General features: G+C 75.8%; 47 protein-coding genes (1 of these 47 running past the window's edge). 23 read left to right on the top strand and 24 right to left on the bottom strand.

Annotated features, from left to right (window positions below):
- The 6 genes in view from F1544_RS00235 to F1544_RS00210 are tightly spaced (at most 10 nt apart) and all read right to left on the bottom strand, a layout consistent with a single transcriptional unit that may run on beyond the window.
- On the bottom strand, positions 1 to 370 hold the 5' end (the start) of the coding sequence (locus tag F1544_RS00235; RefSeq protein WP_208971028.1) for an ABC transporter permease. Its footprint begins 662 nt before the window's first position; the window shows 370 of its 1032 coding nt (coding positions 1-370); it begins with the start codon at positions 368 to 370; the stop codon falls past the left edge of the window.
- A gap of 10 nt (positions 371 to 380) precedes the next feature.
- Complete coding sequence (locus F1544_RS00230; RefSeq protein WP_208971027.1) at positions 381 to 1400, bottom strand: ABC transporter permease; 1020 nt, start codon at positions 1398 to 1400, stop codon at positions 381 to 383.
- Positions 1397 to 2902: a sugar ABC transporter ATP-binding protein gene (locus F1544_RS00225; RefSeq protein WP_167580804.1), complete on the bottom strand. Its 1506-nt coding sequence runs from the start codon at positions 2900 to 2902 to the stop codon at positions 1397 to 1399. The genes F1544_RS00230 and F1544_RS00225 overlap by 4 nt, the downstream gene beginning before the upstream one ends.
- Complete coding sequence (locus F1544_RS00220) at positions 2902 to 3945, bottom strand: autoinducer 2 ABC transporter substrate-binding protein (protein WP_167580803.1); 1044 nt, start codon at positions 3943 to 3945, stop codon at positions 2902 to 2904. The genes F1544_RS00225 and F1544_RS00220 overlap by 1 nt, the downstream gene beginning before the upstream one ends.
- Entirely contained in the window at positions 3942 to 5465 is a 1524-nt protein-coding gene (locus F1544_RS00215; RefSeq protein WP_167580802.1) for a rhamnulokinase, read from the bottom strand. Before F1544_RS00215 ends, F1544_RS00220 begins: the two co-directional genes overlap by 4 nt.
- Positions 5462 to 6247 (bottom strand): DeoR/GlpR family DNA-binding transcription regulator, encoded by a 786-nt coding sequence (locus tag F1544_RS00210; protein ID WP_167580801.1) that lies wholly within the window; start codon positions 6245 to 6247, stop codon positions 5462 to 5464. Before F1544_RS00210 ends, F1544_RS00215 begins: the two co-directional genes overlap by 4 nt.
- A gap of 159 nt (positions 6248 to 6406) precedes the next feature.
- Here F1544_RS00210 and F1544_RS00205 point away from each other — a divergent pair, with 159 nt between their 5' ends.
- From F1544_RS00205 to F1544_RS00185, 5 genes are read left to right on the top strand one after another with little or no spacing between them, the layout of a single operon-like run.
- The gene (locus tag F1544_RS00205; RefSeq protein WP_167580800.1) at positions 6407 to 7279 is read left to right on the top strand and encodes an alpha/beta hydrolase; all 873 of its coding nucleotides are present in this window, start codon (positions 6407 to 6409) and stop codon (positions 7277 to 7279) included.
- Positions 7280 to 7325: 46 nt separating this feature from the next.
- Entirely contained in the window at positions 7326 to 7943 is a 618-nt protein-coding gene (locus F1544_RS00200) for an RNA polymerase sigma factor (RefSeq protein ID WP_167580799.1), read from the top strand.
- Positions 7940 to 8536 (top strand): methylated-DNA--[protein]-cysteine S-methyltransferase, encoded by a 597-nt coding sequence (locus F1544_RS00195; RefSeq protein WP_167580798.1) that lies wholly within the window; start codon positions 7940 to 7942, stop codon positions 8534 to 8536. Before F1544_RS00200 ends, F1544_RS00195 begins: the two co-directional genes overlap by 4 nt.
- 26 nt (positions 8537 to 8562) lie before the next feature.
- Positions 8563 to 9096, top strand: coding sequence for a DUF1697 domain-containing protein (locus F1544_RS00190; protein ID WP_167580797.1), 534 nt, complete (start codon positions 8563 to 8565; stop codon positions 9094 to 9096).
- Complete coding sequence (locus F1544_RS00185) at positions 9093 to 9620, top strand: DUF6328 family protein (protein ID WP_167580796.1); 528 nt, start codon at positions 9093 to 9095, stop codon at positions 9618 to 9620. The genes F1544_RS00190 and F1544_RS00185 overlap by 4 nt, the downstream gene beginning before the upstream one ends.
- Positions 9621 to 9632: 12 nt before the next feature.
- Here the strand turns inward: F1544_RS00185 and F1544_RS00180 are convergent, their stop codons facing one another.
- From F1544_RS00180 to F1544_RS00155, 6 genes are all read right to left on the bottom strand, one after another.
- Positions 9633 to 11084 (bottom strand): DHA2 family efflux MFS transporter permease subunit, encoded by a 1452-nt coding sequence (locus F1544_RS00180; RefSeq protein WP_444546806.1) that lies wholly within the window; start codon positions 11082 to 11084, stop codon positions 9633 to 9635.
- Between the two features lie 212 nt (positions 11085 to 11296).
- A complete protein-coding gene (locus F1544_RS00175; RefSeq protein ID WP_167580794.1) occupies positions 11297 to 13117 on the bottom strand; it encodes a thiamine pyrophosphate-requiring protein in 1821 nt (606 codons plus the stop codon).
- Positions 13118 to 13200: 83 nt separating this feature from the next.
- Positions 13201 to 13554, bottom strand: a complete 354-nt coding sequence (locus tag F1544_RS00170; protein WP_167580793.1) for a YtxH domain-containing protein — start codon at positions 13552 to 13554, stop codon at positions 13201 to 13203.
- A 98-nt stretch (positions 13555 to 13652) separates the two neighbouring features.
- Positions 13653 to 14759: an aminotransferase class V-fold PLP-dependent enzyme gene (locus F1544_RS00165; RefSeq protein ID WP_308469788.1), complete on the bottom strand. Its 1107-nt coding sequence runs from the start codon at positions 14757 to 14759 to the stop codon at positions 13653 to 13655.
- A gap of 125 nt (positions 14760 to 14884) precedes the next feature.
- Complete coding sequence (locus tag F1544_RS00160; protein WP_167580792.1) at positions 14885 to 16303, bottom strand: APC family permease; 1419 nt, start codon at positions 16301 to 16303, stop codon at positions 14885 to 14887.
- The gene (locus tag F1544_RS00155; RefSeq protein WP_167581300.1) at positions 16303 to 17223 is read right to left on the bottom strand and encodes a proline iminopeptidase-family hydrolase; all 921 of its coding nucleotides are present in this window, start codon (positions 17221 to 17223) and stop codon (positions 16303 to 16305) included. Before F1544_RS00155 ends, F1544_RS00160 begins: the two co-directional genes overlap by 1 nt.
- Before the next feature lie 122 nt (positions 17224 to 17345).
- Between F1544_RS00155 and F1544_RS00150 the strand changes: the two genes are divergently transcribed.
- From F1544_RS00150 to F1544_RS00115, 8 genes are all read left to right on the top strand, one after another.
- Entirely contained in the window at positions 17346 to 18071 is a 726-nt protein-coding gene (locus F1544_RS00150; protein WP_167580791.1) for a FadR/GntR family transcriptional regulator, read from the top strand.
- A gap of 96 nt (positions 18072 to 18167) precedes the next feature.
- Complete coding sequence (locus F1544_RS00145) at positions 18168 to 18881, top strand: metal-dependent transcriptional regulator (RefSeq protein ID WP_167580790.1); 714 nt, start codon at positions 18168 to 18170, stop codon at positions 18879 to 18881.
- Positions 18882 to 18963: 82 nt separating this feature from the next.
- Complete coding sequence (locus tag F1544_RS00140; RefSeq protein WP_167580789.1) at positions 18964 to 19944, top strand: Gfo/Idh/MocA family protein; 981 nt, start codon at positions 18964 to 18966, stop codon at positions 19942 to 19944.
- A 68-nt stretch (positions 19945 to 20012) separates the two neighbouring features.
- Positions 20013 to 20450, top strand: a complete 438-nt coding sequence (locus F1544_RS00135) for a nitroreductase family deazaflavin-dependent oxidoreductase (protein WP_167580788.1) — start codon at positions 20013 to 20015, stop codon at positions 20448 to 20450.
- Between the two features lie 149 nt (positions 20451 to 20599).
- On the top strand, positions 20600 to 21007 hold the full coding sequence (locus F1544_RS00130; protein WP_167580787.1) for a hypothetical protein: 408 nt from the start codon (positions 20600 to 20602) through the stop codon (positions 21005 to 21007).
- Between the two features lie 49 nt (positions 21008 to 21056).
- Positions 21057 to 21746 carry a histidine phosphatase family protein gene (locus tag F1544_RS00125; RefSeq protein WP_167580786.1) on the top strand — a complete coding sequence of 230 codons (690 nt, stop codon included), beginning with the start codon at positions 21057 to 21059 and terminating at the stop codon, positions 21744 to 21746.
- Between the two features lie 32 nt (positions 21747 to 21778).
- Entirely contained in the window at positions 21779 to 22417 is a 639-nt protein-coding gene (locus F1544_RS00120) for a nucleoside/nucleotide kinase family protein (RefSeq protein ID WP_308469786.1), read from the top strand.
- Positions 22418 to 22548: 131 nt separating this feature from the next.
- Positions 22549 to 24453: a gamma-glutamyltransferase family protein gene (locus F1544_RS00115; protein WP_167580785.1), complete on the top strand. Its 1905-nt coding sequence runs from the start codon at positions 22549 to 22551 to the stop codon at positions 24451 to 24453.
- 47 nt (positions 24454 to 24500) lie between these two features.
- Here F1544_RS00115 and F1544_RS00110 read toward each other — a convergent pair whose 3' ends face one another.
- Positions 24501 to 24722 (bottom strand): hypothetical protein, encoded by a 222-nt coding sequence (locus F1544_RS00110; RefSeq protein WP_167580768.1) that lies wholly within the window; start codon positions 24720 to 24722, stop codon positions 24501 to 24503.
- A 143-nt stretch (positions 24723 to 24865) separates the two neighbouring features.
- Between F1544_RS00110 and F1544_RS00105 the strand changes: the two genes are divergently transcribed.
- Positions 24866 to 25342 (top strand): hypothetical protein, encoded by a 477-nt coding sequence (locus F1544_RS00105; RefSeq protein WP_167580784.1) that lies wholly within the window; start codon positions 24866 to 24868, stop codon positions 25340 to 25342.
- Between the two features lie 30 nt (positions 25343 to 25372).
- Here the strand turns inward: F1544_RS00105 and F1544_RS00100 are convergent, their stop codons facing one another.
- The gene (locus F1544_RS00100) at positions 25373 to 26659 is read right to left on the bottom strand and encodes an acetamidase/formamidase family protein (protein WP_308469785.1); all 1287 of its coding nucleotides are present in this window, start codon (positions 26657 to 26659) and stop codon (positions 25373 to 25375) included.
- A gap of 85 nt (positions 26660 to 26744) precedes the next feature.
- Here F1544_RS00100 and F1544_RS00095 point away from each other — a divergent pair, with 85 nt between their 5' ends.
- Complete coding sequence (locus F1544_RS00095) at positions 26745 to 28169, top strand: threonine/serine exporter family protein (protein ID WP_208971025.1); 1425 nt, start codon at positions 26745 to 26747, stop codon at positions 28167 to 28169.
- A gap of 241 nt (positions 28170 to 28410) precedes the next feature.
- Here the strand turns inward: F1544_RS00095 and F1544_RS00090 are convergent, their stop codons facing one another.
- A complete protein-coding gene (locus tag F1544_RS00090) occupies positions 28411 to 29418 on the bottom strand; it encodes an MsnO8 family LLM class oxidoreductase (RefSeq protein WP_167580782.1) in 1008 nt (335 codons plus the stop codon).
- A gap of 178 nt (positions 29419 to 29596) precedes the next feature.
- On the opposite strand from F1544_RS00090, the gene recC reads away from it, so the two are divergent.
- Genes recC through recD form a run of 3 tightly spaced genes read left to right on the top strand, consistent with a single transcriptional unit; the run spans position 29597 to position 38408 of the window.
- Positions 29597 to 33034 (top strand): exodeoxyribonuclease V subunit gamma, encoded by a 3438-nt coding sequence (recC, locus tag F1544_RS00085; RefSeq protein ID WP_167580781.1) that lies wholly within the window; start codon positions 29597 to 29599, stop codon positions 33032 to 33034.
- The gene (locus tag F1544_RS00080; RefSeq protein ID WP_167580780.1) at positions 33031 to 36456 is read left to right on the top strand and encodes a UvrD-helicase domain-containing protein; all 3426 of its coding nucleotides are present in this window, start codon (positions 33031 to 33033) and stop codon (positions 36454 to 36456) included. The genes recC and F1544_RS00080 overlap by 4 nt, the downstream gene beginning before the upstream one ends.
- Positions 36453 to 38408: an exodeoxyribonuclease V subunit alpha gene (gene recD / locus F1544_RS00075; protein ID WP_167580767.1), complete on the top strand. Its 1956-nt coding sequence runs from the start codon at positions 36453 to 36455 to the stop codon at positions 38406 to 38408. Before F1544_RS00080 ends, recD begins: the two co-directional genes overlap by 4 nt.
- Before the next feature lie 205 nt (positions 38409 to 38613).
- Here recD and F1544_RS00070 read toward each other — a convergent pair whose 3' ends face one another.
- From F1544_RS00070 to F1544_RS00060, 3 genes are all read right to left on the bottom strand, one after another.
- The gene (locus F1544_RS00070) at positions 38614 to 39981 is read right to left on the bottom strand and encodes an NAD(P)/FAD-dependent oxidoreductase (RefSeq protein WP_167580779.1); all 1368 of its coding nucleotides are present in this window, start codon (positions 39979 to 39981) and stop codon (positions 38614 to 38616) included.
- A gap of 168 nt (positions 39982 to 40149) precedes the next feature.
- A complete protein-coding gene (locus tag F1544_RS00065) occupies positions 40150 to 40545 on the bottom strand; it encodes a VOC family protein (protein ID WP_208971024.1) in 396 nt (131 codons plus the stop codon).
- Between the two features lie 99 nt (positions 40546 to 40644).
- Positions 40645 to 41220 carry a DNA-3-methyladenine glycosylase I gene (locus F1544_RS00060; protein ID WP_308469784.1) on the bottom strand — a complete coding sequence of 192 codons (576 nt, stop codon included), beginning with the start codon at positions 41218 to 41220 and terminating at the stop codon, positions 40645 to 40647.
- A gap of 138 nt (positions 41221 to 41358) precedes the next feature.
- On the opposite strand from F1544_RS00060, the gene aroQ reads away from it, so the two are divergent.
- Together aroQ and F1544_RS00050 are read left to right on the top strand one after the other, a co-directional pair.
- Positions 41359 to 41805, top strand: coding sequence for a type II 3-dehydroquinate dehydratase (gene aroQ / locus F1544_RS00055; protein WP_167580778.1), 447 nt, complete (start codon positions 41359 to 41361; stop codon positions 41803 to 41805).
- A 45-nt stretch (positions 41806 to 41850) separates the two neighbouring features.
- The gene (locus tag F1544_RS00050; RefSeq protein ID WP_167580777.1) at positions 41851 to 43515 is read left to right on the top strand and encodes an FAD-binding oxidoreductase; all 1665 of its coding nucleotides are present in this window, start codon (positions 41851 to 41853) and stop codon (positions 43513 to 43515) included.
- Positions 43516 to 43618: 103 nt separating this feature from the next.
- On the opposite strand, the gene F1544_RS00045 is transcribed toward F1544_RS00050, so the two are convergent.
- From F1544_RS00045 to F1544_RS00030, 4 genes are all read right to left on the bottom strand, one after another.
- On the bottom strand, positions 43619 to 45262 hold the full coding sequence (locus F1544_RS00045) for a SpoIIE family protein phosphatase (protein ID WP_167580776.1): 1644 nt from the start codon (positions 45260 to 45262) through the stop codon (positions 43619 to 43621).
- Between the two features lie 68 nt (positions 45263 to 45330).
- A complete protein-coding gene (locus tag F1544_RS00040; RefSeq protein ID WP_167580775.1) occupies positions 45331 to 46227 on the bottom strand; it encodes an SDR family NAD(P)-dependent oxidoreductase in 897 nt (298 codons plus the stop codon).
- Positions 46228 to 46250: 23 nt separating this feature from the next.
- Positions 46251 to 47489, bottom strand: a complete 1239-nt coding sequence (locus F1544_RS00035; protein ID WP_167580774.1) for an MFS transporter — start codon at positions 47487 to 47489, stop codon at positions 46251 to 46253.
- Positions 47490 to 47594: 105 nt separating this feature from the next.
- The gene (locus F1544_RS00030) at positions 47595 to 49346 is read right to left on the bottom strand and encodes an EAL domain-containing protein (RefSeq protein WP_167580773.1); all 1752 of its coding nucleotides are present in this window, start codon (positions 49344 to 49346) and stop codon (positions 47595 to 47597) included.
- Between the two features lie 167 nt (positions 49347 to 49513).
- Here F1544_RS00030 and F1544_RS00025 point away from each other — a divergent pair, with 167 nt between their 5' ends.
- From F1544_RS00025 to F1544_RS00015, 3 genes are all read left to right on the top strand, one after another.
- Positions 49514 to 50362 (top strand): MIP/aquaporin family protein, encoded by an 849-nt coding sequence (locus F1544_RS00025; protein ID WP_167580772.1) that lies wholly within the window; start codon positions 49514 to 49516, stop codon positions 50360 to 50362.
- A 35-nt stretch (positions 50363 to 50397) separates the two neighbouring features.
- On the top strand, positions 50398 to 51930 hold the full coding sequence (gene glpK, locus F1544_RS00020; protein ID WP_167580771.1) for a glycerol kinase GlpK: 1533 nt from the start codon (positions 50398 to 50400) through the stop codon (positions 51928 to 51930).
- Positions 51931 to 52173: 243 nt separating this feature from the next.
- A complete protein-coding gene (locus F1544_RS00015) occupies positions 52174 to 53829 on the top strand; it encodes a glycerol-3-phosphate dehydrogenase/oxidase (protein ID WP_167581292.1) in 1656 nt (551 codons plus the stop codon).
- Positions 53830 to 53862: 33 nt separating this feature from the next.
- Here F1544_RS00015 and F1544_RS25970 read toward each other — a convergent pair whose 3' ends face one another.
- Together F1544_RS25970 and F1544_RS00005 are read right to left on the bottom strand one after the other, a co-directional pair.
- Positions 53863 to 54711, bottom strand: a complete 849-nt coding sequence (locus F1544_RS25970; RefSeq protein WP_167580770.1) for an SWIM zinc finger family protein — start codon at positions 54709 to 54711, stop codon at positions 53863 to 53865.
- On the bottom strand, positions 54712 to 57671 hold a 2960-nt coding region (locus tag F1544_RS00005; protein WP_208971023.1), incomplete at its 5' end, for an SNF2-related protein.

Genomic DNA, 57671 nt, shown 5'->3' with positions numbered 1-57671 from the left:
GCGCGACGAGGAACCCGTTCAGGGCGCCGCACGCGGCCCCGAGGACGAGAGCCAGGAGGATCGCGGGGGCCAGCGGCCACCCCCACTGCCCGTAGGCGAAGCCGAACACCATGCCCGTGAGGGAGACGATCGCCCCCACCGACAGGTCGATGCCGCCGCGGCCCGAGGTGATGACCAGCAGCTCCGCCAGCGCCAGCATGGCCAGCGGCACGGCGTTGATGAGGGTCGAGGCCATGTACGACGCGCTGTACGGGGCGCTGAGGTAGTTGTTGCCCGACAGGGTCGTCATCGTCACCACGACGGCGACGAGCAGCACGACGAGCAGGGCGGTGCGCTGGGTCAGGACCAGGCGCAGGGCGCGGGCGGTCACGGCGTCCTCCTCATGTCGTCCTCTTCCCGGTGGGGCGGCGGCGCTGGCGCAGCAGGTCGGCGCCGACGGCCACGATGATGAACACGCCGACGAACAGGTCCGACAGCTGCGACGGCCAGCCGAGCTGCGTGACGCCCGTCCGCACGGTCTGCACGAGCAGCGCGCCGAGGAGGGTCCCGAGCACGGAACCCCGGCCCCCCGTGATGGACGTGCCGCCGATGACGACGGCTGCGATGACGGACAGCTCCAGCCCCGAGCCGACGGAGGCCGCGAGGCTCGAGGTGCCCTGGGCGATGACGAAGCAGGCGGCGACGCCGGCCAGCAGACCCGTCACGACGTAGCCGAGGACGATGCGCGCGCGCACCGAGATGCCCGCGAGCCGGGCCGCGTCCGCGTCGCCGCCGATGGCGAAGAAGTGCCGCCCGCCGGGGGTGTGGCGCAGGTAGTACCAGGCGATCGCCGCGACCACGAGGAGCACGACGAAGCTGTGCGGGACGCCGAGGGTGCGGCCCGCGTCGCCGCGGCCGAACGGGGCGAGCGTGCCGGGGATGCCCTCGACGGTCGCCGAGCCGAACACCTGCAGCCCCGCGAACCGGAACAGGTTCAGGGTGCCGAAGGTGATGATGATGGCCTGGACCCGCCCGTAGGCGATGAGCGCGCCGTTGACGAGGCCGAGCAGGGCGCCGACCGCCATGCCGAGCGCGACGGCGGCCGGCAGGGGGATCCCGCTGCCCACCATGGCCTTCGCGATGACGACCGCGCAGACCATGACGATGCTGCCGACCGAGACGTCGATGCCGCCCGTGACGATGACGACCGTCATCCCGATCCCGATGAGGGCGATCGGGGTCATCGCCACGAGCAGCGGGACGATCGAGCCCTCCGTCGCGAACGCGGGGGTCGTCACGGCCAGCGCCGCCCACAGCACGGCGATGACGACGAGGAGGACGACCTCCTGCCCCGTGACGGGGAACGGCAGGACGCGGCCGGGCTTCGCGGGCGCCGGGCGCGCCAGCGCGGGGGCGCTCACGTGGCGACCTCCACGGCACCGGCCGCGGCCGCGAGGACGTCCACCTGGCTGGCACCGGGGCCGAACTCCGCGGTCGTGGTGCCGTCGCGCACGACGTGCAGGCGGTCGGAGATGCGGATCGCCTCCGGCAGGTCGGAGGTGACGACGAGGACGGCCGTCCCCGCGTCGGCGAGCTCGGCGATGATGCGGTGGATCTCGTCCTTGGCGCCGACGTCGACGCCCTGGGTGGGTTCGGCGAGCACCAGGACGCCGGGGCGGTCGACGAGCTGGCGGGCCAGCACGACCTTCTGGGCGTTGCCGCCGGACATCGCGGACACGGGCTGCCTCTCGCTGGGGGTCTTCACCGACAGCCGCTCGATCATGCGGCGGGCCACCTCCCGCTCGCGGCGGCGGTCCACGAACACCCGCGCCTTGGACAGCAGGCGCAGGTTCCCCGCGGAGATGTTGAAGGAGATGGGCTGGAAGGAGAACATCCCCTGCTGCTTGCGGTCGCTCGGCAGCAGGCCGATGCCGAGCGCCTTCGCGTGGCGGGGGGAGCGCGGGCGCACCTCGGCGCCGTCGACGTGCAGCGTGCCCGACGTCGCGGGCGTGATGCCGTAGACGCTGGCCGCGATCTCCGCGACCCCGGAGCCGACGAGGCCGTACAGGCCGACGACCTCGCCGCCGCGCACGGCCACGTCCACGTCGTGGAACCGGCCTTCCAGGCCGAGTCCGCGCAGCTCCAGCCGCGCCGGCCCGTCGGGGACGCGGTGCTCGCGCGGCCCGTCGTCGAGCACCCCGCCGACCATGAGCTCGGCGATGCGGCGCACCGACAGCTCCGCGATCGGCCAGGTGCCGATGGTCTCCCCGTCGCGCATGACGGTGACCACGTCGGCGATGGTGAACAGCTCGTCGAGGCGGTGGGAGATGTAGACGATCGCCACGCCGGAGGCGGCGAGGCGGCGCACGACGCCGAACAGCACCTCGATCTCGGTGTCGGTGAGGATCGCCGAGGGCTCGTCGAGGATGAGCAGCCGGGCGTCGCCCGCGAGCGCCTTCGCGATCGAGACCTGCTGCTGCTCGGCGATCGACAGGGTCCCGACCGCCACGGTGGCGTAGCGCGCGGGCAGGCCGATGAGGTCGAGCAGCTCAGTGACCCGGGCGTTCTGCGCGGGCCAGTCGACCCGGCCCGCGCGGGTGATCTCCCGTCCCGTGAAGACGTTCTCCGCCACCGTGAGGTCGGCGAACAGCTGCGGCTCCTGGTAGACGGTCGCGACGCCGAGCGCCATCGCGGCCGTCGTGGAGCCGATGGTGACCTCCTGGCCGTCGAACGCCGTGGTGCCGGCGTCCGCGGTCTCGGCGCCGGAGAGGATCTTGATGAGCGTCGACTTGCCGGCACCGTTCTCGCCGACCAGGGCGTGGACGCTGCCGGCGTCCACGACGAGGTCGGCGTTGCGCAGCGCGCGCACGGCGCCGAACCGCTTGGCGATGCCGCTGACCGCCAGCCGCGGGGCACCCGCCATCAGTAGTCGAAGTCCGCGACGTTGTCCTTGGTGATGATCAGGGGCGGCCCGAGCAGCAGCATCTTGGCGCCCGAGTCGTAGGCGACGTCGGAGAGGTCGGCGGAGACCTCGTTCGTGGCGGCGAAGTCCTCGCCGCCGGCGAGCTTCGTCCCGGCCCACGCGGTCAGGTAGCCGAGGTTCGCGACGTTCCAGAGGATGCTCGCGCTGGAGGACCCGGCCGTCAGGTAGGGCGCCATCGACTTCGGCGTGCCGAGGCCCACGGTGAACACGGTGCCCGTCTTGCCGGCGTCCTGGACGGCCTGCGCCACCCCGGGGGCCGACGACGTGCACTCCCCGACGAGACCCGTCAGGGTCGGGTCGGCGTTCATGAGGTCGGTGGCCATCTGCGTGGCTCTGGCCTGGTCCTCACCGGCGTAGACGATGTCGGTGATCTGCACGTCGGGGTACTTCGAGGCCGTGTACTCCTTCTGCACCGCGATCCAGGAGTTCAGGTTCTCGGCCGTCTCCCCGCAGCTGACGATCGCGTACTTCCCCTTGCCGCCCATGGCCTCGACCATCGAGTCGGTGAGCTGCTGGCCGAGGCCCTGCGCCGTGGCCTGGTTCACGAACACCTCGCGCACCGAGCTGGGCGCGTCGGTGTCCGTGGTGCCCACCTCGATGCCCGCGTCCGCGGCCTCCTTCAGCAGCGGCGCCATCGAGTCCGGGTCGTTCGGCGCCACGAACAGCACGTCGACCTTCTGCTGGATGAACGAGCGGACGATGTCGGCCTGCGCGGCGGCGTCGGCCTCGACGGGGCCCTGGTACTTCCAGGTGCAGCCCAGCTCCTCGCACGCGGCCTTCCCGCCGCTGTTCATGGCCTCGAAGTAGGGCACGCCCTGCAGCTTGGGGACGAACGCGACGACGGGGGAGCTGCTGCCGCCCGAGGACTCGTCGCTCGTCGCGGAACCGCCGCTGCCCTGGCCGCACGAGGACAGCGCCAGGGTCAGGACGGCGGCCAGCGCCGCGGCGGTCGTGAGGGTGCGGGGAGTTCTCCTGCGGGTCATGTCGTCACTCCGTCGTGAGTAGGGGTCGTGCGCGGGCCGGAGGCGGAACGCCTCCGGGACAGCCGGTCCGCGGCGTCGTCCCACGCGGGGGACGGCCGGGGTTCGAGGGTGCGCACGGCGGCGGTCGCGGCCACCGCGCGCCGGACGTCGTCGGCGCCGGCGAGCTCGCCGAGGGCCACGAGCTGCGCGCCCGCGTTGCCGAGGGCCGTGGCCTCGACGGGCCCGCAGCGCACGGGCAGCCCCGTGGCGTCGGCCGTGGCCTGCGCGAGGACGGCGTGCTGCGCGCCCCCGCCCGTCACGGTGATCGAGGGCGCCGCCCGGCCCGTGACGGCGGCGAGGTCCTCGACCGTGCGGCGGTAGCCGAGCGCCAGGGAGTCCACGACGCAGCGGGCGAGGGCCCCGACGGTCTCCGGGACGGGTTCGCCGTGGCGGGCGCAGTGCTCGCGCAGGCGGCGCGGCATGTCCCCGGGGGCGCGGAACTCCTCCTCGCCCGTGTCGACGACGCTGCGCAGCGGAGGTTCGGCCGCCGCCAGCGCGGCGAGGTCGCCGTAGCCGAGGTCGAGGCCCTCGCGGGCCCACTGGCGCCGGCACTCCTGGAGGATCCACAGCCCGTCGCCCGTGCGCAGCAGCTGCGTCGTGGCGCCGAACCCCGTCTCGTTGGTGAGGCCCGCGGTGAACGCGGCGGGGGTGACGAGCGGCGCCGCGCGCTCCACGCCGAGCAGCGACCACGTCCCCGACGACAGGAACAACCCGTCGGGGTCGTCGAACGGCGTCGCGAGCACGGCGCTCGCGGTGTCGTGCCCCGCGGGGGCGACGACGCGCACGCCCGGCAGGACGGCCGCGACGTCGCCCGTCACGGGCCCGAGGTCCGTCCCGGCGTCGACGAGGTCGCCGAACAGCCCGCGGGGCAGGCCGAGGCGGGCGACGAGGGCGTCCGCCCACGCGCGCGTGCGGGTGTCGAACAGGCCTGTCGTCGAGGCGGCCGTGCGCTCGGTGGCGGCGACGCCGGAGAGCCGGTCGTGGAACAGGTCCGGCAGCATCAGCAGCCGGTGCCCGGCCGCGGGGCGCCCGGCGGCGCCGTCGGCCAGCAGGGCGAACACGGAGTTGATGGCCATGACCGACGTTCCCGTGGCCGCGAACAGGTCCGCCGCGTCGACGGTGCGCAGCAGCTCCTCCATCGCCGCGGCCTGGCGGGGGTCGCGGTAGCACGAGGGGTCGGCGGTGAGAGTCCCTGCGGCGTCGAGGATCCCGTGGTCCACGCCCCAGGTGTCCACGCCCACCGACCGCACGCCCGCGCGGCCCGCCGGCCCGGGGAGCTGCGCGAGTGCGCCGAGGCCCGCGACGACCTCGCGCCACAGGGCCTCCACGTCCCAGCGCAGGACGCCGCCGACGGCGCGCGAGGTGGTGGGGAAGCGGGCCGCGACCTCGGTGGAGAACCGCCGCCCGTCGAAGGAGACGGCGACGACCCGGCCGCTCTCGGCGCCCAGGTCGACGGCCGCGACGCTCGTGCGCGCGCTCACGCCGGCACCGGCCCGGTGGCCAGGGTGTGGACGGGGACCCCGGCGGCCTCGATCTCGGCGACGGCGTCGGCGTCGGCCGCGTCGTCGGTCCAGACCGCGGTCAGGTCGGCCAGCGGGACCGAGGCGTGCAGCGAGAACGCGCCGAACTTCGAGGAGTCCAGCAGGGCGTGCACCTGCCGGCACGGCCCGGCGAGGTAGCGCTTGGCCTCGGCCTCCTCCAGGGCGAGGTCCATGACGCCGTGAGCCGCGGAGATGCCGTTGCCGGAGATGAACCCGTGGTCGATGCGGCCGCGGCCGGCGAGGACGTCGCCGACGAGCCCGACGACGGAACGCGCCGCGCGCCGCACGACGCCCCCGGGCAGCAGGACGCGGGCGTCGCTGCGCTCGGAGAACAGCGAGGCGAGGGCGAGGCTGTTCGTCACGACGACGAGGCCGCGGCGCTGCAGGAGGCGGCGGGCGAGGTGGTGGCACGTCGTGGAGGAGTCGAGGGCGACGACGTCGCCGTCGTGCACCAGGGGCGCGACGGCGCGGGCGATCGCGTCCTTCTCGCTGCGGTGCTGGCGCATCCGCACCTCGAACGAGCCCTCGTCGCCACCCGGGGCGGCGACCGCGCCGCCGCGCACGCGCCGCAGGACCGAGCGCTCCTCGAGGGCCTGCAGGTCCTTGCGGACCGTGACGGGGGAGACGCCGAGCTTCGCCGCGAGGTCGGTGACCACGACCCGGCCGTGGTGGTCGAGCTCGCCGAGGATCGCCTGCGAGCGGGAGAACTCGTCCCCGGCCACCGCGACCACCGTCCTCCCGAGGCAGCGGACCGGCACTGGCCCGCTGAGGGAACGTAAGAGGAACGAACCGCTGCGTCAACCATCGCAACCGCAGCGCAACCGCCGCCCTTTCGAAGCGACGGTGCGGGAGTTTCGCTGCGGGGGTGCACGATGGGAGGCATGAGCACCCCGCGTCCTCTCGAACCCACGACCGCGCAGGCCGACGGTCCCCACGGCCCCGTTCCGCTGCGCGTGTACGCGGGCGGTTCCGCCACGGCGCTGCTGTGGTGCCACGGCGGGGGTTTCACGGGCGGGGACCTCGACATGCCCGAGGCCGACGGCGTCGCCACCGTGCTGGCCCGCGACGCCGGCGTCACCGTCGTCTCGGTCGACTACCGCCTGGCCCGCGCCGGGCGCCGCGGTTCCGGTGCCGTGCGCTGGCCCGTCCCCTCCGACGACGTGCTGGCCGCGTGGCGCTGGCTGCAGGCCGAGGCCCCCGCCCTCGGGGTGTCCCGGCTGCACCTGGGCGGGGCGAGCGCGGGCGCGAACCTCGCCACCGGCGCGGCCCTGCGCCTGGCTGGAGGAGGGGCCGGTGCCGCGGACGAGGGGGGCGGGGTGCCGCTGTCGCTGCTGCTGGCCTACCCGACGCTGCACGTCGTCCAGTCGCCGCCCGACGCCGCCCTCGCCGCGGCGGTCGCGGCCCTGCCGCCGGGCGGGCGCTTCGACCCGCCGCAGGTGCGCGGCATGTACGCGGAACTGCTCGGGACCGACGACCTCGACGGCGCGCCCGTCGAGGCCGTGCCGGGCACGGCCCCGCGCGAGCGGCTCGCCGCGCTGCCCCCGACCTTCGTCCTGCTCAGCGAGGTCGACGGGCTGCGGCCCTCGGGCGAGGCCTTCGTGACCTCCCTGCAGGAGGCCGGGGTGCCGGTGCGCCAGGAGCTCGAGCCGCGCACGCTGCACGGGCACCTGAACACCCCCGAGCTGCCCGGGGCGGCCGCGAGCCTGGGCCGGATGGCGGGCTGGCTGTCGGGCGGCTGGTCCAGCGTGCGGTGAGACCTCACGGACCGGCGCTCCCGGACGTCTATCAGGTGTGGACGTGATGACGGAGGTGCCGGTGGGCGGCGGCGTGGTGGCCGGTGTCGCGGTGAGCGGTGCGCCGGTCGCGGTGCGCGCGGTGGCCGCGGGGCACGAGCCCTTCGAGGCCGTCGTCGCGGCGCACGGGGCGACGGTGCTGCGGGTCTGCCGCGCCGTCGTGGGCCCCGACGCGGCCGACGACGCGTGGTCGGAGACGTTCCTCGCGGCGCTGCGGGCCTACCCCGCCCTGCCCGCGGGCAGCGACGTCCGGGCCTGGCTCGTGACGATCGCGCACCGCAAGGCGGTCGACCAGCACCGGGCCGCGGCCCGGCGCCCGGCGCCGACGGCGGAGCTGCCGGAGCGCGCGGGCGGTGAGCTGCTGGGGGACTGGCGCGCCGACCTGTGGGAGGCCGTGGGCGAGCTGCCCGCCAAGCAGCGCCGCTGCGTGGCCTACCACCACCTCGGCGGCCTGCCCTACGCCGAGGTGGCCGCCCTCGTCGGCGGCAGCGAGGCCGCGGCCCGGCGCGCGGCCGCGGACGGGGTGCGGGCGCTGCGCCGGGCGTGGGGCGACGGCGGCGACAGCGGCGACAGGAACGACAGGGTTCACGGGGATCAGCGGAGCGAGCGGGAGGAGCAGCGGTGAGCGCGACGGGTGTCCCCGAGGGCGTGGCGGCGGAGCGGGAGACGCTCGGGCGCCTCGCGCAGGAGCTGGCGCGGCGGGCGGCGCAGGAGGACCTGCTCGACGTCGCGTACCGGACGCTGGACACGCCCGTGGGGGTGCTGCTGCTGGCGGCGACGCCCCGCGGGCTCGTCCGGGTCGCCTACGACCGGGAGGACCACGACGCCGTCCTGCGCTCGCTCGCGGACCGGCTGAGCCCCCGCGTCCTGCGCGCCCCGGCCCGGCTGGACCGGGTGGCGGCCGAGCTGGACGAGTACTTCGCGGGCGTGCGGACCCGCTTCGACGTCCCCCTCGACCTCAGCCTCGCGAGCGGCTTCCGCCGCGCCGTCGTGGAGGTGCTGCCGCGCATCGGGTTCGGGACGACCGCCTCGTACACGCAGGTGGCCGCCCTGACCGGGCGCCCGGGCGCGGTCCGGGCGGTCGGGACGGCGTGCGCGCGCAACCCGCTGCCCGTCGTGGTGCCCTGCCACCGCGTCGTGCGCAGCGACGGCACCCCCGGCGAGTACGTGGGGGGCGCCGCCGCGAAGGTCGGCCTGCTGGCTCTGGAAGCGCGGTAGGACCGGTTCGTGCGAGGCTGCCGGGCGTGAGAGCGGTGGTCCTGCTGCGCGGGGTGAACGTCAACGGGGTCACCGTGCGCAGCGCCGACCTGGCCCGCGTCCTGGGCGCCGCCGGGTTCTCGGACGTGCGCACGGTCCTCGCCAGCGGCAACGTCGTCCTGGACCCGGCGACGGACGACGCCGCGCAGCTCGCCCGCGACGTCGAGCAGGCCCTGCGCGACGGGTTCGGCTACCAGGCCTGGGTCGTCGTGGTGCGCCCGCAGCGGCTCGCGGAGATCGCGGCCGCCTACCCGTTCCCCCGCGATGACGAGCGGTTCCACCCGTACTGCGTCTTCGCCTCCGACGCGGGCCAGCTCGCGGAGCTGGCAGCGCTCGCGGACCCCGCCGGCGGCGAGGACCTGCTGCAGCTCGCGGGCGACGTCCTGTACTGGCGGGTCGCGAAGGGCTCGAGCACCGACACCCCGTTCGCGAAGCTCGCGGCCGCGGCCCGGTGGAAGCCCGTCATCACGACGCGGAACCTGCGCACGGTCGAGAAGGTGCTGGCGGTGGCGTCCCGGTGAGCGACGACGCCGCCCCGGACTCCGTCGACGACCCCTACGCGGGGCTGCGCCGGGAGACGCCGACCGAGCGCAGCGACCGGAACTGGGTCGAGCTGCTGCAGGAGTTCCGCGTCGTGCAGACCGGCGTGCAGCTGCTCACCGGGTTCCTGCTGACCCTGCCGTTCCAGACCCGGTTCGACACGCTGGACACGTTCCAGCGGGCGGTCTACCTGACGACCCTGCTGCTGGCCGTCGTGGCGCTGACCTTCTTCGTCGCCCCCGTCGGCTACCACCGCGCCCTGTTCCAGCGGCGCTCGAAGGCGACCCTCGTGGCCGCCGCCAGCCGGTTCGCTCGGGCCGGGCTGGCGACGGTCGCCCTCGTCTTCACGGGCGGCGTCCTGCTCGTGGTGGACGTGGTCTCGGGCCGCGTCGCCGGGATCGCCACCGCGAGCGCGGTGCTGCTGCTCATCGTCGTGTGCTGGTACCTCATGCCGCAGCGGGCCGTGCGTGCCGTCGACCGCGGACGCCGCCCGCCGGCGGGCTGAGCGCCGGGGCGCTCAGCCGTGCAGACCCGGCTCGCGGGCCGGCTGCTGCTCACCCGCTCGCGGTCCGCGCACGAACAGCGCCAGGACCACGATGACGACGCCGACGCCCGCGGCCGTGAGGAAGGCCGCGTGCAGGCCCCGCGCGTCCGGGCCGGCGGTCGCGTCGAGGCTCGCGCGGGTCGCGATCGTCACGAACACCGCCGTGCCCAGCGCCCCCGCGACCTGCTGCAGCGTCGTGAGGATGGCGCTGCCGTGGGAGTACAGGTGCTCGGTCAGCTGGCTCAGCGAGCTCGTCATCAGCGGCGTCATCATCAGGCCGAAGCCGGACATGAAGACGACGTGCACGGCGATCACCTCGCCCAGCGTCGACCCCGAGCGCAGCGTCGCGAAGAACCCCAGCGCCAGCGCCATGGCGACCGCCCCGGGAATCACCAGGCGGCGCGCGCCGATCCGGTCGTAGAGCGCGCCGACCGGGCGGCCGAGCAGGCCGAGGGCGAGACCGCCGGGCAGCACGGCCAGGCCGCTGACGAAGGTGCTGCGGCCCTGCACGCCCTGCAGGTACAGGGGCAGCAGGATCGCCCCGGCGCCCAGCAGGCACAGGAAGATCATCGAGGTGACGAGGACGGCCACGGTGAACTGCCGGTGCGCGAAGGGACGCAGGTCCAGCAGGGCCGCGCCCCGGTGCTGCAGGCGGCGCTGCCGCGTGACGAACACCGCGAGCGCGACGAGACCCACGACGAGCGCGGCCCACGACGCGCCGATCCCGCCCGCCGGGTCGGACTCCCCGACGGTGGACAGGCCGTAGAGCAGGCCCCCGAAGCCGATCGCGGACAGCAGCACCGACGGCACGTCGACGGGGACCTTGCGGGTCTCGGTCGGCAGGCGCAGCAGCGCGCTGCCGACCACCAGGGCCGTGACCGACAGCGGCAGGACGAGCCAGAACATCCAGCGCCAGTCGAGGGAGGAGAGGATCGCCCCGCCCGCCGTGGGCCCGATGGCCGGGGCGACGGCGATGACGATCGTGATGGTGCCCATCGTGGCGCCGCGGCGCTCGACCGGGACCAGGCGCATCACCGTCGTCATGAGCAGCGGGATCATCACGGCCGTGCCGCCGGCCTGCAGCACGCGGCCGGTGAGCAGCACGCCGAACCCGGGGGCCAGGGCGGCGACCAGGGTCCCGGCGGAGAACAGGCTCATGGCGGCCGCGAACACCTGGCGGGGGGTGAACCGCTCCAGCAGGAAGCCCGTCAGCGGGATCACGACGGCCATGGTCAGCAGGAACCCGCTCGTCAGCCACTGCACGGTGGTGGTGGCGATGCCGAGGTCCTCACCCAGCACGCGCAGGGCGACGCTGAGGATCGTCTCGTTGAGGATCATCACGAACGCCGAGAGCACGAGGACGGTCAGCGCCAGGGTGGTCGCGCGCGACGACGTCGCCGGCGGCGTCGCGGCGGGCGCGGACACGGGTTCCGCCGGGGAGGTCAGGGGGGAGGGGGTGGTCGGCTGGGCCGGGACGCTGGCGTCCTGGCCGGCGCGCGCGGACGTGCTCATCGAGGTCGACTCCGGGAGTTGGGGTGAGCACGGGCCGGCAACGCTGACGACGCGACTGCTTCTCTTTGAGACGACAATAAGGACGCGGAGCGCCGGACCGCAACGCGGTTCGTGGCGCGCGGGCCTCAGTCGCCCTTGACGTGGCGCACCACGGCGCGCGCCGCCGCGCCGATCGTCTCGCGCGCCCCCTCCACGACGATGTCCTTCGCGGCGGGGTCGCCGCGCAGCTGGGACTTCGCGGTGCCCAGCACCTGCTGCAGCGAGACGTGGGGCGGGATCATCGGCACGTTCGGGTCGACGACGGCGTCCAGGACGGTGGGCCGGCGCGCCGCGAAGGCCTCGTCCAGCGCCTCGGCGACCTCGCCGGGACCTTCCAGCCGCCGCCCGCCGAGACCGAGCAGCTGCGCGTAGCTGCCGTAGGGCAGGTCGGGCACGTCCATCGCCGCGTCGAACGGGACCTCGCCCTGCATGGCCCGGGCCTCCCACGCGACGAAGGACAGGTCGCGGTTGTTCAGCACGACCACGACGAAGCGCGGGTCGCTCCACGTGCGCCAGCGCTGGGCCACCGTGATGAGCTCGTTGATGCCGTTCATCTGCATGGCCCCGTCGCCGACGATCGCCAGCACGGGCCGGTCGGGGTGGGCCTGCTTGGCGGCCAGGGCGTACGGCATCCCGCCACCCATCGACAGCAGCGTCCCCGACAGCGACGCGAGCATCCCCGGGCGCAGGTCCAGGTCGCGGGCGTACCAGCTGGTCGCGGTCCCGCAGTCGACGGCGATCATCGCGTCGTCGGTCAGCCGCTCCGAGAGCCCGCGCACCACGAGCTCGGGGTTCAGGGGCATGGCGGCGGCGTTCGTCCGCTCCTCGCCCCACGCGCGCCACGCGGTGTTCCAGCGGGCGATCCGCTCGCGCCAGGACGGGTCCGGGTCGGCGTGCAGCAGGGGCAGCAGCGCCTCCAGCGTCAGGCGGGCGTCCCCGACGAGGTTCACCTCGGTGGCGTAGCGCAGCCCGCACCGGGTGCCGTCGACGTCGACCTGCACGGCGCGCGCCTGGCCGGGGGCGGGGTAGTACTCGGTGTACGGCATGGTCGTGCCGATCATGAGGAGCGTGTCGCACTCGCGCATGAGGTCGTAGCTCGGCCGGGTGCCGAGCAGGCCGATGGACCCGGTCACCCAGTCCAGCCGGTCGTCCAGCACGGCCTTGCCGAGCAGCGCCTTCGCGACGCCGGCGCCGAGCGCGTCCGCGACGGCGGTGAGCTCCGCGGTGGCCCCCAGCGCGCCCGCCCCGGCGAGGATCGCCACCTTCCTCCCCGAGTTCAGCAGGTCCGCGGCCTGCTGCAGCGCCTCGGGCCGCGGGATGCCCGGCAGCGACCCGGGGACGGCGCTCGTGTGCGTGTAGCCGTGGGCGTCGGGGACCTCGAGCACCGCGTCGAGGTCCTGCACGTCGCTCGGCAGGACGAGCGCCGTGACGGTCCGGCGCTCCAGCGCGATCCGGGCCGCCCGGTCGACGGCGTGCTGGACCTGCGAGGGGTCGGTCACCTGCAGCACGTACTCCCCGGCGACGTCGCCGAACAGCCGCACGAGGTCCAGCTCCTGGTAGTAGGAGGTGCCGAGGGCGCTGGTCGCGCTCTGCCCCAGCAGGGCGACGACGGGGATGTGGTCGAGCTTGGCGTCGTAGAGCCCGTTCAGGACGTGCACGGCGCCCGGGCCGGACGTCACGGCGCAGACGCCGAGCGGGCTCCCGCCGTACTTGACGTCCGCGGTGGCCGCGAAGCCCGCGGCCTCCTCGTGGCGGACCTGCACGAACTCCGCGTCACCGGCCTGGACGGCGCGGCCCACGGCCGAGATGACACCGCCGATGCCGTCGCCCGGGTAGCCGTAGAAGCGCCGTGCGCCCCACAGCCCCAGACGTGCGACGAGGTGGTCACCGACGGTGGGAGAGCTCATGCCCCCACTGTCGGCGCCACCTCGTCGGTGCGCACCCGGAACCCCTGGTGCGCGCGGGATCCCGGCCGGGACCCGCGCCGTGCTCAGTCCGTCGGGAGCCGGGTCGTGTGCTGGTCGCCCAGGGGCTCGGAGACGCCGGAGGACGAGGTCGACGAGCTCGACGACGAGGGCGAGTCGGAGGACGAGGAGACCTTGGCCTTCACGCCGCCCACCACGGAGCTGGCGGTCGAGCTGACCTGCTCCTGCAGCTTGCTGCCGGCCTGCTTCGCGGCGCCGGTCGCCTTGTCCTCGAGGTCCACGACGCGCGTCTGGACGGCGGGGGAGCCCCAGAGCCGTCCCGCGGCGCGGCTGATCTGCTCGTAGCGCTCGCGACCGGCGCGGGCGCCGAGGACGTAGCCGGTCGCCCCGGCCACGAGGAAGAGGGCCTTGCCCTTCATGGCGTACCTCCGTTGATGATCGGTGGCTCCCCACTGTGGCAGCGGGGGGCGCCGGGCGCGCGTCAGCCCCCTTCTCGGGCCCCTTCTCGGCCCCCGCCTCAACCCTGTCGGGCCAGCGCCGCGGCGAGCCGGTCCACGTCGGCGTCGGTGGCGTCGAGGTGGGGGCTGACCCGCAGCACGGGGCCCGTCATCTCACCCGGCGCGCGCTCGACGCCCGCGGCCGTGGTGACGATCCCGTCCTCGGCGATGAGCCGGGCCCGCACGCCGGCCGGGTCGACGCCCGCGGGCGGGCGCAGCGTCACGGTGGCGCTCGCCTCGTCCAGGGCCTCGACGACCTCCCAGCCGGGCAGCTCCGCGAGCTGCTCGCGGGTGCGCCGGCCGCGGGCGGCGAGCCCGGCGCGCACCGCGGCGGGCCCGAGGTCGACGTGCTGGGCCAGGGCCGCCGCGAACCCGACGCGGGCCGCGATCGAGGCCTCCTGCGGTTCCCGCGGCTCGGGGTCGCGGGACAGGCCGAGCCGTTGCGCGACACCGGTGCGCACGGCGACGAAGCCCGCGCCCCGGGGCCCCGCGAGCCACTTGCGCGAGGTCCCGTAGACGACGTCGGCGGAGGTCGTGGCGTCGACGTGGCCGAAGGACTGCGCCGCGTCGACGACCACCGGGACCCCCGCCGCGTGGCACACGGCCACGACCTCCTCGACGGGCTGCACCGTCCCGACGTGGCTGCCGAGCGCGGTCAGGTGGACCAGGTCGGGGCGCTGGCGGGCGATGGCGCTCGCGAACGCCGCGGGGTCCGGGGTGTGGCGGCCGCCGGCGTGCCGGTCCTCGACCGAGGCCGACCCGACGCCCAGCTCCTGCAGCACCGCGAGGTTCGGGCCGTACTCGCCGGCGGCGTGCAGCACCGTGACCGGCAGGTCCGCGCCCCAGCCGAGCAGCAGCCGGTGCAGGGCGTCGTGCGCGCTGTGGACGAGGGCGACCGTCCCGGTCTCCCAGCCGAGCAGCTCCAGCACGTGCGCGCGGGCGGTGTCGAGGGTGCCGGCCGCCGCGGCCGCGGCGACGTACCCGCCGTCGCTCGCCTCGGCCCGCAGGTGGGTGGTGACCGCGTCGAGCACGGCCCAGCTGCTGCGGCCCGCGGCGGCGGAGTCCAGGTGCAGCAGGCGGGGTTCCGGCCGCATCCGCCGCCACGTCCGGGTCAGGTCGCTGTCCACGCGGCGATCCTCGCAGGCGCGGCGGTCCTCGCCCCGGACGGTTCCGTCGCCCGGTGGGTCCCGGGCCTGACGCACGACGAGCACCCCGGCGGGGGCCGGGGTGCTCGAGGTGGGGTGGGGCGGGGTCAGCGCGGCGTGAGGTCCGCCGCGTCCAGGGGGGCGTCGCTGGCCCGGAGCTCGGTGGAGCGTCCCGTGGCCTTGAACACCGCGATGATCACCAGCCCGATGACGATCCAGGTGAGGCCGCCGACCTTGGCGTTGACGTCGGCGTTCACGAGGACGTAGCCGATGATGAGGAAGCCGATCACCGGGACCACCAGGTGGACGCCGAAGCGGCGCGAGCGCTGCCGCACGACGTGGTGCACGACGACCGAGACGTGCAGCAGCAGGAACGCCGTGAGGGCCCCGAAGTTGCACAGCGACGCGAGCAGGTTGATCTGCCCGACGAAGAACAGGCCCAGCACCAGGCTCAGGCCCGCGACGAGCAGGATCGCGCGCTGGGGGATGCGGGTCTCGGGGTGGATCACCTTGAGGAACGCGGGCAGCTTGCCGTCGCGGGCCATCGAGAACAGCAGGCGCGAGGTCGCGGACTGCGCGACGAGGGAGTTCGCGACGGCGGAACCGATCGCGACGGCGAGGGCGATGACGACCTGCAGCCACGGCCCGGCGATCATCCGACCGATGTCGTAGAAGGCGTTGTTGGACGCCTCGGTCGTCGGGTAGGCCGTGATGCCCGGCTCCAGCAGGGCCGCCAGGTAGGTCTGCAGGACGAAGAGGGCCGCCACGATGCAGAGCGCGATGACCGTGGCGCGGCCGACGACGCGGTTGCCGCCGACGGTCTCCTCCGACAGCGTGGAGATGGCGTCGAACCCGAGGAACGACAGCACGGCGACCGACAGGGCCGTGAACACCAGCGGGGCCGAGAACTCCGCCGGGTTGTAGAACGGCAGCGTCGTCCAGCTCGCGCCGTTGATCCCGCCGCTGATGGCCCACGCGGCGAACCCGACGAAGATGCCCAGGACGATGAGCTGCCCGACGAGGAACACGTTGTTCGCCTTGGCGGTCGCCTCGATGCCGCGCAGGTTCACGACGGTGTTCACCAGGACGAAGGCCACGATCCACACCGGCTGCGGGACGGACGGGAAGACGTTCGCCATGGCGTTGGCGCCGATGACGTACAGCAGCGTCGGGATGAGCAGGTAGTCGAGCAGGATCGACCAGCCGGCGAGGAACCCGACGGAGGGGGAGATCCCGCGGCCCGCGTAGGAGTAGACCGACCCCGCGATCGGGAAGGCCCGCGACATCTGCTGGTAGCTGACGGCCGTGAAGATCATCGCCACGAAGCCGATGAGGTAGGTGAGCGGCACCATGCCGTGGGAGGCGTCGAACACGCCGCCGAAGATGGAGAACGGTGCGATGGGCACCATGAAGACGAGGCCGTAGACGAGCAGGTGCTTGAGGCTGAGGCCCCGCTTGAGCTCCTGCCGGTACCCGAAGCGCTCGAGGTCGGCGTTCTCGGTGGGGGCGCTGCCGGCGTCGGGCATCAGTGCTCCGGGTTCTCGGGGAGGGGGGTGGTGGGGGCGTTCGAGGGTTCCGCGAGGAACCGGGCGACGACGTCGAGGTAGTGCTCGCGCTCCTCGACGTGGGGCATGTGGCTGGACTCCTCGAAGCGGACCCAGCGGGCGCCGGGGATCCGCTCGACGAAGGGCGCGACGCACGCGTCGGTGGCCTCGTCGAAGCGGCCGTTGAGGACCAGGGTGGGGACCTGGACGGCGGGCAGCCGGTCGACGACCGACCAGTCCTTCATGGTCCCGATGACGTGGAACTCGGTCGGCCCGTTCATGGCGTGGTAGACGGTCGGGTCGGTGTCGATCCAGGCGAACGTCGTGGCCACCTCCTCCGGCATCGGCTGGATCCGGCAGACGTGGCGGGCGTAGAACTCCTGCGTCGCGGCCAGGTACTCGGGGGAGTCGATGGTCCCCGCGGCCTCGTGGGTGTCCAGCGCCTCGCGCACGTCGGCCGGCAGCTGCGCCCGCAGCCCCGCGGCGGCCTCGAGCCACAGCGGCATGGAGGCGGGGGAGTTCGCGATGACCAGGTGGCGCAGGCCCGCGGGGCGGCGCACGGCGTGCTCGGCGGCGAGCATCCCGCCCCAGGACTGCCCCAGCAGGTCGTAGTCGCCGTCGATGCCGAGGTGGCGCAGCACGGTGTCGAGCTCGTCGAGGAACAGGTCCACGGTCCACGAGGCCGGGTCCGCGTCGGGCAGGTGCGTGGAGCGCCCGTTGCCGAGCTGGTCGTAGTGCACGACGGGGATCCCGCGGTCGGCGAGGTCGGCGATCGCGAGGACGTAGTCCATGGTGCAGCCCGGGCCGCCGTGGGCGACGACGAGCGGGCGGGCGGAGGTCAGGTCGCCCGTGGTGCGCACCGCGGTGCGGTGGCCCCGGAAGGGGACGTCGAGGGTGTGCACGGGGGCGCCCGTGCGCGAGGGGGTGGCGGTCACGGGGAGGAGCGTCGCGGCGGAATGGGCAAAGGACAAGACCTTTTACCAAGACGTAACACGCCGTCCGGCCGCCCTGGGATGATCGGGGGGTGCCGCACCCGGACGGGCAGGACCCGCTCACCCCGGTCCACCGCCTGACGTCGGTCGCGGCCGTGGTCGACCGCATCATCACCGCGATCGCCGTGCGCGACTTCAACCCCGGCCAGCGCCTGCCCGCGCAGCGCGAGCTCGCCGTGCTGCTGGGCGTCAGCCGCCCCACGCTGCGCGCGGCCCTCGTGGAGCTCGCCGACGCGGGCTACGTCGAGACGCGGCGGGGCCGCACGGGCGGGACGTGGGTGCGGGCCGGGGACGGGGAGCGCACGAGCGCGGCCGTCGCCCGCACGCTGCTGCCGGCGTGGGGCGAGCTCGAGGAGTCCTTCGACCTGCGCCGCCTGGTCGAGGCGACGATCGCGCGCACGGCGGCCGAGCGCCACGACGCCGACGACGACGAGCAGCTGCGCCGCTGCCTCGCGGCCTACGAGCGCGCGGGCGGCGAGGACGAGGCCTCCCGCACCACCGACGCCGACCTGCACCGGGCCGTCTGCGCGGCGGCGCACAACTCCCAGCTGCAGGAGCTCAGCCGGCAGCTGCTGGCCCGCGTGAACCTCGGGATGCCCCGCGAGCCGTTCGCCCGCGCCGACTACGACCGGGCGCTGCCGCAGCACCGCGAGCTGGTGGCCGCGATCCTCGCCTCCGACGCCGAGCGCGCGGCGGCCGTGGCGCGCGAGCACTTCGCCATCACCGAGGACCGCGTGCGGGCGGCGCTGGACGTCTGAGCGCCCGCCCGGGGGTGGCAAGCTGGGCCCGCCGCTCCGGGCGGCGCGACGGCCCGCGACCCGCGGCCGGCGCAGGGCAGCGGGGAGGGCGGGGCAGTGCCGACGTCCAGCCGCCGCAGCACCTCGGCCCGCCCCCAGCCGGCCGGCGCCGGGGCGACCCCGGCCGCGGAGGACTGCCTCAAGACGGTCTACGCCGAGGGCGAGTGGTCCGACGCCAAGGTGACGCTCTCGGTGCTCGCGGCCCGCATGGGCGTCTCGGCCTCCACGGCGTCGGAGGCCGTGCGCAAGCTCACCGACGCCGGGCTGCTGCGCCACGAGCGCTACGGCGGCGTCGAGCTCACCGAGCAGGGCCGGCTGCGCGCGCTGGCCGTCGTGCGCCGCCACCGGCTGCTGGAGACGTGGCTCGTCGCGGAGCTCGGCTACTCCTGGGACGAGGTGCACGAGGAGGCCGAGGTCCTGGAGCACGTCGTCTCCGAGCGGCTGCTCGACCGCATGGACGCGAGCCTCGGCCGCCCCGAGCGCGACCCGCACGGCGACCCCATCCCGCGCCCCGACGGCAGCGTCCCCCAGCCGGGCGCCCACGCCCTCGCCGACGTGCCCGAGGGCGGGGCCGGCGTCGTGGCCCGCATCTCCGACGCCGACCCGGACGTCCTGCGCTACTTCGCCGACCTCGGCCTGGGCCTCGACGTGCGGGTGGACGTGCTGCAGCGCCGCGAGTTCGCCGGGACGACCGTCGTGCGCATCGCCGGCGCCGAGGTCGACCTGGGCGATCCCGCGGTCGCCGCGGTCTGGGTGCTGCCCGCGCGCTGAGGCCGTGTGGGACGCTCGCCCGCGGGGGTCCCGCCGCGGGCGGGGCACGGCGGCACGGCTCGAGCGAGCAGGTGGGGGAGACATGACGGTGGGCTGGGGCTTCGTCGGCACCGGGGGGATCGCGCGCACCGTCGCGACGGCCCTCGAGCTCGTCCCGGGAGGCCGCCTCGTCGCGGTCGCCTCGCGCACCGCCGAGCGCGCCGCGGCCTTCGGCGCGGAGTTCGGCGACGCCACCGGCTACGACGACGTCAGCGCGATGCTGGCGCACCCGGGCCTGGACGCCGTCTACATCGCGACCCCGCACCCGCAGCACCACGCCGCCGCGCGCGCCGCGCTGCTGGCCGGCGTCCCCGTCCTCGTGGAGAAGCCGCTCACTGCGACGCTCGCGGCCGCGGAGGACCTCGTCGCGCTGGCCCGGGAGCGGGGCGTGTTCTGCATGGAGGCCTGGTGGACCCGCTTCCTGCCGGGGACGCAGGCGCTGCTGGACGTCCTGGCCTCCGGCGCCGTCGGCGACGTGCGGTCCGTGCACGCCGACCTCGGCTTCGTGCCCGAGGAGTCGGCGACCCGGTTCTGGGACCCGGCGATCGGCGGCGGCTCGCTGCTGGACCTCGGCCCCTACCCCGTCGGCCTCGCCCACCTCCTGCTCGGCGCCCCGGACCGCGTCCAGGCCGTCGGGACGCTCACCGAGCGGGGCGTGGACCGCCAGGTCGCGATGGCGCTCGGCTGGGCCTCCGGCGCCGTCGCCGCGCTGTCGACGACGATCGCCGCGCAGGCGTCGGGGCGGGCGTGGATCGAGGCCACCGGCGGCTGGATCGAGGTGGACGCGCCCCTGCCGGCGCTGCCGCGCTTCACCGTCCACACCTCCGCGGGCGAGCAGGTCCACGAGCACGCCGTGGCGCACGGGCACCGCTTCATGCTCGAGCACGTGCACACCTGCCTCGAGCAGGGCCTGACCGAGAGCCCGCTCGTGCTGCTCGAGCGGAGCCTGGAGGTCGCGCGCACCTTCGAGGCCGTGCTCGACCAGGTCGGCGCGGTGCGCCACCACGAGCTCGGCGACGCCTGACGGGGCTCACGGCCGCGTGACCGGCGGCGGCCGGGAAGATCGCGGCCGCCGGGCGCCTTGTCCCCGACATGCCTCTCACCGGTGAGTACGAAGCCAGCCCCGAGGCCTGGGTCCGCGACCAGGTCTCCGCGATCGAGAACTCCGGCGGGACGGAGGGCACGACCCTGCGGGGGATGCCCGTCATCGTCCTGACCACCAAGGGCGCCAAGTCCGGCAAGCTGCGCAAGACCCCGCTCATGCGCGTCGAGCACGACGGCGCCTACGCCGCGGTCGCCTCGCTGGGCGGCGCCCCCAAGCACCCCGTCTGGTACTTCAACGTGCAGTCCGAGCCCCTCGTCGAGGTGCAGGACGGCCCCGCCAAGGGCGACTACCGCGCCCGCGAGGTCACGGGCGAGGAGAAGGCCGCGTGGTGGGAGCGGGCCGTGGCGGCCTACCCCGACTACGCCGACTACCAGGCCAAGACCGACCGGGAGATCCCCGTCTTCGTGCTCGAGCCGGTCGCCTGAGCGACCCCCGCCGCCGCGCCGCCCGCCCCGGTCCTCGGGGCGGGCGCTGCGCCGATCGGGTGACGACCCCTCAAGCCCTCCCGGTCCGGCTGGCACACTCGGTCACACAGGAAGTACTTGGTGTGACGAGGCGCAGGGAGCGTGGGGACATGAGGATCGGATCGGTCACCTCGACACCGGCACTGCGGGGCGCGTCCCGCGCGGGTGCGCTCAGCGCGGTCAGCCCGGTGCACGGCATCAGCCCCGACTACGTCGACGAGAACCCCCTCGACGAGCTCACCTCGTCCGACCGCGCGTTCCTCGCCCACCTCTACGGCCCGAGCGTCGACCTCGAGCGCCTCGTCGGCACCACCGTCGGGCAGCTCGCCACGGAGATCGCCCGCGACCGCGCCCGCGGGGCCGTGTCCGGCGGCCGCGACCTCACCGCCGAGGACCTGCGCCGCATCGTGGGCCGGCTCACGACGACCAGCCGGCCGGTGCCCGTCGACGTCCAGGCCCGCCTCATGGCCCGCCTCTCCGTCCCCGAGACGGGCGGGCGCCTCGACGTCGTGCTCTGACGCGGCGGGCCCCGGACCTGCGCCGGCCGCCGCCTGGCACGCTGAGCGGGTGCGCCTCTTCCTCGTCCGCCACGGCCAGAGCCCCTCGAACGTCCGGCACCTGCTGGACACCGCCGTCCCCGGCCCGTCGCTGACCGACCTCGGCCGCGAGCAGGCCGACGCGGTCGCCGCGCTCCTGGCCGACGAGGGCATCGGCCTCGTCGCCGCCTCCTCCCAGGCCCGCGCCCAGGAGACCGCGCGCCCCCTGGCGAGCGCCCTCGGGCTCGACGTCCGGGTCCTCGACGGCCTCCGCGAGATCGCCGCGGGCGAGAACGAGATGCGCGGCGACGACGAGGCGGTCGCCGCCTACCTCGGGGTCGTCGCCTCGTGGCTGCACGGCGACCTCGACGTCGCCCAGCCGGGCGCCGAGGACGGCCACGCCTTCCTCGCCCGCTACGACGCCGGCGTCGCCGACGCCGTCGCGCAGGCGCGCGCGGCGGGGGTCGAGGCGCTCGCGGTCGTCAGCCACGGCGCGGCCATCCGCACCTGGACCGGCGTCCGCGTCGCCAACCTCACGGCCGACTTCGTCATCGCGCACGGGCTGGAGAACACCGGGTGCGTCGCCCTGGAGGGTTCCCCCGAGGACGGCTGGCGCGCCCTGACCTGGATGGGGGCCGTCGTGGACGCCGACGAGGCGCGCGCCACCGGCACCGGCCCGGCCGGCGAGCCCGCGGACACCGTCCCCGGTTCGGTGTTCTGAGCGGTCCGCCCCCAGGTGGGTACCCTCCCGCGGTGACCGAGACGATCCGCTGCAGCACCGCCGACCTCACCGAGCGCGCCCGCGCCCTCGCCACCCGCGGCTCCCGGACGGTGCTCGGGCTGACCGGCGCCCCCGGGGCCGGCAAGTCCACGCTCAGCGCCGCCCTCGTGGCCGCGCTCGGCGCGGACACCGCCGTGATCGTGCCCATGGACGGCTACCACTACGCCAACGTCGTCCTCGAGGCGCTCGGCCGCCGCGACCGCAAGGGCGCGCAGGACACCTTCGACGCGGGCGGCTACGTCTCCCTGCTGCGCCGGCTGCGCAGCGGCGACGAGGAGGTCGTCCACGCGCCCGAGTTCCGCCGCGAGCTCGAGGAGCCCATCGGTTCCGCGCTGCCCGTGCCGCGCGACGTCCCGCTCGTCATCACCGAGGGCAACTACCTGCTGCTGCGCGAGGGTCCGTGGGCGGGGCTGGAGGGGCTCGTCGACGAGACCTGGTACCTCGAACCCGGCGACGACCTGCGCCACGACCGCCTGGTCACCCGCCACGAGGCGTTCGGCAAGCCGCCGGCCGAGGCTCGCGCGTGGGCGCTCGGCACGGACGAGGCCAACGCCCGGCTGATCGCGGCCCACCGCGACCGCGCCGACCTCGTGGTGCAGCTGACCGACTGACGGCCCGTCCCTCCCGTCCCAGGCGTCACGCCTGTTGCACCGCTGTGCGGGGGCTGGGAGGGTTCCGCCGAGACGACGGCGCTCACCGCCCGCGGTGGCGTCCCGTGCCGGCGACCGGAAGGCGCACCGCCATGACCGTCCGCACCTCCACGACCGTCCGCACCTCTGCCGCGCACCCCGCCTCCCCGGCGCGCCGCCGGTTCCGGCCGCGGCTGCTGCTGAGCGCGGGTCTCTGCGCCGGGCTGGTCTGCGGGGCGGCCGTCGCCCCCGCCGCCGCCGTGCCCGGCCCGCCCGCGCTCCCGGCCCCGCCCGCTCCCGTCGCGCTCGTGCCCGGTGCCGACCGGCAGGCGGTCGCCACGGGCTTCGGCGGCGCCGTGTCGAGCGTCGACCCGGACGCCACCCAGATCGGGCTGGACGTGCTGCGCCGCGGCGGGAACGCCGTCGACGCGGCCGTGGCGACGGCCGCGGCGCTGGGTGTCACCGAGCCCTACTCCGCGGGCATCGGGGGCGGCGGCTTCCTCGTCAGCTACGACGCCCGCACGCGGCGCGTCTCGACGATCGACGGCCGCGAGACGGCCCCCGCCGGGCTGAGCGAGACGGGGTTCCTCGACCCGGCGACCGGTGCCCCGCGGCCCTTCGCCGACCTGGTGAGCTCGACGCTCTCGGTCGGCGTGCCGGGAACCCCGGCGACGTGGGCGACGGCCCTGCGGCGGTCCGGGTCGCTGCCGCTGGGCGACGTGCTCTCCGGCGCCCGCTCCCTCGCGGAGCGGGGTTTCGTCGTCGACGAGGAGTTCCACGACCAGACCGCCGCCAACGCCGCGAGGTTCGCCGACTTCACCTCCACGGCGGACCTGTTCCTGTCGGGCGGCGAGGCCCCCGCCGTCGGGTCGGTGTTCCGCAACCCCGACCTCGCCCGCACGTACGGCCTGCTCGGTGAGCAGGGCGTGGGTGCGGTCTACGGCGGGGAGATCGGGCGGGCGGTGGTCGACACCGTCGCCGCGCCCCCCGTCGCACCCGGCGTCACGCGGAACGTGCTGCGCGGCAGCATGACCCTGGCGGACGTCACCGCCTACGAGGCCGTGCTGCGGCGGCCCACCCGGGTCCGCCACGCCGGGCTCGACGTCTACGGGACGCCCGCGCCCAGCAGCGGCGGGACCACCGTCGGCGAGGCGCTGAACATCCTGCAGGCCACCGGCCGCGGGGCGCAGGGGGCGGACCTGGAGCACCTCAAGCTCGAAGCGGCGGCGCTCGCCTTCGCCGACCGCAACCGCTGGGTCGGCGACCCCGACGTCGTGGGCGTGCCGCAGCGGGAGCTGACCTCGCAGCGCTTCGCCGCCTCGCGGGCGTGCCTCGTCGACGTCGACGCGACCCTGACGCGGCCCCTGGCGGCGGGCGCCCTGCACACCGGCGTCACCTGCCCCGCGGGCGGTCTCGCGAACCCCACGCCGTACGAGGGGGAGTCCACCACCCACCTCGTGACCGCGGACGCCGCGGGGAACGTCGTCTCCTACACGCTGACCATCGAGCAGACCGGCGGGAGCGGCATCGTCGTGCCCGGCCGGGGCTTCCTGCTGAACAACGAGCTCACCGACTTCGACGCGGCCCCCGTGGTCGCGGGCCAACCCGACCCGAACCTGCCCGGGCCGGGCAAGCGGCCGCGCAGCTCCATTGCCCCGACCATCGTCCTGCAGCACGGCCGCCCGCTGCTGGCCACGGGTTCCCCCGGCGGGGCCACCATCATCGGCACCGTGCTGGGGATCCTCGTCAACCGCCTCGACGGCGGGCTGGACCTGCCCGCGGCGATCGCCGCCCCGCGGGTCTCGGAGCAGAACGGGGCCGCGGCCTCCGCGGAGCAGGCCTACGTCGACTCCCCGCTGGGCCGGGAGCTCGCCGCCCGCGGGCACGTCTTCACCCCGACCGGGGAGATCGGCGCGGCCGTCGGGCTCGAGTTCCTCGCCGACGGCCGCATCCAGGCCGCCGCCGAACCCGAGCGCCGCGGCGGGGGAGCCGCGGGCGTGGTGCGTCCCGCGGACTGACCCCGACGGGACCGGGACCGGGACCGGCGCCGGGTCCGGCCGGCGGGTCAGGCGCGGTCGGCATCGGCGACCTCCTCCTCGGGGCGCGGGGCGACGTTCTCGTCCACCTCGAGCTCGGGGACGGCGTCGTGGCTGGGCTGGTCGGTGCCGGACTGGTCGGTGCCGGACTGGTCGGTGCCGGACTGGTCGGTGCCGGACTGGTCGGTGCCGGACTGGTCGGTGCCGGACTGGTCGGTGCTGGACGTGTCGTGCTGCGGCTGCTCGCTCATCCACCGCACGCTACGGCCCGCCACGTCCGCGCGGCCGGTGGGTGTTCAGGGGAACGGGATGCAACCGCCCGCGCGGTCGCTGCGTCACAGGCCCCGCGGACCACCGGAACGTCCGGTGGAGCACCGCACCGCAGGAGGACCCCATGGCCAGCAGCCGCACCCCCGCCACCCGGCGTCCCGCCCCGCACGACCGCACCCCGCACGACTCCCGCGCTCACCTCCAGGCCGCTCGTCCCCGGGGCGCGCGCACGACCGCCCGGCTCCTCGCCGCGGGCGCGGCCGTCGCCGGCCTCGCCCTCGTCGCGGGCCCGGCCGGCGCGACGCCCGCCCCGACGACGCCCGACGCGACGACGGCCGCCGTCACGACGGCCGTGCAGACCTCCCCGGCCACCGCCGCCGTCCCCCGCTCCGCGTACGCGGTCACCGACGTCCGCACCGCCGCCGCCGACCCGGCGTGGGCCGGGGCGGCGCTCGAGCCGACCGGGGACGACCTCGACCCCGCCACCGTCGTGCTGCACCTCGTCGCCGGGGCCTGGACGGTCGTCGACCTCGGCACGGCGCAGGTCGGCTGCGGCACCGCCCCGGCCGCCGTCGCCGGCGACCTCGGGCTCGGCTGCTGACGTCCGGCCGAGCCCGGGGCGACGGCCGGCTCAGCCGAGGTCGAAGTCGGCCTTGCGGATGAGGCCGTGCACCCCCGTCGTGCGGTCCACGACCTGCGAGACGTGGAAGTCGGTCGCGGCGCTGAGGTAGGCGTAGGCGACCGGCCCCGGCATCCCCAGGTCGCCCGTGAGGAAGCTCAGCCCCTGCCGGACCGCCGTCCGCATGGCCTCGGCGAGGTCCGTGCCCTGGGCACCGCCCTCGGGGCCGTCGGGGTCGCTCAGCCCGATGGGGATCCAGTGCTCCGCGGTCTCGGCGAAGGGGTACTCGGCCGCGGCCTTGGGCGCACCGTCGCCGGGGCGGACCACCGTGAGCCGCAGCGTCGCCCGCAGCGACCCCTCCAGGGCCGTGAGCGCGACCTCCCCGTCGCCCTGCGCCATGTGGGGGTCGCCGACGAAGAACTGCGCGCCCGGCACCCGCACCGGCAGGTACAGGGTCGAGCCGACGACCAGGTCCTTGATGTCGACGTTGCCCCCGGTGTCCGTCGGCGGCACGGAGTCCACGAGCCGGCCGGTGTCCCGCGCCACCCCCATCACGCCGAGGAAGGGACGCAGCGGGAAGCGCGCCCGGACCGGCCCCGGCAGGGCCCCCACCAGCGTTCCCCCGCTCGCCGCGACGGGGGTGAAGACGCTCACCTCGCCGCCGACGTTGAAGTAGTCGGCCAGCGCCGCGTCGCCCTCCCACTGCTCGGGGAACTCCCCGGGCAGCGCGCCCTTGCCGTGCCGGTTGGAGATGACGCCGTACGGCACGCGCAGGGCCAGGTCGAGGACCTCCACCTTCAGCACGTCCCCCGGCTGCGCACCCGTGACCGCGACGGGCCGGTTGACGACGTGCGGCCCGGGTCCGTCGTGGGGGGTGTGGGCGGCGATGGCGACCGCGTCCCGCAGGACGTCGCGCTCGCGCACCCCGAAGCCCGTGAAGTACCCGCGCGGGTCCCGCCCCTGGTCCTCGAGGATCCCTTCGTGCGAGACCGTGTCGATCGTGACGACGTCGCCCGAGGACACCACGGTCACCGGCTCGGTGTCCCGGTTGGGCAGCCGCCCCCACAGCACCGAGGCCGGGTCGGTGCGGACGTAGCGGCCGGAGCGCGGGCCGCGACCCGGCTGCAGGACCTGCGGCAGGACGCCGTGCGGGGACGTGGCCCCGCCCGCGGTCGAGGGGGCGGCCGAGGCGGGGGAAGCGGTCGAGAGGACGCCCGCCCCCGCTCCGAGTCCGGCCGCGGCGCGCAGGACGGAGCGCCGGCGGAAGGCCGGCGACGACGTGGGGGAGGTGGGGTTCACGAGCGCCACCTGATCAGCAGCGCGTGTCGTCCCTGTTGCGCTGCGGTTGCGCTGCCGTGAAGGAGGCCGCGGGTAACGTCGACGGGTGCCCGCTGACCTGATCGGACTCGACGTGCCCGCACCGCGCTGGGGTCCCCGCTTCCGCAGCCGCCTCGGCTCCCTCATCGCCGGGGCACCCACCGCGGCGCCCGAGGTCGTCGGGGAGGGCGGGCTCACCGAGGCGCAGGCGCTCGAGGTGCTCGACGCGCTGGTCCGCATGGCGGAGGCGCTGCTGTCCTGCGGCGCGCCCGCCGCCGACGTGACCGCGCTGACCCTGCGCGCGGCCCGGGGTTCCGGGCTGCGGCACACGCAGGTGGACATCACCTTCACGGCCGTCATCGTCTCGACCGCGGGTGCCGGCCCGGCCCCCCTCACGGCCGTGCGCGTCGTGCAGGTCCGGGCCACCGACTACTCGCGCCTGTCGGCGCTGTACGAGGTCGCCCACGGGGCGGGCGACGGGCTGCCCGTCGACGAGGTGAGCGCCCGGCTGCGCCGGGTCCTGTCCCAGCGCCGCCCCTACCGGCGCGGGGTCTCGGGCACGGCCGCCGTCGGCCTCGCGGCCTCGGTGGCGGTGCTCCTCGGCGGCACCTGGGCCGTCGCCCTCGCCGCCGCGCTCACCACGACCGTGCTGCAGCTCATCCTCACCGCCGCCAACGCCCGCGGGCTGCCCGCCTTCTTCCAGCAGGTCGTCGGCGCGGCCTTCGCCACGATGGTCGCGCTGGCCCTGGAGGTCTCCCAGCCGCACCTGCCCGGCTGGCTCGGGCCGCTGCCCCCGTCGCTCGTCGTCGGTTCCGGCATCGTCGTCCTGCTCGCGGGGCTCTCGCTCGTGGGGTCGGCGGAGGACGCCATCTCCGGGTTCTACGTGACCGCGGGCGCCCGCGCCTTCGAGACGATGCTCCTGACGACCGGTCTCGTGCTCGGCATCGCCGGCGTCCTCGACCTCGGGCAGCGCGCGGGGATCGGGCTGAGCCTCACGTTCGTCGACGTGCAGGGCTACCCGGCCCCGGTCGAGCTCCTCGCCGCGGCCGCCGCGGCCATGACCTGGGCCGTGTCCGGGTACGCGGACCTGCGCGCCGTCGCCATGGCCGGCGTGGTCGGGGCGCTGGGCTGGGCGGCCTTCGTGGCGGGGACCAACGTCGGCCTCGGCCCCGCCGCCGCGTCCGGTCTCGCCGCGCTGGTCGTCGGTTTCCTCGCCGAGGGCACCGCGTGGCGCTGGAACGTCCCGGGCGTGGTCGTCTCCATCTGCGGGATCGTCGCGCTCCTGCCCGGTCTCGCGATCTACCGGGCCATCTTCACGGTCGTGGGCGGCGGCGTCTCCTCCGGTCTCGCGCAGTTCGTCGGCGCGCTCGGCATCGCCCTGGCGCTCGCCGCGGGGGTGACGCTCGGCGAGTTCTGCTCCACGCCGCTGCGGCGGGAGTTCGACCGGGTGGAGCAGCGGGTGCGGCGCCGGGCGCTGAGCCGGCAGTTCTGAGCGGTGCCCCGCGAGGGGATCCGTGAGTTCGTCCACGCCGGAGACGCTAGGGCCGACCTCCGACACCACGCCCTCATCCGGGGGCCTCGTTCCCGTTGCGGCACAACGTGTCACCGTCCGTGACGAGCCGCCGCCGGGTCCACAGGCGCCTCCGCGGGAGGGGCTGTGGACGACGCCCGCGCGTGTGGTGGACCTCCGCCACGGTGGGCGGGTGCTCCCTCCCCGCCCCGCCGTCCTCCCGTCAGCTCCCGGTGCGCAACCGCGCGGCCAGCGGACCGGTGACCAGTTCGAGCAGCGTCGCGTCCGCGGTGGCCTGCCGGTCCGCGTCGTGCACGGTCGTGGCCACGAGGAGTTCCGCGGCGCCCGTGCGCCGCACGAGGTCCTCGAGCTCGTCGAGGACGTGGGCGGCGGTCCCGTGCACGGTGGACGCGAGCGACTCCTCGGCCGTGCGGCGCTCGCGCGCCGTCAGGGTGGCGAGGTCGGCGCCCGCCGGCAGCGGCGGGAACTCCCCGCGCGAGCGGGCGACGGCGAGCGACCACGCCTGCGGCAGCAGCAGCTCCCGCGCCTGCTCGCCGGTGTCGGCGACCAGGACGTCCACGGCCACGGTCACCCGGGGTCCATCCGGGCCGGCCACCCCGGGGTCCGGGCGGAACGCGCGGCGGTAGTCCTCCAGCGGCCCGGCCGACTGCAGCGCCGGCCCGCCCACGACGACGGGTAGACCCCGCCGGGCCGCGGTGAGCAACCCGCTGCGGGTGGCCAGCACGAACACCGGGGGCGCGCCGACGGCGGGCCGCACGCGGACCTCGCCGCGGCCGTGGAGGTGGTCGAGGAGCTCGGCGAGCTGGGCCTCGAACGCGTCGGGTCCCTGCGCCTCGCGCCCGAGCGCCCGCCGCACGGGGGCGGTGAAGCCCAGCGAGCGCCCGACGCCCAGGTCGATCCGGCCGGGGTGCAGGGCACCGAGGACGGCGAACTGCTCGGCGACCACGAACGGGACGTGGTTGGGCAGCATCACCCCGCCGCTGCCGACCCGGATCGAGGTGGTGGCCGCGGCGACGGCCGCCAGCAGGACGGCGGGCGAGGGGCCCACCACCCCGGGGACGGCGTGGTGCTCCGCGACCCAGAACCGGTCGAACCCGGTCGCCTCGGCGCGCCGGGCGCGCTCGACCGTCGCGCGCACCGCGTCGGCGTCGTCCGCGCCCGCCCGGGTGCGGGAGCGGTCGAGGAGGGAGACCGCGAGGGGGGTGCGCATGGTCTCCGGGACAACACCGGGGACCGGCGGTCGCGTCCCGCACCGGCCGGCTGCCTCCCTCCCGCCCCCACCCGCCGGACGACTCGCGCGGCCTCCACCGCCGTCCGTCCCGCGGCCGCCGCGCGACGCGCCCCCCGCCGGTGGCTCACCGGCTCCCCGCATCGGATAGACAGGACCCGTGTTGCACGTCCACCGGTCGGAGAGCGCCACGGCGCTCGTCGCCGGGCTCGCTGACGTGCTGCGCACCTCGCCCTCCGACCCCTTCGGCGCCGACCTCGTCGCGGTCGGCGCCAAGGGCACCGAGCGGTGGATCGCCCAGCGCCTGTCCCACCACCTCGGTGCCGACGGCGCCGCGGGCGACGGGATCTGCGCGCGCGTCGACTTCACCAGCCCCGCCGCGATGCTCGACACGGCCGTCGCCGCGGCCAGCCCGGAGCACGCCGAGGCCGTCGACCGCTGGTCGCGCGACCGCCTCACGTGGCACGTGCTGGACGTCCTGGACGACCTCGCGGAGGACCCCGGCGACGCCCGCTTCCACGTCCTGCGCCACCACCTGCGCACGGTCGCCGACGGCGGCTCCCCCCGGGTGCGCCGCGTCGCCGCCGCGGAGCGGCTGGCCGGGCTGCTCGGCCGGTACTCCGCCGCGCGCCCGGAGCTGCTGCCGCACTGGGCCGCCGGGGCGGACACCGGCGTCGCCGGGGCCCCGCTGGCCGAGGACCTGCGCTGGCAGCCCGAGCTCTTCCGGCGGGTGCGCGAGCACGTGGGCGTGCCCTCGCCCGCGGAGCTGCTGGGCGACGCGTGCCGCGTGCTGCGGACCGACCCGGGGACCACCGACCTGCCCGAGCGGCTCAACGTCTTCGTCGTCACCCGGCTGGCGACGGCCCGCCTGCAGGTGCTCGCCGCGCTGGCCGAGCACCGCGAGACCCACCTGTGGCTGCAGCACGCGAGCCCGGCGCTGTGGGAGTCGCTGCGGGGCAACGCCCCCGCGGGCGGGTCGCGCGCGGCGGCCGAGGCGGTCGCGCAGGGGACCGTCCGGCACCCGCTGCTGCAGTCGCTGGCCCGCGACGTGCGCGAGCTGCAGGGGCGGCTCGCGACCCTCGCCCCGGGTGCCGCGGACGAGCACCACCCCGGCCCCGCCCCGCAGGCGACCCTGCTGGGGGCCCTGCAGCGCGACCTCGCCGACGACCGGGTCCCGGCGCGCGGGTCGGCGGGGGCTGCGGCGCGCCCGGTGCTCGCGGCGGGCGACCGGTCGGTGCAGGTGCACGCCTGCCACGGCCGCGCCCGGCAGGTGGAGGTGCTGCGCGAGGTCGTCCTCGGCCTCCTCGACGGCGACCGCTCGCTGCAGCCGCGCGACGTGCTCGTCATGTGCCCCGACGTCGAGACCTTCGCGCCGCTCGTGACCGCGGTCTTCAGCACCGACAGCCACCCCGGGGGAGGGCTGCGCGTGGCCGTCGCGGACCGGTCCCCGCTGCAGACGAACCCGCTGCTCAGCGTCGCGGCCCGCCTGCTCGAGCTGGCGGCCGGCCGCGTCACGGCCACGGACGTCCTGGACCTCGCGGGCGCCTCCGCGGTCCGCCTGCGCTTCGGCTTCGACGACGAGGCCCTGGAGCAGGTGCGCGAGTGGACCGTCGACGCCGGCGTGCACTGGGGCCTCGGCCCGGACCACCGCCGGGCCTGGGAGCTGGGCGACGTCGGCCAGGGCTCGTGGCGCGCGGGCCTGGACCGCGTCCTGGTGGGGGTGGCGCTCGGCGGCGGCGACGGCGACGTCCTGCTCGCGGAGGAGGCGGAGCGCGGCACGGGCGGCCTCCGCAGCCAGCCGGTGGTCCCGCTCTCCGACGTGGAGTCCAGCCGGGTGGACCTCGCGGGCCGCTTCGCGGAGCTGCTGGACCGCCTCGACGCGGTCGTCACGAGCTTCACCGGCAGCCACCCGGTGCCCCACTGGTGCGACGCCCTGCTGGAGGGGGTGCTGAGCCTGACCGACACCCCGCGCGACGGCAGCTGGCAGGTCGCCCAGCTGCGGCGGGAGCTGGGCGTCGTGCGCGAGGACGCCGCGCGGGCCGGGGCGGCCCGCGTCGGGCTCACCGACGTGGGCGCGCTGCTGGCCGACCGCCTGGCCGGGCGCCCGCAGCGCTCCAGCTTCCGCACCGGAGCCATGACCGTCTGCACCATGACGCCCATGCGGTCGGTGCCGCACCGCGTCGTCTGCCTCCTCGGCCTCGACGACGGCGCCTTCCCCCGCGTCACCACCGTCGACGGCGACGACCTGCTGGCGCGCGACCCGCAGGTCGGGGACCGCGATCCGCGCAGCGAGGACCGCCAGGTCCTGCTCGACGCGGTCGGGGCGGCCGAGAGGCACCTCGTGATCACCTACTCCGGGCACGACGTGCGCACGGGGGCGATCCTGCCCCCGGCCGTGCCCGTCGGGGAGCTGCTCGACGCCCTCGACGCCACGGCCACGACGGCCGACGGCCGGCCCGTGCGCGAGCACGTCGTGGTCCACCACCCCCTGCAGCCCACCGACCCCCGCAACTTCACCGCCGGGGTGCTGGGCCGCGAGGGGCCCCTGAGCTACGACACCACCGCGCACCGGGGGGCGCTGGCCGCCCAGCGGCCGCCGGTCCCCGTCCCGCCGTTCCTGGATGCGGCCCTGCCGGCACCCCGCGACGGGGGCGACGTCGACCTCGACCGCCTGGTGCAGTTCTGGCAGCACCCGGTGCGCGGGCTGCTGCGCCAGCGCCTCGAGGTCGCTGGCACGGTCCGGGCCGACGAACCGGACAACGCCCTGCCGGTCCAGCTCGACGCCTTGCAGGAGTGGGCGATCGGCGACCGCTGCCTCGCGGCCCGCCTCGCCGGGATCGACGCGGTCACCCTGGCCCGCGTCGAGACCGCCCGCGGCGACCTGCCTCCCGGGGTGCTCGGCACGACGCTGCTGCGCAAGGTCGGGGGGCGGGTGGACCAGCTCGTGACCGCCGCTACGCCGTACGCAGGCCTCGACCGGCGCGCCGTCGACGTCGAGGTGGACCTGCCCGACGGCACCCGCCTGACCGGTGTCGTCGGCGGTGTGCGGACGACGGCCGCCGACGGCGACCTGGCGCTGACGACCACCTACTCGCGGGTGAAGGGCAAGCAGCGGCTGCGCGCCTGGATCGACCTCCTGGCCCTCAGCGCGGCGCACCCGGGGCAGGACTGGACGGCCGTCGTCGTGGGGCGCGGCAGCCGCGACACCACCGCGGTCGTGACGCTCGGGCCCGTGGACCCCGCGAGCGCCCGGGCCGCGCTGGCCGACCTCGTGACCCTGCGGCGGGTCGGCCTGAGCGTCGCGCTGCCGCTGCCCGTGGGGGCGGGCTCGGCCTGGGCCGGGGCCCGCCACCGGGGCCGCTCGCCGGGTTCGGCGGTCGAGGCCGCCCGCTCGGAGTGGACGTCGGGCTACTCCTACCCCCGCGAGGACGCCGAGGAGGAGCACGTGCTCGTGTGGGGCCTCGCCGCGCCGGTGGAGGTGCTGCTGCAGTGGACGCCGCCCGCCGGCGCGCCGCCGGAGGCCCCCCGCAGCTTCGCTGAGCTCGCCGAGCGCGTGTGGCGACCGCTGCTGGACGCGCAACGGCTGGAGGAGCGGTGACGGCACCGGTGACGACGACGGCGCCCCCCGCGGTGCCGGTCGACCTGACCGGCCCCCTACCCACCGGGACGACCGTGCTGGAGGCCAGCGCGGGGACGGGGAAGACGTACACGATCGCCGGCCTGGTGACCCGCTACGTCGCCGAGGGCACGGCCCGCATGGACGAGCTCCTCGTCGTGACCTTCGGCCGCGCCGCGACCGGGGAGCTGCGCACCCGGGTGCGCGAGCGCCTCGTGGCCGCCCTGGCGGCGCTGGAGGACCCGGCGGACCTCGCCCTGCAGGGCGACGACGTCGTCCTGCAGGCGCTCGCGCGGGGGACGGCGGAGGAGGTCCGGGAGCGCCGGGACCGGGTGGCCGCCGCCCTGGCGTCCTTCGACGCGGCCACCGTCGCGACCGTCCACCAGTTCTGCCAGCAGGTGCTCGCCGGGCTGGGGACGGCGGCCGACGTCGACCCCACCGCGACCCTCGTCGAGAGCCTCTCCGACGTCCTGGAGGAGGTCTGCGACGACCTGTACGTCCGGTTCGCGGGCTTCGCCGCGCGCCAGGGCGCCACGGGCCTGCCCTTCGATCGGGCCACCGCGCTGCGCATCGCGAAGGAGGCCGTCGGGCACCCCGAGGCGCGGCTGGAACCCGCCCGCCGGGTCCCCGGCTCCGACGCCGACCTGCGGGTGCGCTTCGCCGCGAAGGTGCGGGCCGAGGTCGAGGCCCGCAAGCAGGCCCGCCGCGTGCTGAGCTTCGACGACCTGCTGGGCCTGCTGCGCGACGCCCTCGCCGCGGAGGTCACCGGCCCGGCCGCGTGCGAGCGCCTGCGCCGCAGCTACTCCGTGGTCCTGGTCGACGAGTTCCAGGACACCGACGAGGTGCAGTGGGACGTGCTGCGCCGCGCGTTCCACGGGTTCGTGCCGCTGGTCCTCATCGGTGACCCGAAGCAGGCGATCTACCGCTTCCGGGGCGCGGACGTGCGCAGCTACCTGGACGCGGCCGCGCTCGCCGGCACACGCGCCACCCTGTCGACCAACCACCGCAGCGACCCGCTCGTGCTGGCGGGCGTCCAGGCGCTGCTGCGCGGTGCCGCCCTCGGTCAGGAGGGCATCGTCGTGCGCCCCGTCGCACCGGCGCACCGCACGCCCGCGCTCGTGCCCGCCGACGAGACCCCCGTCCGGCTGCGCGTGCTGCCCCGCGCGGGGCTCGCGACCGACCGCCAGGGCGTCCCGCTCGTGTCCGCGGTGCGCCCGGCGGTCGCGGAGGACGTGGCCGCCCAGGTGACGTCCGTGCTCGCCGAGGGCCTGGAGGTCCGGCCCCGCACCGGCGGCGCGCGCCCGCTGGCCGCGGGGGACGTGGCCGTGCTCGTGCGCACGTCGTCGCAGGCCGTGCTGGTCCAGGAGGCGCTGCAGCGCAGGGGCGTCCCCTGCGTCCTCAGCCGCGGGCCGAGCGTGTTCACGACGCCCGCCGCGCGCGAGTGGGTCGTCCTGCTCGAGGCGCTCGAGCAGCCGCACCGCGTCCAGCGGGTGCGCCGCCTCGCCCTGTCGAGCTTCGTCGGCACGACGGCGGCGGCCCTGGACGCCGCGGGCGACGGGGCCACCGACGACCTGTCGGCGGAGCTGCGGCAGTGGGCGCGGGTGCTGTCCGAGCGCGGGGTCGCGGGGCTGTTCGCCGTGGCCGGGGAGCAGCACGCCCTCGCCCGCCGCCTGCTCGGGCGCAGCGGTGGCGAGCGGCTGCTCACCGACCTCCGCCACGTCGCGGAGACCCTGCACGCCGAGGCGGTCGCGGCGGGCCTGGGCCTCGCGAGCCTGCTCTCGTGGCTGCGCACCCGCGTCGAGGACGCCGGCGCCGACGTCGACCAGGAGCGCTCGCGCCGGCTCGACACCGACCGCGCGGCCGTGCAGATCGCGACCGTGCACACCAGCAAGGGCCTCGAGTTCGAGGTCGTCTGCCTGCCCTACGGCTGGGACGAGGCCGGCGGCGGGTCCAAGGACCGGCTGCCCCTCGCGCACGACCCCGAGGGGCACCGCGTCCTGCACGTCGGCGGCCCGGGGGCCCCGGGCTACGCCGAGTGCTGCGCGGGGGAGGACGCGGACGGCTCCGGCGAGGAGCTGCGCCTGCTGTACGTGGCCGTGACCCGGGCCGTGTCGCGGGTGCTGCTGTGGTGGGCGCCGTCCACGAAGACGGCGCGCGGGCCGCTGCACCGCCTGCTGTTCGCCCCCGACCCGCTGCGGGTGCCCGAGGCGGTGCCGGTCCCGTCCGAGGCGGCCGTCCGCGCACGCCTGGAGGAGTTCGCGACGCCCGGCTCGGGCATCGTCGTGCAGACGGCGGAACCGGTCGACGTCGTCGCCGTCCCCGTCGCGCCGGTGGGCGACGGCCCGCTGCTGGAGCCCGCGAGGTTCCGGGCCACCGTGGACGGGACCTGGCGGCGCACCTCCTACAGCGGCCTGACCCGCGCGGTCCACGAGACCGCGCACGCCGGGGTCGGGTCCGAGACCGACGCGCCGGTGCTGGACGACGAGGCCGACCTCGAGGACACCGCGGCCCTCGTCGACGACGCCCCGCCCGGGAGCCCCGACCCCGAGGAGGGCTGGCGCGCCGTCGTCGCCCCGATGGCCGACCTGCCCGCGGGTGCGGAGTTCGGGACGCTCGTGCACGGGGTCCTGGAGCACTTCGACTCCGCCTGCGCCGCACCGCTGGAGGAGTTCGCGCGGCTCGCCCGCGAGGGCTTCGCGCCGGCGAGTGTCGACGTCGACCTCCTGGCCCGCGGGCTCCTAGCTGCCGCCGGCACCCCGCTCGGCCCCCTCGCCGACGGCCGGCGGCTGCTCGACGTGGCGAGCGCCGACCGGCTGGTCGAGATGGACTTCGAGCTGCCCCTCAGCGGTGGCGACGACGCCGGGAGGGAGGGTTCACCGGCCCACGCCCGGCTCGACGACGTGGCCGACCTGCTGCGCCGGCACCTGCCGGCCGGGGACCCCGTGGCCGTGTACGCCGCGGCGCTGTCCGAACCGGTGCTCGGGGCGGAGACGCTGTCCGGGTACCTCACGGGCTCCATCGACGCCGTCGTCCGCGTCGGCGACCGGGACGCCCCGCGCTACCTGGTCGTGGACTACAAGACGAACCGGCTCGCCGGGCCCGGCGAGCCCCTGACCGCGTGGCACTACCGCCCGAGCGCGCTCGACGACGCCGTGCGCGCCGCGCACTACCCGCTGCAGGCGCTGCTCTACTGCGTCGCCCTGCACCGCTTCCTGCGCTGGCGCCAGCTCGGGTACGACCCCGAGGTGCACCTGGGCGGGGTGCTGTACCTGTTCCTGCGCGGCATGTGCGGGGACGAGCTGACCGTGCCGGCCGGGCAGGCGCCCCCCGGCGTGTGGTCGTGGAAGCCCCCGGCGGCCCTGGTCACCGACCTGTCCGACCTGCTGGCGAGAGGACCCCGGTGAGCACCCCCACGGTCGACCTCGGGGCCCGCTACGCGCTGCGCGCCACCGGCCTGCTGCGCACCTTCAACCAGCTCGGGGTCCTGCAGCCCGCCGACGTCCACGTCGCCGCGCGGCTCGGCGCCGTCGCGGGGGAGGCCGACGACCGGGTGCTGCTGGCCCTCGCGCTGGCCGTGCGGGCCGTCCGGCACGGCTCGGTCGTGCTGCGCCTGGCCGAGGTCCCGGTCACGGTCGTCCCCGAGGACGTCGAGGACACCGGCGAGGTCGGCGGCGCCGACCTGCCGTGGCCCGAGCCGGGGGAGTGGCTGGAGGCCGTCCGCCGCAGCCGGGTCACCACCGACCACGACGCGGCCGGCGCCCTCGGCGTCCGCGACCTGGGCGACGGGTCGGGCCGCCCCCTGCACCTCGCGGACGGTGGGGTGTGGCTGGACCGGTACTGGCGGCAGGAGCGCGCCGTGGCCGAGGACCTCAGCGCTCGCGCGGGCGTCGTCCCCGCGGTCGACCCGGCGCGCGTGGCCGCCGTCCTGGCGCGCCTGTGGCCCGGCAGCGACCCCGACGACCAGCGGCACGCGGCCGCCGTGTGCCTGCTGTCCGGGGTGGCGGTGCTGGGGGGCGGTCCGGGCACGGGCAAGACGACGACCGTCGCGCGCCTCGTCGCGGCGCTGCGGGCGCTCGGCGAACCCGGGCCGCCGCCGCGGATCGCGCTGGCCGCCCCCACCGGCAAGGCCGCGGCCCGGCTCACCGAGGCCGTGGGCACCGCCGTGCGCGACGCCCCCGCCGGCGTCTTCGACCCCGCCGACGCGGCCTTCCTCGGGAGCCTGCAGGCCTCCACGCTGCACCGGCTGCTCGGCATGCGCCCCGGCTCGGTCCGCGCGCGCTACGACGCGGGCCACCGTCTGCCGCACGACGTCGTCATCGTCGACGAGGCCTCCATGGTCGGGCTCGGCGTGGTCGCCCGGCTGCTCGCCGCCCTGCGCCCGAGCGCCCGGCTCGTCCTCGTGGGGGACCCCGATCAGCTCGCCTCCGTCGAGGTCGGGGCCGTCCTGGCCGACCTCGCCGCCCCCGCGGCCTCGCGCGAGCGCGCGCCGCACCTGCTGCGGCGCCTGGCGATCGCCGTGCCGCACGACGTCCCCGCCCCGGGTGCCGTCCCGGACGCGGAGGAGCGGACCACCGTCGCCGACGGGGTCGTCCTGCTGCGCACCACGCACCGCTTCGCGGCGGGCGGGGGCATCGCGGACCTCGCGCAGGCCGTCCGCGCCGGCGACGCCGAGCGGACGCTCGCCGTGCTGCGCGGCGGGGACCCGGCGGTGCGGTTCCACGAGGTGGCCGAGGACGAGGCCGTCACCGGTGCCGCGCTCGAGGCCGTGCGCGCCGACGTGCTCGCCGCGTCGCGGGCCGTGATCGAGGCGGCCGCCGCCGGGGACGCCGTCGCGGCGCTCGCGGCCCTGGACTCCCACCGCGTCCTCTGCGCGCACCGGCGCGGCTTCCGGGGGGTCTCGCACTGGGCCGCCCTCGCGCACCGCTGGTCGGTGGAGGAGGTGGGCGTCGTCCCGCGCCCCGACGGTCGCTACGTCGGCCTGCCCGTCCTCGTGACGAGCAACGACCCCGTGCTCGGCGTCTTCAACGGCGACAGCGGGGTCGTCCTGGAGCGGGCCGGGGAGCTCGTCGTGGCCCTCGGCCGCGGCGACGGGCCCCGGTCGGTCCCGCTGTCGCGGCTGGCCGAGGTCGAGACCCTGCACGCCATGAGCGTGCACCGCAGCCAGGGGTCGCAGTTCGCGGCCGTCAGCGTGCTGGCCGCACCGGCGGTCTCGCCGCTGGCGACCCGGGAGATGCTCTACACCGCCATCACACGGGCGCGGCGGCACGTGCGCGTCATCGGGTCGGCCGACGCGGTCGCCGCCGCCGTGGAGCGTCCCCTGGCGCGCGCGACGGGACTCGCCGCGCGCCTGCGCTGAACCCCGGCGCGCGCCGAGGGACTCGCCGTCCGGCTGCGCTGAACCCTGGGCCGCGCGACGGGACTCGCCGCCCGGCTCCGCTGAGACCCCCGCCGGCCCCGCGCGCCCGGCCGCCGCGGCGCCGCCTCGCTGGGCGGACGTCATGCGCCGCAACGCACGACGCCGCCCCGGGAGGTCCCGGGGCGGCGTCGTGTGCAGGTGGTCGTCAGCCCACGCGGGGCGCGTCCGCCTTCGCGTAGATCTCGGTGTTCTGCGCGGTGGGGATGAGCGCGTCCTCGGACCGGGTCTGGTTCAGCGACACGGCCTGCACGGGGAGCACCGCGTGCAGGATCCAGTCGGTGAGCACGCGGACCCGGTTGGGGATGCTCGGCAGGGCGTACAAGTGGTACCCGCGGGCGACGATCTTGGCGGGCAGGCCCGTCAGCTCGATGCCCAGGGGCTTCGCGACCGCGGTGAGGCCACCGAGGTCGGCGACCAGCCCGAGGTCCTTGTGGATGTAGTCCTTCGCCTGACCGACGCCGAGGCTGGCCGCGATGTTGCGGCCGACCGCGGTGCCCTGGCGCTGCGCGTGCTGCGCCGTGGGCGGCGTGACCGGCTGGGGGCCGTCCGCGGGCTTCGGCTTGGCGAGGTCCGGCACGGCCGCGGCGTCGCCGACGGCCCAGACGTCCTCGGCGGCGCGCATCTGCGCGTCCACCACGAGGCGGCCGCGCTCCAGCGGCAGCCCCAGCGTCCCCATCAGCGGGCTCGCGACGATCCCGGCGCCCCAGATGAGGGTGCGCGAGGGGACGACGGAGTCGTCGGTGAGGGTGATGGTGGTCTCGTCGACCGACTTCACCGACACGCCGAGGCGCACGTCGATGCCCCGGTCGCGTAGCGCACCGAGCGCGTACTTGCCCAGGTCGGCACCCATCTCGGGGAGCACGGCCGGAGCGACGTCGATGAGCAGCCAGCGGACGTCCGAGGCCTTGATGTTGCTCCACCGGTCGGTGACGCGGCTCAGCCAGCGGTGCGTCTGGGCCACGATCTCGGTGCCGGTGTAGCCCGCGCCGACCGCGACGACGGTCATGCGCTCACGGCGCTCGGCGTCGTGCTGGGGGCCGGCCGGGAGGGCGTCGGCCAGGTCGAGCTGGTTGAGCAGGTGGTCGCGGACGAACACCGCCTCGGTGATCGTCTTGACGCCGCGGGCGTGCTCGGCGACCCCGGGGATGGGGAAGCGCCGCGACACGGAGCCGGGGGCCAGCAGGAGCTTGTCGTAGGAGACGACCTGGGTCTCCCCGGCGTCCCCTCGGGTGATGTCGACGGTGACGGTCTTGGCCTCGAGGTCCACCGAGGTCGTGTGACCGACGATCAGGCGGCTCTTGGGGAGCGCCTGACGCAGGGACACGGCCACGTGGCGGGGCTCCAGGACCGACGCGGTGACGTCGGGGAGCAGCGGGCTGTACGTCAGGTGGTCGGTCGGACTGATCATGACGATCTCCGCCGCACCTGCCGGAAGCAGCCGCTCGAGCTTCTTCGCCGCGTACAGGCCGGCGAATCCGCCGCCGACGACGACGACGCGAGCTCTTCCGTTCATGCCTACACACCTCTCTTCGTCCCGTCGCCGGGCTCGACGGTTGCCCGTCGATCCTCGCACGGACCCCACAGGTCGCTCTCCGGGAGGGTGCTCCACGCCACACGGCGGGTCAGGAGCGCGCGCCGGCGGCCGCCTCCAGGTCGGCGACGACGATGCGGTTCACGGGCATCAGGGCCTCATGACCCGGCCCGTGGTGTCGGGATCGCGGAGCAGCTCCTTCAGCCGGTCCGGGACGACCTGCCACGAGAGACCGAAGTGGTCCTCGAGCCAGCCACAGCGGCTCTCGCGCCCGCCGCCGGCGACCAGCCCGTCCCAGCAGCGGTCGACCTCCGCCTGGTCGGCGCAGGCGATCGAGAGGGACACGGCCTCGGTGAACGGGAACTGCGGCCCGCCGTTCAGGGCCTGGTCGTCGCGGCCGTCGAGGGTGGAGGTCACCACCAGCGCCGTCCCGTCCGGCCCGGGCGAGACGGACGTGACGGCGGAGTTCGGGAACAGCGAGGTGCAGAGCGCGGCGGCCTCCTCGGCCTGACCGTCGAACCAGAGGCAGGGAGTCGTGCTGGGCATCGCGGGCTCCTCGGGGCGGGGAGGTCGTCGGCAGGCCGCCTGGACGGTCGGGGACTCCCGGGCGCGCGGGGACTCATCGGTCCTGCAGTGCGGAGCGCCTCAACGGCGGGCGGGGCAGTGGGCCAGGTGGTCGTCGACGAGCCCGCAGGCCTGCATCGTGGCGTAGGCGGTGGTCGGGCCCACGAAGCGCAGGCCGGCGGCCTTCAGCGCCTTCGCCAGAGCGGCGGACTCCGGCGTCGACCCCGGGACGTCGTCGGGGGTGAGCGGCGCCGGTCGCGGGGCCGGGGCGTGCGACCAGACGAGCTCGGAGAGGCCGCCCGAGGCGCGCAGCGCCACGACGGCCCGCGCGTTGGCGATCACCGCCTCGACCTTGAGGCGGTTGCGGATGATGCCCGGGTCGGCCATCAGCCGGGCCACGTCCTCGTCGTCGAAGCCCGCCACGGCCTCGGGGTCGAAGCCCGCGAAGGCGGTGCGGAAGGTCTCCCGCCGGCGGAGCACGGTGATCCACGAGAGCCCGGACTGGAAGGCCTCCAGGCTCAGCCGCTCGTACAGCTCCCGGTCGCCGTGGACCGGCCGCCCCCACTCGGTGTCGTGGTAGGCCTCGTAGAGGGGGTCGCCCGTGCCGAAGCAGCGGAACGGCGCGGGCTCGGCCGGTGGCGGGTCGGGGAGGGTCACGCCGCGGATGCTGCCAGCCGCGGGGGACACCGTCCCGGTCCCCTCCACAGGCCCCTCCGTCCACAGGCCGGGCGGCCCCACCCGCCGCGCCGGCCGACCGGAGCCCGCGTCGCCCGCCCCGCCGGTACCGTCGCCCGGATGAAGGTCCTCGTGCTGAACGGCCCCAACCTCGACCGCCTCGGCACCCGGCAGCCGGAGGTCTACGGGACGACCACGCTCGCCGACGTCGAGGCGCGCTTGCAGGCCCTGGCCGCGGAGCTCGGCGCCGAGGTGGAGCTGCGCCAGACCAACGCCGAGGCGGAGATGCTGGGCTGGATCCACGACGCGGCGGACGCGCGGACCCCCGTGGTCCTCAACCCCGCGGGCTGGACGCACACCTCGGTCGCGCTGCGCGACGCCTGCGCCGAGCTCAGCGCGGGGCTCGTCGAGGTCCACCTGTCGAACGTGCACGCGCGGGAGGACTTCCGCCGCCACTCCTACGTCACCCCCGTCGCGACGGGCGTCATCGCGGGGCTCGGCGTCGCCGGGTACGAGCTGGCGCTGCGCTTCCTCGTCGGTGACCCCGCTGTCGGCGCCCGCGCGTAGGCTTCGCGCCGAGCAGGTCAGTCGCGCACACGCAGGGGAGACGCAGTGGTCGAGCACATGAAGTGGTACGGCTGGGGCCAGGAGGGCGTCGCCTTCCACCACGAGGACAAGCCCAAGCTCGCCCCCTTCGTCCAGCGCGTGGCCGGCATCGACTTCAACCAGCCGCCCGTCCAGGTGCCCGACCTGGCCGACCTGTCGGTCCCGGCCTCGCAGGCCCCCGCGGACGTCAAGGAGGCGCTCGTCGGGCTCCTCGGCGCTGAGCACGTCCACGGCGACGACCTCGACCGCGTCGTGCACACCTACGGCAAGAGCATGCGCGACCTCATCCGCATCCGCCGCGGCGACTTCGGCCGCGTCCCGGACCTGGTGCTCTACCCCGCGGACGAGGCGCAGGTCGAGGCCGTGCTGCGGCTCTCGCTCGAGCGCGACCTCGTCCTCATCCCCTTCGGCGGCGGCTCGAACATCGTCGGCAGCCTCGAGGCGCCGCGCGAGGAGACCCGCACGGTCGTCTCCCTCGACATGGGCCGGATGCGCCAGGTGCTGGAGGTCGACGAGACCTCCCAGTACGCGGTCATCCAGGCCGGGGCCCTCGGCCCGGACCTCGAGGAGCAGCTGAACGTCCGCGGCTGGACCATCGGGCACTTCCCCGACAGCTTCAAGCACTCGACCCTCGGCGGGTGGATCGCGACGCGCTCCTCCGGGATGCAGTCCGACCGCTTCGGCGACATCGCCGACATCACCAAGGCGGTGCGCGTGGTCACCCCGCGCGGGATCGTCGCCACGCGCCGCGTCCCGTCGGAGTCGACGGGCCCGAGCGTGCGGGAGATGGTGCTGGGCAGCGAGGGCCGGCTGGGGATCATCACCGAGGCGACCGTCCAGGTGCACCGCCTGGCCGAGGAGCGCGTCATCCAGGCGTACTTCTTCCCCGACTACGCCAGCGGCCTCAAGGCCATGCACGACATCGCGGCCTCCGACGCGTACCCGTCGATCACGCGCGTCTCGGACGAGAACGAGACGCAGTTCACCCTCGCCACGTCCAAGAAGGGCAGCGCCGTCGGTCAGCTGCTCAACAAGGGCGTGCAGCTCTACGCGAGCAAGCGCAAGGGCATGGACCTGTCGAAGATGTGCCTGTCGTTCATCGGGTTCGAGGGTTCCTCGGCGCACGTGCGGCGCAGCAAGTCGATCGTGTCCGACATCGTCGGCAAGCACGGCGGGTTCGGCGTGGGTTCCGGCCCGGGCAGCCTGTACGACCAGAAGAAGTTCGACACCCCCTACATCCGCGACTTCATCCTCGACCGCGGCGCCTACGGTGACGTGTCCGAGACGAGCTCCCCGTGGACGACGCTGAAGTCGTTGCACGACAACGTGGTCGCGGCCGCGAACAAGGCGTTCGCGGAGATCGGCGTGCAGGGCTTCGTGTTCTGCCACCTGTCGCACAGCTACCACACGGGGGCGTGCCAGTACTTCACGTTCGCCTTCGCCGCCACGGGTGACCGCGAGGGCCTGGAGGAGTACGAGATCGTGAAGTCGGCGATCCAGCAGGCGTTCATCGACAACGGCGGGACCCTGTCGCACCACCACGCGGTGGGTCGCGAGCACAAGCGCTGGCTCGCGGAGGACATCTCGCGGGCCGGCGAGGAGATCATCGGCGCGCTGTTCGGCGCGGTCGACCCGGGCCGCAACCTGAACCCCGGGGCCATCGTCGACTGACCTGACTGGACCTGGTTCGCCTGGTTCGACCTGACCACGACGGCCGACGGCCGGGTTCCCGCCACGCGGCGGGCCCGGCCGTCGGCGTCTGACCAGCGGTGCGTCAGGCCGTGAGCTCGGCCCAGACCGTCTTGCCGTCGCCGCGCGGCGCGACCCACCAGCGCTCGCAGACGACCTCGACGATGTGCATGCCCCGCCCGCCCGTGGCCTCGTCGCCGCTCTCGCGGGGCTGGGGGTGGCGCGTGGAGGTGTCCTCGACGCCGACGTGCAGCATCGCGTGCTCCACGTCGTGGCGCAGGGTCAGCGCCGCGCTGGAACCCGTGTGCAGCAGGGCGTTGGTCACCAGCTCGGAGACCACGAGCTCGGCCGCGTCGGCGGGTTCGAGCAGGTCCCAGTCGGCCAGGGTGGTGCGCAGGTGGTCGCGCGCCGCGGCCACCGCGCGGGCGTCGGCCGGCAGCAGCAGCCGCACCTCGCGCGTCGTCGGGTCGGGGCCGAGGTAGTCCAGGACGACGAGGGCGGCGTCGTCCACCATGGCCCGCGAGGCGGGGGCCAGGACGTGGTCGGCGACCCGCTCGGCCGAGGCGGTGGCGTGCTCCTGCAGCACCGCCTCCAGGGCCGTGGTGCTCTGGCCGCCCTCCTCGCGCTCCCACTCCACGACGCCGTCGGTGTACAGGAGCAGGCGGCTGCGCGAGCGCAGCCGGTGCGTGCTGGAGGGGTAGGTCGCGTCGGCCTGCACGCCGAGCGGGGGACCCGGGTCCACGTCGAGGGTGCGCGACCCGCGGCCGCCGAAGACGAGGGGCGGCGGGTGCCCGGCGCTGGCCACGGTGACCTCGCCCGTCCGCTCGTCGAGGGAGAGCAGGCAGCACGTCGCGAAGAGCTCCGCGCCGAGCCCGACGAGCAGGGCGTTGGTGCGCTCCAGCGCCGCCGCGGGGCCGTGGCCCTCGCGCACGTAGGCGCTCACCGCGGTGCGGACCTGCCCCATGAGGGCGGCCGCGGCCGCGTTGTGCCCCTGGACGTCGCCGATGACGACGACGAAGGCGCGGTCGGTGCGCACGGCGTCGAAGAAGTCGCCGCCGACGTCCGAGCCCACGGCCGCGGGCAGGTAGCGCGTGGTGAGGGTGACCGCCTCGGAGTTGGGCAGCCGGTGCGGCAGGAGGGCGTCCTGCAGGGCCCGGGCGGACTCCGCGGCGCGCCGGGCGGCCTCGGCCTCGACGGCGGCCGCCGCCTCCCGCCGCCCGCGGCGCTCCCGGTCGAACAGGGCGACCACGAGCGTCGCCAGGTCGGCGAGCTCGTCGCGCTGAGCCGCGGTGACGGTGCGCAGGTCGCTGTCGAAGACGCAGAGCGTGCCGAGGACCTGGCCGCCGGGGGTCAGCAGGGGAGCCGCGGCGTAGGTGCGGATGCCCCCGAGCCGGCCGTCCACCCACGGGTTGGCCGCGAAGCGCACGTCGCGCCGCGCGTCGGGCACGTGGACGACCCCGCCGACCCAGATGCTCGTGCTGCACATGGAGTCCTCGCGGGCGCAGTCGGCCCGCTCGCAGCCCTCGGTGGCCAGCTGCCGCTGGAGGCTCTCGTCGATGATGTTCACGACGGCGGTGGAGAGCCCCGTCGCCCGGGCTGCCAGCCGCACCACGGCCTGCAGCTCGGGCGGCGGGGTGGCTTCCACGTCGACGTAGTCGCGCAGAGCCGCGAGACGCGCGGCCTCCTGCGGGGCCGACCCCGCGGTGTCCAGCGGGGTGGGCCCGGGCATGGCTCCACGCTACTAGATGATGACTCTCCGCACACACCGCATCACGGATCGTTGCGAGTCGGACCGGTTCAGGCGCCCGAGGTGGGGTACCGGCGGGCGGCCCCGCCGGGCATCCGGTTCCAGACGCGGCTGACGAAGGCGCGCGGCAGCACGTCGACGACCGTCGCGACCATGGTCCAGCGCCGCGTCGGGATGCTGACGCCGCGGCCCGCGAACAGGTCGTCCAGCGCCGCGTCCACGACGTCGTCCACGTCCAGCCACACGCGGTCGCTGATCGCCGAGCGCCCGCCCTTGCGCATCCCGGACCGGTCGTGGAACTCGGTGCGCACGTAGCCGGGCTCCACCACGGTGGCGCTGACGCCCGTGCCGCGCAGCTCCCCGGCGAGGGTCTCGGTGAGGACCATGACGTAGGCCTTCGCGGCCGAGTAGTGCCCGCCGCCGGGCACGAGGCCCGCGACCGAGCCGACGTTGAGGACGTGGCCCCGGCCCCGGGGGACCATCGCGCCGACGGCCGCGCGGGACAGCACCATGACCGCCCGGCACAGCACGTCGAACATCCGCTCGTGGTCGGCCGGCACGCCGTCGACGAAGCGCTGCCGCAGGCCGAAGCCCGCGTTGTTCACCACGACGTCGACCGGGCGGTCGGGGTCGGCGACGCGGCGGGCCACCCGCTCCAGCGCGTCCCGGTCCGAGAGGTCCGCGGCGAGCACCTCGACGGCCACCCCGTGGCGGCGGCGCAGCTGCTCGGCCGTGCTCGCCAGCCGGGCCTCGTCGCGCGCCACGATCACCAGGTCGTGCCCGCGCGCGGCCAGCCGGTCGGCGAAGCCCGCGCCCAGTCCGGCGGTGGCGCCGGTGACCAGGGCGGTCGGCCGTCCGCCGCCCGTCGGTCCAGCCGGGGCCGTGCCGCCCGCCGGGGACGTCCGGCCCTCGGGCGCCGGGGGGGTGGGCGTCGCTTCGCTGGTCATGGTGGAGGACCCTACGACCCGCGTCAGGTGGTGGGCTGCAGCACCGTGCGCCAGCGCGGCTGGGCGAGCAGGGCGATGCCCGCGGCCGCGAGCACCGCGACCGCGGCGACGGCCAGGGACTCCCGCGGGCCGCCCCGGTCGATGAGCAGGCCGGCGAGCGCGTTGCCGACCGCGGCCCCCGCCGTGACGGCCGTCGAGAGCCACGCCTGCGCCTCGCCCAGGCGATGCGAGGGGGCCAGGTCGTCGACGAGGCTCTGCAGCACGATGAGGTTCGGGGCGATGAACAGACCCGTGACGAAGAGGACCGGGACGAGCAGCCCCATGGGCGGGTCGTCGGTGGCGGCCGCCGCGGCGAGCACGACGAGCATCAGCCCGAACCCGCCGAGGGAGACCGGCACGCGCAGCCGCTCGGGCGCCCGCCACTGGCGCCCGCCGTAGATCAGCCCGCCGAGCGCGCTGCCCCCGGCGATGCCCGCGAAGAGGAAGCCGAGCTTGTCGGAGGAGCCCAGCACCTGCTCCGCCAGCCCCGCCAGCGACACGTCCAGCAGCCCGAAGCCGACGCTCATCGCCGCGAGCACGACGAGCGTGAGCGGGATGCCCTTCTCCAGGGCGACGGGACGGCCGTCGCCCGAGCGGCCCACCGCGGAGGCGGCGTCGCGCGGCTCGGGGCGCGAGGAGCGCGCGGCCGCCGTGCGGGAGTAGAGGATCCCCCCGCCGGCGAGGATCACGACCGTGACGAGCATCGGCGCCACGGAGGGGCCGACGGCCAGGATCAGGGTCAGCAGCAGCGGGCCCGTGACGAACAGCGTCTCGACCGCGGAGGCGTCCAGCGCGTAGCCGAGCCGCTGCTGGCGGGGGTCGGGCAGGGCGACCCGCCACGCGGCGCGCATCGCGGGGCTAACGGGCGGGAACGTCAGCCCGACCAGCACGGCGAGGGCGACGAGGACGACGGCGGGGACGGCCAGGTGGGCGGTGGCCGCCGTCAGGGCGAGGAGGAAGGCCGCGCTCGTGCAGGCCGAGGTGGTGATGACCCGCGGCTGCCCGTAGGTGTCGAGCGCGCGGCCCCAGACGGGGGAGCCCACGGCGACGCCGACCGCGAAAGCCCCGGTGACGACGCCGGCCAGCGTGTAGGAGTCGCGCAGCGTCTCCACCAGGAGGACCAGCCCGAGCGGGGCCATGGAGATCGGGAGCCGGGCGAGCACCGCCGCGGCGAAGGGCCGTGCCGCGCGCGGGTTGCGCAGCAGGTGGACGTAGTCCTTCATCACTACCTGTTCAGATCGTCGCCGGAGGCGCCTGACGCGCCCCCGCCACTCTGCCAGGTCGGTGCGCGAGGTGTCCCGGCTGGACGGTCCAGTCGCGCCGGTGCCTCAGACGGGCCAGATGCGGGCGCAGTGCCCGCCGGCCGAGCGCGCGGCCGCCAGCGCGGACACGGCCTGGGCGATCGCGTCGGCGGACGTCGTGGCCCGGAACGGCGCCAGGCTGGCCCCGATGCTGACCCGGACGCCGCTGCGCTCGGGGGCGGTCAGGGCCGAGGACTCCAGCGCGTGCAGCAGGGCGTCGGCCACGCGGTCGACGACGCCCTCCGCCACGGGCAGCGGCAGGCCGGTCAGCAGGACGGCGTGCAGGTGCTCGCCCAAGGGGATCCACCGGTCGGCCGAGCGCACCGACGACCGTAGCCGCCGCACGACCGCCGCGGACGGGTCCTCGCCGCCCGCGGCGTCCTCGCCGGGGGCGCCGGGGTCCGCCGCACCGGTGCGGGGGCGGGTGACGTCGGTGCCGAGCAGGAGCAGCGCGCAGCCGCTCCCGCGGCGCCGGTCGGCGTCCAGGGCCTGCTGCACCAGTGCGGTGAGCTCGGAGCCCGAGGTGAGCGCGGTGTCGTCGGGGGTGGTGTCGTCGGGGGTGGTCTCGTCCGCGTCGAGGCCGACCGCGTCGAGGTCGGCCGCTCCGCCGTCGGGCGCGTCGGCCGGGGCGGTGCCGGGCTCCGCGGGGGCCGGGTCGGCGTCGCGCCCGACGAGCAGCCGGGCGACGACCGCGGCCACGAGGTCGCGGTCGTGGGTGACGACCAGCTCGACGTGCTCGTCGTCCAGGCGGCGGGTGACCAGGGCCGTGGCGGTGCCCGGCCCGAGGACCGCGACGTCGTCGCGCGGGTCCCCGGCGGGGGCGGCCGGCACGACGAGGTGCGGCTGCGCCGACTGCAGGGCGTGCAGCTCCACGTGGTGGCGCGCGGCCGCGAGCTGCGCGCGGTCGGCGGTCCGGACGCGGGAGCGTCCGGCGACCACGTCGAAGGCGGTCCCCGGCCCGAGCAGGGGTGCGCGCGGCACGACGGGGACGGGCGCGTGCGGAGCGGTCGCCGCGGCGAGCTGCCGTGCGAGGTCGCCGGGGCGGCCGAAGAGCCAGCCCTGGCCGAGGCTCGCGCCGAGCGCGAGGGCCTCGAGGCGGTCGTCCTCGGTCTCGACCCCCTCGGCGAGCACGAGGGTGCCGTCGCGCTCGGCCTGGGCGCCGACGGCCGCGACGACCGTGGCCACCGACCACTCCGGCTGGGTGCGCAGCAGGCGCAGGTCGAGCTTGACGACGTCGGGACGCACGAGGGGCAGCAGGGGCAGCACGGCGAGGTCGGCGCCGACGTCGTCCAGGGCGACGCCCCAGCCGCGACGGCGCAGCCGCTCCACGAGCAGCAGCACGGCGGCCGGGTGCGCGGCGAGCGCGTGCGCGGGCAGGTCGACGAGCACGCGCGGACCCGCGGCCGTCGGGGAGGGGGAGGGCTCGCCCAGCTCCGCCTCGGGCTGGTGGTTGAGGAAGAGGGCCCAGGGGGCGCCGAGACCCGCGGCGCCGGCGTGCCCGAGCGCGGAGCGCCGGCAGGCGTCGTCGAGGGCGGGCAGCAGCCCCTCGGCCGCGGCCGCGCCGAACAGCTGATGGGGGGTCTGCAGGTGCGATCCGACGGGGCCGCGGACGAGGGCCTCGAAGGCCACCGGCGCCCGCGTGGCGAGGTCGACGACGGGCTGGAAGACCGTGCGCAGCCCGCCGGAGCCCAGCACCCGGGCCAGTTCTCCGGTGCCCGCCGCAGCCGTCGCCGCCGCGCCGGCCCGGTGGGCGGCGCGGTGGGGGCTGACGACGGTCACGACGGGCCATCGGCACGTCGGGGACCCGGCTTGAGCCGCGGCCGGCCCCAGGAGGCCCCCAGGTGTTCGACATCGTCGAACCGGCGTCGTTGACGGCCTCCGGCGGGCCTCCTAACGTCCGGCGGGCGGCGATCAGCCGTGCATCTCGACTCAACGGGGAGTTATCCATGGCAGAGCGCAGTTCCACGCAGACTGCGACCAGGACCGTCCCGAGACGACCGACCCTCCTGGGCGAGCTCCTGGCGGAGTTCGCCGGCACGGCCATCCTCATCCTCTTCGGCGTGGGCGTCGTCGCCCAGGTCGTCGCGGGCCAGAACGGCGACGCGGACTCGATCCACTGGGCCTGGGGCTTCGGCGTCATGTTCGGCATCTACGTCGCCGGCCGCACCACCGGCGCCCACCTCAACCCGGCGGTCACCATCGCGCTGGCGGTCTACAAGGGCTTCGCCTGGGCGAAGGTGCTGCCCTACGCGGTCGCCCAGTTCCTCGGCGCCTTCGTCGCGGCCCTCATCGTCCGCTGGACCTACGACGACGCGATCGCGACGGTCGACCCGGGTCACACCTTCACGTCCCAGGGGATCTTCTCGACCCTCCCGGGCACCGGGGTGAGCATCGGCACGGCGTTCCTGGACCAGGTCGTCGGCACCGCGATCCTCGTGTTCCTCATCTTCGCCATCACCGAGCTCCGGGCGACGCCGCCCGGCGCGAACCTGGCCCCCGTCATCATCGGTCTCGTCGTCGTCGGCATCGGCATGGCCTGGGGCAGCAACGCCGGCTACGCCATCAACCCGGCGCGCGACTTCGGCCCCCGCGTCGCGGAGTTCATCACGGGCTACGGCACGGCGATGCGCGAACCCGGCGGTCAGCTCTACTTCTGGGTGCCGATCGTCGGCCCCGTGCTCGGTGCGCTCATCGGCGGCGGGTTGTACCGCGTCGTCGTGGAGCGGCACCTGCCCGACGAGGACGACGTGGCCGAGGACCAGCCCGCGGGCCGGATCCCCTCCGAAGACGACTGACCGAACCCCCCCTGCAGAGAGGCAGCACCCCCACCATGGCCAGCAGCGACACCCCGCAGTACGTCGGCGCCGTCGACCAGGGCACCACCTCCACCCGCTTCATGGTCTTCGACCACGGCGGCAACGAGGTCGCCAAGTACCAGCTCGAGCACACGCAGATCATGACCAGGCCCGGCTGGGTCGAGCACGACCCGATCGAGATCTGGGAGCGGACCAGCTCCGTGATCCAGTCCGGTCTGCGCCAGGCGAAGCTGACCGCGAGCGACCTGGCCGCCCTCGGCATCACCAACCAGCGCGAGACCACGCTGGTGTGGAACAAGACGACCGGCCGCCCGTACTACAACGCCATCGTGTGGCAGGACACCCGCACCGACCGGCTGGCCTCAGCGCTGGACCGCGACGAGCGCGGTCAGGTCATCCGCCGCAAGGCCGGGCTGCCCCCGGCGACGTACTTCTCCGGCGGGAAGATCCAGTGGATCCTCGAGAACGTCGAGGGGGTCCGCGAGGCCGCCGAGAAGGGCGAGGCGGTCTTCGGCAACACCGACTCGTGGCTGATCTGGAACCTCACGGGCGGGGTCCGCGGGGGCGTCCACGTCACCGACGTGACGAACGCCAGCCGCACCATGCTCATGGACCTCGAGACCCTCGACTGGGACGACGAGCTGCTGGGCTTCTTCGGCATCCCGCGGGCGATGCTGCCGGAGATCAAGCCGTCCTCGTGCACCGAGGGCTACGGCACGACGCTCGCGAGCGGCCCCCTGGGCGGCGAGGTCCCGCTGACGGGCATCCTCGGCGACCAGCAGGCCGCGATGGTCGGCCAGGTCTGCTTCGCGCCGGGTGAGGCGAAGAACACCTACGGCACCGGCAACTTCATGCTGCTGAACACGGGCGAGGAGCTCGTGCGCTCGGAGGCCGGCCTGCTCACGACGGTCTGCTACCAGTTCAACGACGACAAGCCCGTGTACGCGCTCGAGGGCTCAATCGCCGTGACGGGTTCCGCGGTGCAGTGGTTGCGCGACCAGCTCGGGATCATCTCCGGTGCGTCGCAGTCGGAGACGCTCGCGGCGTCGGTGGAGGACTCGGGCGGCTGCTACTTCGTCCCGGCCTTCTCCGGGCTGTTCGCGCCGTACTGGCGCTCCGACGCCCGCGGCGCGATCGTCGGGCTCTCGCGCTACAACACCAACGCCCACATCGCGCGGGCCACGCTCGAGGCCATCTGCTACCAGAGCCGCGACGTCACCGAGGCGATGGCCAAGGACTCCGGCGTGCCCGTGGAGATCCTCAAGGTCGACGGCGGCATCACGGCCAACCAGCTGTGCATGCAGCTGCAGGCCGACATCCTCGGCGTGCCCGTCTCCAAGCCCGTCGTGGCCGAGACGACCGCCCTGGGCGCGGCCTACGCGGCCGGCCTGGCCGTCGGGTTCTGGAAGGACACCGACGAGCTGCGCGAGAACTGGAACGAGGGTCAGCGCTGGGAGCCGAGCTGGGACGACACCCAGCGCAAGGACGGCTACACCGGCTGGAAGAAGGCCGTCGAGCGGACGTTGAACTGGGTGGACGTCGACTGACGCGAGCCCCGGACGACCGGTGCGGGCGGGGGGCCTCCCCCCGCCCGCGCCGACCGCGGGACCGGCGCGCACCATGGCACCAGCAGGTCCCGCTGCGAGGCGGAGCGGGCGGGGCGGTACGCGCACCACCGGGCACGGCACGGCCGGGCCCGACCCGAAGAGGACACCGAGCGAGGACCGAGGGAGCTGGACGTGGAGAGCAAGGCACTGTCATCGCAGGCACGGGTGGACGCACTGCGCGACATGGCGGACGGTGAGCTGGACGTGCTCGTGGTCGGCGGTGGGGTGGTCGGCACGGGTGCCGCCCTGGACGCCGTCACGCGCGGTCTGCGCACGGGCCTCGTCGAGGCGCGCGACTGGGCCAGCGGCACCTCGAGCCGCTCCTCCAAGCTCGTCCACGGCGGTCTGCGCTACCTCGAGATGCTCGACTTCGCGCTCGTGCACGAGGCGCTGCGCGAGCGGGGGTTGCTGCGCAACAAGCTCGCCCCGCACCTGGTCAAGCCGGTGCCGTTCCTGTACCCGCTGACCAAGCGCGTGCGCGAGCGCCCCTACATCGGCTCGGGCATCGCCCTCTACGACGGCATGGCGCTGTCGTCGGGCAACAACCAGGGCTTCCCGCTGCACCGCCACCTCAGCCGCAAGGGCGTGCTGCGCGAGGCCCCCGGCATCCGCAAGGACGCCATGGTCGGCGCGATCCAGTACTACGACGGCCAGGTCGACGACGCCCGGCACACCATGATGATCGCCCGCACCGCGGCCCAGTACGGCGCGCTGATCGCCAACCGCACCCGGGTCAAGGAGTTCGTCCGCGAGGGCGAGCGGGTCATCGGCGCGGTGCTCGTGGACCTCGAGGCGGGGACCGAGATCACGGTGCGCGCCAAGCAGGTCATCAACGCGACCGGCGTCTGGACCGACGAGACGCAGGAGCTGGTCAACGCCCGCGGGCAGTTCAAGGTGCGGGCCTCCAAGGGCATCCACCTCGTCGTGCCGCGCGACCGGATCCAGTCCAAGACGGGCATGATCCTGCGCACCGAGAAGAGCGTGCTGTTCATCATCCCCTGGGGCCGGCACTGGATCATCGGCACGACCGACACCGACTGGGACCTGGACAAGGCGCACCCGGCGGCCACGAGCGCGGACATCGACTACGTGCTGGAGCACGTGAACTCGGTGCTGAACTCCCCGCTGACGCGCGCCGACGTGCAGGGCGTCTACGCCGGGCTGCGGCCGCTGCTGTCGGGGGAGTCGGAGTCGACGAGCAAGCTCTCGCGCGAGCACGTCGTCGGGCACCCCGTCCCGGGGCTCGTCGTCGTCGCGGGCGGCAAGTACACGACGTACCGCGTCATGGCCAAGGACGCCGTCGACGTGGCGGTCGACGGTCTCGACGGGAAGGTCCCCGCGTCGACGACGGAGAACGTGCCGCTCGTCGGGGCCGAGGGCTACCAGGCGCTGTGGAACCAGCGCCACGTCCTGGCCGCGCAGGCCGGCATCCACGTCGACCACGTCGAGCACCTGCTGAACCGGCAGGGCTCGCTGGTCACGGAGCTGCTGGACATGGTCCGCGCGAACCCGGAGCTCGGCAAGGTCCTGCCGCACGCCGACGACTACCTGCAGGTCGAGGTCGTCTACGCCGCCACCCACGAGGGGGCGCAGCACCTCGACGACGTCCTCGCCCGCCGCACCCGGATCTCGATCGAGACCTACGACCGGGGCACCGAGAGCGCCGAGCTGGTCGCCGACCTCATGGGCGACGCGCTGGGCTGGGACGCCGAGCGCCGGGCCACGGAGATCAAGCACTACCTGCAGCGCGTCGCGGCCGAGCGCGCGTCGCAGGAGGAGCCGGACGACGCGAGCGCGGACGCCGTGCGCCTCGGGGCGCCGGACATCGTGCCCGCCTGACGTCCCGCACCCGGGGCCCGGCGCCGGGGGAGCTCAGGCTCTCCCGGCGCCGGGCCCTCGTGCGTCCCCGGGTTCTCCAGCTCCTGAGGCCCGCGCGCCGCGGCCCCGCCGCACGAGCGCCGCGTAGGCCGGGCGCAGGGTGTCGGCGATCCCCGCCGCGCCGGGGCCCAGGACGACCTCGTCGAGGTCGTCGACGACCGTGCGGCCCGGCACGTGCGGGCCGATCGGGACGTCCGGCACGGGACCGGTGGCGCGGTGGAACGTCGCGGTGAAGGCGCCCAGGTCCTCCAGGGCGGCGGACGGCCCCGAGGCCGCGTCCTCGATGCGCCGCAGCAGCTCCGCGAGCTCGACGCCGCGCAGGGTCAGGGCCGTCGCGGGTTCGTCGTCGAGGCGCTCGGCGAGGACGTAGACCAGGGCCGCGGCGTGCTTGCAGGGTTCCCCGTCGTCGGGGCAGCTGCAGTCGTAGGTGACGTCGCCCGCCGCGGGCAGGAGGTCGACGCCGACCTCCTCGAGCAGCCCGACGAGCGCGGGCGGGACGTCGCCCGCGAACAGGGGCGCGAGCAGCAGCGGGTTCTCCACGACGACCGCGACGACGGCCTCGACCTCCGTGGCCGACCAGCGCCGGACGCCGACCTCGACGACGTAGGGGCGGTCCCGGCTGCCCTGGACGCGGGCGGTGACCGCCCCGCGCTGCGGGCGCAGCTCGCCGACCTGCCCGGCCCGCGCGTAGGTGCGTCCGCGCGAGAGCCGGCCGCGGTCGCCGCCGTCCTCGAGGGCGGCCACGAAGTGCTGCGACCACCAGGTCCGGGCGATGCGGCCGCGCTGCGCGCGCAGCGGCCGGCCCGTGCCCGGGCGCCGCTTGCCGAAGGAGTCGAGGTCCACTCACTCACCGACCGCGTCGGCGCCCAGCGCCACGAGCTGGGCGAGGGCGTCGGAGTCGAGCTCGGTGATCCAGCCCTCGCCGCGCCCGACGACCGTCTCGGCGAGGTCCTTCTTGCGGGTGATCATCGCGTCGATGCGCTCCTCGACCGTGCCCGCGCTGACGACCTTGCGGACCTGCACCTGGCGGTGCTGGCCGATCCGGTACGCGCGGTCGGTGGCCTGGTCCTCCACCGCGGGGTTCCACCACCGGTCCACGTGCACGACGTGGTTCGCGGCCGTCAGGTTCAGGCCCGTCCCCCCGGCCTTGAGCGAGAGCAGCATGACGGCCGGGCCGCCCGGCTCCGCGAACCCGGCGACCATCGCGTCGCGCTCGCGGCGCCCGACACCGCCGTGCAGGAACGGCACCTCGGCGCCCGTGCGCTCGGCCAGGTGCGGTGCGAGCATCCGGCCGAACGCGGCGAACTGCGTGAACACGAGCACCTTCTCCCCGTCGGCGTGCGCGGCGTCGACGACGTCGTCCAGCAGCTGCAGCTTGCCCGAGCGGTGCCGGCCCCGGTGCAGCAGCGGCGAGCCGTCGCCGAGGTAGTGGGCGGGGTGGTTGCAGACCTGCTTGAGGCGGGTGAGGGTCGAGAGGACCAGCCCGCGGCGCTCCATGCCCTCCGCGTCCTGCAGCTTCGCGAGCATCGCGTCGACGACGGCCTGGTACAGCCCGGCCTGCTCGGGCGTGAGGTTGGCGCGCACCGTCATCTCGATCTTCTCGGGCAGGTCCCCGGCCACGAGCGGGTCGGTCTTGAGGCGCCGCAGCACGAACGGCCGGGTGATGAGCGCGAGCCGGCGGGCGGGTTCGGTGTGGCCGAGCTTCTCGATGGGTACGGCGAAGGTGTCGCGGAACGTCGCGGCGGAACCCAGCAGGCCGGGGTTCGTGGTGTCCAGGACCGCGCGCAGGTCCTCGAGGCGGTTCTCCACGGGAGTTCCCGTGAGGGCCACGCGGTGCCGGGCGCCGATCGCCCGGACGGCGCGCGCCGCGCGGGTCGCGGAGTTCTTGACGTGCTGCGCCTCGTCCAGCGCCACGCGGCGCCACGGCACCCGGGCGAGGTCCTCGACGTCGCGCACCAGCAGCCCGTAGGTCGTCACCACGAGGTCGTGCTCCGCGGCCAGGGCGAGGAACTCCTCCCCGCGCGGGCGGGCCGTGCCGTGGTGGACGTGCACCCGCAGGCCGGGGGCGAACCGGGCCGCCTCGGCCTCCCAGTTCCCGACGACCGACATGGGGGAGACGAGCAGCGTCGCCCCGCCGCCGGGGGAGACCTCGTGCTCGTGCAGCAGCAGCGCCAGCAGCTGCACCGTCTTGCCGAGGCCCATGTCGTCGGCGAGCACGGCCCCGAGGCCCAGGCGGGACATCGCGGCCAGCCAGGTGAGGCCGCGGTGCTGGTAGGGCCGCAGCTGCGCGGTGAGCCCGGCGGGGACGGGGACGGGGTCCAGGCGCTGCTCGGCCTCGCCGGACAGGAGCTCCCCCAGGACACCGTCGGCCCGCACGGCCGTGACCGGGCCGGGCAGGGTCCGCGACGACCCGACGGACCCGAGGACGTCCGCCACGCTCGCGCGGCCGGACCCGCGGCGGCGCAGGAACTCCGCGCTGCGCCGCAGCGCCTCCCGGTCGACGTGGACCCACGCCCCGCGGAACTTCACCAGGTCGGACTTGGCCCGCGCGAGGGCGCGCAGCTCCGCCTCGTCGACGTCCGCGCCACCCAGCGCGGCCTGCCAGCGGAACGCCACCACGTCCTCGCTGCGCACCCACGGGTCGGTGATCGCCCCGGGCTGGGCGGCGGAGCTGGACAGGGAGAACGTGAGGTCGGGCCGCGTCCAGCGCGAGGGCAGCTGCAGGGCGATCCCGGCGGCCGCGAGCTGCGGGCCGCCGGCCTCGACGAGGTCCAGCAGGTCCGCCAGACCGAGCTCGACGTCCGCGTCGGCCGCCCCGGTCAGCAGCCGGCGCAGGGGCGGGTGGGCGGCACCCGCGCGGGCCGTGCCGGTCAGCAGCACGAGCAGCGGGTCCTCGCCGTCACCGCCGCGCTCGGCCCGCGCCTCGGCGAGGGTCAGCGTGAGGCTCGGGTCGTCGAGGGGGCGCAGGCGCGCCTGCAGCGTCCACGAGCCGGCCGGCTCCTCGACGCCACCGTCCCCGCCGTCCTCCACCTCCCCGTCCTCCACCTCGTCGGCGGGCGGGTCGCCCCAGACCGACGAGCCGAGCACGTCCTCCTCCCACGGCTCGGGCTCGACGACGCGCAGCACGAGCTCGTAGCCCTCCTGCTCGCCGCTGCGCTGCCAGTCGTGCACGCGCCGGGCGAACGCCGTCAGGGTGGGGCCGCCGGCCACGGGCGCCCCGGTGCGCAGGGCCGTCAGCCAGGCCCGCACCGCGGGCGCCGCCGGGGCGGGGCCCGGCAGGACGCGCTCGGTGCGGCGGGCGGCCGTGAGGTCGACGACGAGCTGCGCGACCTCGTCGAGGAGCTCGACGGCGGGGCGCGGCGGGGTCCGGCCGGGCGGGCCGGCGGGGTCGACCTCGGCGCGCAGGACCGGCGGCGCCGCCTCGGCGACGGTCGTGCGCCAGCGCGTCCAGCGCCGGTCCGGCAGCGGCACCCAGCGGGCGGAGAGCTCGGGCTCCGCGGGGGCGCCCCCGCGGGGGCGACGGACCGCCGCGAGGTCGGGGACGACGCGGCCGGCGTCCAGCACGGTCCGCGCGCCGCGGGCCACGGCGGCCAGCCAGCGCAGCCCGTCGCTCGCCACCGCCTCCGCGGGGCCCCGCCGGGTCAGCCGCTCGACCTCGGCCAGCACGGCCAGCACCTCGTCGCCGCGCAGCTCCACGACGGCCAGGGGCACCGGGCGCAGGACGAGGTCGTCGCGCGGCCGGGCGGTCGAGGCGACCGGGCGGCCCGCGGGCGTCGTCGGGAGCAGGACGGTGAGCGTACCGC

Origin of the sequence: Kineococcus rubinsiae (assembly GCF_011839805.1) — a bacterium.
GTDB classification, from domain to species: domain Bacteria; phylum Actinomycetota; class Actinomycetes; order Actinomycetales; family Kineococcaceae; genus Kineococcus; species Kineococcus rubinsiae.
The sequence above is the reverse complement of the archived record's forward strand: the minus strand, read 5'-3'. Positions and strand labels throughout refer to the sequence as shown.

Coding starts and splice junctions, on each gene's coding strand:
- F1544_RS00115 (WP_167580785.1), top strand. CDS start 22,549: ATGACCGTCCGCACCTCCACGACCGTCCGCACCTCTGCCGCGCACCCC.
- F1544_RS00225 (WP_167580804.1), bottom strand. CDS start 2,902: ATGGCGGGTGCCCCGCGGCTGGCGGTCAGCGGCATCGCCAAGCGGTTC.
- glpK (WP_167580771.1), top strand. CDS start 50,398: ATGGCCAGCAGCGACACCCCGCAGTACGTCGGCGCCGTCGACCAGGGC.
- F1544_RS00105 (WP_167580784.1), top strand. CDS start 24,866: ATGGCCAGCAGCCGCACCCCCGCCACCCGGCGTCCCGCCCCGCACGAC.
- aroQ (WP_167580778.1), top strand. CDS start 41,359: ATGAAGGTCCTCGTGCTGAACGGCCCCAACCTCGACCGCCTCGGCACC.
- F1544_RS00025 (WP_167580772.1), top strand. CDS start 49,514: ATGGCAGAGCGCAGTTCCACGCAGACTGCGACCAGGACCGTCCCGAGA.
- F1544_RS00175 (WP_167580794.1), bottom strand. CDS start 13,117: ATGAGCTCTCCCACCGTCGGTGACCACCTCGTCGCACGTCTGGGGCTG.
- F1544_RS00065 (WP_208971024.1), bottom strand. CDS start 40,545: ATGCCCAGCACGACTCCCTGCCTCTGGTTCGACGGTCAGGCCGAGGAG.
- F1544_RS00200 (WP_167580799.1), top strand. CDS start 7,326: ATGACGGAGGTGCCGGTGGGCGGCGGCGTGGTGGCCGGTGTCGCGGTG.
- F1544_RS00160 (WP_167580792.1), bottom strand. CDS start 16,303: ATGCCCGACGCCGGCAGCGCCCCCACCGAGAACGCCGACCTCGAGCGC.
- F1544_RS00130 (WP_167580787.1), top strand. CDS start 20,600: ATGAGGATCGGATCGGTCACCTCGACACCGGCACTGCGGGGCGCGTCC.
- F1544_RS00070 (WP_167580779.1), bottom strand. CDS start 39,981: ATGAACGGAAGAGCTCGCGTCGTCGTCGTCGGCGGCGGATTCGCCGGC.
- F1544_RS00205 (WP_167580800.1), top strand. CDS start 6,407: ATGAGCACCCCGCGTCCTCTCGAACCCACGACCGCGCAGGCCGACGGT.
- F1544_RS00170 (WP_167580793.1), bottom strand. CDS start 13,554: ATGAAGGGCAAGGCCCTCTTCCTCGTGGCCGGGGCGACCGGCTACGTC.
- F1544_RS00040 (WP_167580775.1), bottom strand. CDS start 46,227: ATGACCAGCGAAGCGACGCCCACCCCCCCGGCGCCCGAGGGCCGGACG.
- F1544_RS00045 (WP_167580776.1), bottom strand. CDS start 45,262: ATGCCCGGGCCCACCCCGCTGGACACCGCGGGGTCGGCCCCGCAGGAG.
- F1544_RS00110 (WP_167580768.1), bottom strand. CDS start 24,722: ATGAGCGAGCAGCCGCAGCACGACACGTCCAGCACCGACCAGTCCGGC.
- F1544_RS00035 (WP_167580774.1), bottom strand. CDS start 47,489: ATGAAGGACTACGTCCACCTGCTGCGCAACCCGCGCGCGGCACGGCCC.
- F1544_RS00015 (WP_167581292.1), top strand. CDS start 52,174: ATGGCGGACGGTGAGCTGGACGTGCTCGTGGTCGGCGGTGGGGTGGTC.
- F1544_RS00135 (WP_167580788.1), top strand. CDS start 20,013: ATGCCTCTCACCGGTGAGTACGAAGCCAGCCCCGAGGCCTGGGTCCGC.
- F1544_RS00140 (WP_167580789.1), top strand. CDS start 18,964: ATGACGGTGGGCTGGGGCTTCGTCGGCACCGGGGGGATCGCGCGCACC.
- F1544_RS00220 (WP_167580803.1), bottom strand. CDS start 3,945: ATGACCCGCAGGAGAACTCCCCGCACCCTCACGACCGCCGCGGCGCTG.
- F1544_RS00090 (WP_167580782.1), bottom strand. CDS start 29,418: ATGCGCACCCCCCTCGCGGTCTCCCTCCTCGACCGCTCCCGCACCCGG.